47 protein-coding genes and 7 tRNA genes (2 of these 54 cut by a window edge) are annotated in these 57671 nt (G+C 56.1%); 24 read left to right on the top strand and 30 right to left on the bottom strand.

Going from position 1 to position 57671, the window contains the following annotated elements; all coding sequences use genetic code 11:
• The 4 genes in view from U738_RS04580 to U738_RS04565 are tightly spaced (at most 21 nt apart) and all read right to left on the bottom strand, a layout consistent with a single transcriptional unit that may run on beyond the window.
• On the bottom strand, window positions 1–64 hold the start of the coding sequence (locus U738_RS04580) for an AtuA-related protein (RefSeq protein WP_035577772.1). 293 nt of this gene lie to the left of the window's left edge; 64 of the gene's 357 nt are visible here — the first part of the coding sequence; it begins with the start codon at window positions 62–64; the stop codon falls past the left edge of the window.
• The gene (locus U738_RS04575) at window positions 51–1457 is read right to left on the bottom strand and encodes an acyclic terpene utilization AtuA family protein (protein WP_035577769.1); all 1407 of its coding nucleotides are present in this window, start codon (window positions 1455–1457) and stop codon (window positions 51–53) included. Before U738_RS04575 ends, U738_RS04580 begins: the two co-directional genes overlap by 14 nt.
• Complete coding sequence (locus tag U738_RS04570; protein WP_235208632.1) at window positions 1454–3364, bottom strand: TRAP transporter permease; 1911 nt, start codon at window positions 3362–3364, stop codon at window positions 1454–1456. Before U738_RS04570 ends, U738_RS04575 begins: the two co-directional genes overlap by 4 nt.
• A gap of 21 nt (window positions 3365–3385) precedes the next feature.
• Complete coding sequence (locus U738_RS04565) at window positions 3386–4351, bottom strand: TAXI family TRAP transporter solute-binding subunit (protein WP_035577763.1); 966 nt, start codon at window positions 4349–4351, stop codon at window positions 3386–3388.
• Window positions 4352–4508: 157 nt separating this feature from the next.
• On the opposite strand from U738_RS04565, the gene U738_RS04560 reads away from it, so the two are divergent.
• Together U738_RS04560 and U738_RS04555 are read left to right on the top strand one after the other, a co-directional pair.
• Entirely contained in the window at window positions 4509–5393 is an 885-nt protein-coding gene (locus tag U738_RS04560; RefSeq protein ID WP_035577761.1) for a LysR family transcriptional regulator, read from the top strand.
• Window positions 5394–5474: 81 nt separating this feature from the next.
• Window positions 5475–6824: a M20/M25/M40 family metallo-hydrolase gene (locus tag U738_RS04555; protein ID WP_035577758.1), complete on the top strand. Its 1350-nt coding sequence runs from the start codon at window positions 5475–5477 to the stop codon at window positions 6822–6824.
• Window positions 6825–7912: 1088 nt separating this feature from the next.
• Here the strand turns inward: U738_RS04555 and U738_RS04545 are convergent.
• Window positions 7913–8599: a type 1 glutamine amidotransferase domain-containing protein gene (locus U738_RS04545; protein ID WP_035577754.1), complete on the bottom strand. Its 687-nt coding sequence runs from the start codon at window positions 8597–8599 to the stop codon at window positions 7913–7915.
• 93 nt (window positions 8600–8692) lie between these two features.
• Here U738_RS04545 and U738_RS04540 point away from each other — a divergent pair, with 93 nt between their 5' ends.
• A complete protein-coding gene (locus tag U738_RS04540) occupies window positions 8693–9475 on the top strand; it encodes a CLCA_X family protein (protein ID WP_035577751.1) in 783 nt (260 codons plus the stop codon).
• 321 nt (window positions 9476–9796) lie between these two features.
• On the opposite strand, the gene U738_RS04535 is transcribed toward U738_RS04540, so the two are convergent.
• From U738_RS04535 to U738_RS04510, 6 genes are all read right to left on the bottom strand, one after another.
• Window positions 9797–9884, bottom strand: a tRNA-Ser gene (locus U738_RS04535).
• A 106-nt stretch (window positions 9885–9990) separates the two neighbouring features.
• Window positions 9991–10500, bottom strand: coding sequence for a YiiD C-terminal domain-containing protein (locus U738_RS04530; protein ID WP_035577749.1), 510 nt, complete (start codon window positions 10498–10500; stop codon window positions 9991–9993).
• Window positions 10501–10502: 2 nt separating this feature from the next.
• Entirely contained in the window at window positions 10503–11063 is a 561-nt protein-coding gene (locus U738_RS04525; protein ID WP_035577746.1) for a nitroreductase family protein, read from the bottom strand.
• 91 nt (window positions 11064–11154) lie between these two features.
• Window positions 11155–11988 (bottom strand): NADPH-dependent 7-cyano-7-deazaguanine reductase QueF, encoded by an 834-nt coding sequence (gene queF, locus U738_RS04520; RefSeq protein WP_035577743.1) that lies wholly within the window; start codon window positions 11986–11988, stop codon window positions 11155–11157.
• A 38-nt stretch (window positions 11989–12026) separates the two neighbouring features.
• On the bottom strand, window positions 12027–12800 hold the full coding sequence (locus tag U738_RS04515) for an ABC transporter permease (protein ID WP_035577741.1): 774 nt from the start codon (window positions 12798–12800) through the stop codon (window positions 12027–12029).
• The gene (locus U738_RS04510) at window positions 12797–13780 is read right to left on the bottom strand and encodes an ABC transporter ATP-binding protein (protein ID WP_035577738.1); all 984 of its coding nucleotides are present in this window, start codon (window positions 13778–13780) and stop codon (window positions 12797–12799) included. Before U738_RS04510 ends, U738_RS04515 begins: the two co-directional genes overlap by 4 nt.
• Before the next feature lie 414 nt (window positions 13781–14194).
• Here U738_RS04510 and U738_RS04505 point away from each other — a divergent pair, with 414 nt between their 5' ends.
• Window positions 14195–15700 (top strand): methyl-accepting chemotaxis protein, encoded by a 1506-nt coding sequence (locus U738_RS04505; RefSeq protein WP_235208631.1) that lies wholly within the window; start codon window positions 14195–14197, stop codon window positions 15698–15700.
• A 264-nt stretch (window positions 15701–15964) separates the two neighbouring features.
• On the opposite strand, the gene U738_RS04500 is transcribed toward U738_RS04505, so the two are convergent.
• The 6 genes from U738_RS04500 to U738_RS04475 form a co-directional block, all read right to left on the bottom strand.
• Window positions 15965–16039: transfer RNA gene (locus tag U738_RS04500), tRNA-Gly, on the bottom strand.
• 30 nt (window positions 16040–16069) lie between these two features.
• Window positions 16070–16145: transfer RNA gene (locus U738_RS04495), tRNA-Glu, on the bottom strand.
• A 103-nt stretch (window positions 16146–16248) separates the two neighbouring features.
• Window positions 16249–16323: transfer RNA gene (locus U738_RS04490), tRNA-Gly, on the bottom strand.
• Window positions 16324–16370: 47 nt separating this feature from the next.
• A tRNA-Glu gene (locus U738_RS04485) sits at window positions 16371–16446 on the bottom strand.
• A gap of 99 nt (window positions 16447–16545) precedes the next feature.
• Window positions 16546–16620: transfer RNA gene (locus tag U738_RS04480), tRNA-Gly, on the bottom strand.
• A gap of 53 nt (window positions 16621–16673) precedes the next feature.
• Window positions 16674–16749: transfer RNA gene (locus U738_RS04475), tRNA-Glu, on the bottom strand.
• A 334-nt stretch (window positions 16750–17083) separates the two neighbouring features.
• Here U738_RS04475 and U738_RS04470 point away from each other — a divergent pair.
• From U738_RS04470 to htpX, 8 genes are all read left to right on the top strand, one after another.
• Window positions 17084–18187: a TRAP transporter substrate-binding protein gene (locus tag U738_RS04470; RefSeq protein ID WP_035577734.1), complete on the top strand. Its 1104-nt coding sequence runs from the start codon at window positions 17084–17086 to the stop codon at window positions 18185–18187.
• A 1-nt stretch (window position 18188) separates the two neighbouring features.
• The gene (locus U738_RS04465) at window positions 18189–18698 is read left to right on the top strand and encodes a TRAP transporter small permease subunit (RefSeq protein ID WP_035577732.1); all 510 of its coding nucleotides are present in this window, start codon (window positions 18189–18191) and stop codon (window positions 18696–18698) included.
• Between the two features lie 3 nt (window positions 18699–18701).
• Entirely contained in the window at window positions 18702–20027 is a 1326-nt protein-coding gene (locus tag U738_RS04460) for a TRAP transporter large permease (protein WP_035577730.1), read from the top strand.
• A 24-nt stretch (window positions 20028–20051) separates the two neighbouring features.
• Entirely contained in the window at window positions 20052–21638 is a 1587-nt protein-coding gene (locus U738_RS04455) for a gamma-glutamyltransferase family protein (protein ID WP_035577727.1), read from the top strand.
• 136 nt (window positions 21639–21774) lie between these two features.
• Entirely contained in the window at window positions 21775–22173 is a 399-nt protein-coding gene (msrB, locus tag U738_RS04450) for a peptide-methionine (R)-S-oxide reductase MsrB (protein ID WP_035577725.1), read from the top strand.
• A gap of 66 nt (window positions 22174–22239) precedes the next feature.
• On the top strand, window positions 22240–23196 hold the full coding sequence (gene ylqF, locus U738_RS04445; RefSeq protein WP_035577722.1) for a ribosome biogenesis GTPase YlqF: 957 nt from the start codon (window positions 22240–22242) through the stop codon (window positions 23194–23196).
• Window positions 23197–23285: 89 nt separating this feature from the next.
• The gene (locus tag U738_RS04440) at window positions 23286–24533 is read left to right on the top strand and encodes a pyridoxal phosphate-dependent aminotransferase (protein WP_035577720.1); all 1248 of its coding nucleotides are present in this window, start codon (window positions 23286–23288) and stop codon (window positions 24531–24533) included.
• A gap of 130 nt (window positions 24534–24663) precedes the next feature.
• Complete coding sequence (htpX, locus tag U738_RS04435; protein WP_035577718.1) at window positions 24664–25569, top strand: protease HtpX; 906 nt, start codon at window positions 24664–24666, stop codon at window positions 25567–25569.
• A gap of 81 nt (window positions 25570–25650) precedes the next feature.
• On the opposite strand, the gene pdxB is transcribed toward htpX, so the two are convergent.
• The gene (gene pdxB, locus U738_RS04430) at window positions 25651–26802 is read right to left on the bottom strand and encodes a 4-phosphoerythronate dehydrogenase PdxB (RefSeq protein ID WP_035577716.1); all 1152 of its coding nucleotides are present in this window, start codon (window positions 26800–26802) and stop codon (window positions 25651–25653) included.
• A gap of 97 nt (window positions 26803–26899) precedes the next feature.
• Between pdxB and U738_RS04425 the strand changes: the two genes are divergently transcribed.
• Complete coding sequence (locus tag U738_RS04425; protein ID WP_035577715.1) at window positions 26900–27181, top strand: hypothetical protein; 282 nt, start codon at window positions 26900–26902, stop codon at window positions 27179–27181.
• Window positions 27182–27231: 50 nt separating this feature from the next.
• Here the strand turns inward: U738_RS04425 and U738_RS04420 are convergent, their stop codons facing one another.
• Both U738_RS04420 and rlmKL read right to left on the bottom strand, forming a co-directional pair.
• A complete protein-coding gene (locus tag U738_RS04420) occupies window positions 27232–27567 on the bottom strand; it encodes a glutaredoxin family protein (RefSeq protein WP_035577713.1) in 336 nt (111 codons plus the stop codon).
• Window positions 27568–27596: 29 nt separating this feature from the next.
• A complete protein-coding gene (gene rlmKL / locus U738_RS04415) occupies window positions 27597–29837 on the bottom strand; it encodes a bifunctional 23S rRNA (guanine(2069)-N(7))-methyltransferase RlmK/23S rRNA (guanine(2445)-N(2))-methyltransferase RlmL (protein WP_035577711.1) in 2241 nt (746 codons plus the stop codon).
• A 347-nt stretch (window positions 29838–30184) separates the two neighbouring features.
• Between rlmKL and rmf the strand changes: the two genes are divergently transcribed.
• A complete protein-coding gene (gene rmf / locus U738_RS04410) occupies window positions 30185–30394 on the top strand; it encodes a ribosome modulation factor (protein ID WP_035577708.1) in 210 nt (69 codons plus the stop codon).
• Between the two features lie 83 nt (window positions 30395–30477).
• Here rmf and U738_RS04405 read toward each other — a convergent pair whose 3' ends face one another.
• From U738_RS04405 to U738_RS04385, 5 genes are all read right to left on the bottom strand, one after another.
• Window positions 30478–31491, bottom strand: coding sequence for a quinone-dependent dihydroorotate dehydrogenase (locus U738_RS04405; RefSeq protein WP_035577707.1), 1014 nt, complete (start codon window positions 31489–31491; stop codon window positions 30478–30480).
• A 119-nt stretch (window positions 31492–31610) separates the two neighbouring features.
• Window positions 31611–36434: an NAD-glutamate dehydrogenase gene (locus U738_RS04400; RefSeq protein ID WP_035577705.1), complete on the bottom strand. Its 4824-nt coding sequence runs from the start codon at window positions 36432–36434 to the stop codon at window positions 31611–31613.
• Between the two features lie 157 nt (window positions 36435–36591).
• On the bottom strand, window positions 36592–37716 hold the full coding sequence (gene trmA, locus U738_RS04395) for a tRNA (uridine(54)-C5)-methyltransferase TrmA (RefSeq protein WP_035577703.1): 1125 nt from the start codon (window positions 37714–37716) through the stop codon (window positions 36592–36594).
• A gap of 40 nt (window positions 37717–37756) precedes the next feature.
• Window positions 37757–38590: a glutamate racemase gene (gene murI, locus U738_RS04390; protein ID WP_035577702.1), complete on the bottom strand. Its 834-nt coding sequence runs from the start codon at window positions 38588–38590 to the stop codon at window positions 37757–37759.
• A gap of 88 nt (window positions 38591–38678) precedes the next feature.
• Window positions 38679–39224, bottom strand: coding sequence for a hemerythrin domain-containing protein (locus U738_RS04385; protein ID WP_035577700.1), 546 nt, complete (start codon window positions 39222–39224; stop codon window positions 38679–38681).
• 282 nt (window positions 39225–39506) lie between these two features.
• Here U738_RS04385 and U738_RS04380 point away from each other — a divergent pair, with 282 nt between their 5' ends.
• Entirely contained in the window at window positions 39507–40841 is a 1335-nt protein-coding gene (locus U738_RS04380) for a replication-associated recombination protein A (RefSeq protein WP_035577699.1), read from the top strand.
• A gap of 102 nt (window positions 40842–40943) precedes the next feature.
• Here U738_RS04380 and lolA read toward each other — a convergent pair whose 3' ends face one another.
• Window positions 40944–41594, bottom strand: coding sequence for an outer membrane lipoprotein chaperone LolA (gene lolA, locus U738_RS04375; RefSeq protein WP_035577697.1), 651 nt, complete (start codon window positions 41592–41594; stop codon window positions 40944–40946).
• A gap of 180 nt (window positions 41595–41774) precedes the next feature.
• Window positions 41775–44960: a DNA translocase FtsK gene (locus U738_RS04370; protein WP_035577695.1), complete on the bottom strand. Its 3186-nt coding sequence runs from the start codon at window positions 44958–44960 to the stop codon at window positions 41775–41777.
• Window positions 44961–45066: 106 nt separating this feature from the next.
• On the opposite strand from U738_RS04370, the gene aat reads away from it, so the two are divergent.
• The 3 genes from aat to infA all read left to right on the top strand — a co-directional run bounded on the left by aat (window position 45067) and on the right by infA (window position 46947).
• On the top strand, window positions 45067–45813 hold the full coding sequence (gene aat / locus U738_RS04365; protein ID WP_035577691.1) for a leucyl/phenylalanyl-tRNA--protein transferase: 747 nt from the start codon (window positions 45067–45069) through the stop codon (window positions 45811–45813).
• Between the two features lie 49 nt (window positions 45814–45862).
• Window positions 45863–46597, top strand: a complete 735-nt coding sequence (locus tag U738_RS04360; RefSeq protein WP_035577688.1) for an arginyltransferase — start codon at window positions 45863–45865, stop codon at window positions 46595–46597.
• A gap of 131 nt (window positions 46598–46728) precedes the next feature.
• Window positions 46729–46947, top strand: a complete 219-nt coding sequence (infA, locus tag U738_RS04355; protein ID WP_007111068.1) for a translation initiation factor IF-1 — start codon at window positions 46729–46731, stop codon at window positions 46945–46947.
• 206 nt (window positions 46948–47153) lie between these two features.
• On the opposite strand, the gene clpA is transcribed toward infA, so the two are convergent.
• From clpA to U738_RS04340, 3 genes are all read right to left on the bottom strand, one after another.
• Complete coding sequence (clpA, locus tag U738_RS04350) at window positions 47154–49430, bottom strand: ATP-dependent Clp protease ATP-binding subunit ClpA (RefSeq protein ID WP_035577685.1); 2277 nt, start codon at window positions 49428–49430, stop codon at window positions 47154–47156.
• Window positions 49431–49569: 139 nt separating this feature from the next.
• Window positions 49570–49878, bottom strand: coding sequence for an ATP-dependent Clp protease adapter ClpS (gene clpS, locus U738_RS04345; RefSeq protein ID WP_035538640.1), 309 nt, complete (start codon window positions 49876–49878; stop codon window positions 49570–49572).
• Window positions 49879–50187: 309 nt separating this feature from the next.
• Window positions 50188–52422, bottom strand: coding sequence for an NADP-dependent isocitrate dehydrogenase (locus tag U738_RS04340; RefSeq protein ID WP_035577683.1), 2235 nt, complete (start codon window positions 52420–52422; stop codon window positions 50188–50190).
• A 165-nt stretch (window positions 52423–52587) separates the two neighbouring features.
• On the opposite strand from U738_RS04340, the gene U738_RS04335 reads away from it, so the two are divergent.
• The 6 genes from U738_RS04335 to U738_RS04310 all read left to right on the top strand — a co-directional run.
• Window positions 52588–53196, top strand: coding sequence for a pseudouridine synthase (locus U738_RS04335; RefSeq protein ID WP_035577681.1), 609 nt, complete (start codon window positions 52588–52590; stop codon window positions 53194–53196).
• Window positions 53196–53636, top strand: a complete 441-nt coding sequence (locus U738_RS04330) for an NUDIX hydrolase (RefSeq protein WP_035577678.1) — start codon at window positions 53196–53198, stop codon at window positions 53634–53636. Before U738_RS04335 ends, U738_RS04330 begins: the two co-directional genes overlap by 1 nt.
• 103 nt (window positions 53637–53739) lie before the next feature.
• Entirely contained in the window at window positions 53740–54915 is a 1176-nt protein-coding gene (gene mnmA, locus U738_RS04325) for a tRNA 2-thiouridine(34) synthase MnmA (RefSeq protein WP_081899034.1), read from the top strand.
• Window positions 54912–55553, top strand: a complete 642-nt coding sequence (hflD, locus tag U738_RS04320) for a high frequency lysogenization protein HflD (RefSeq protein WP_035577673.1) — start codon at window positions 54912–54914, stop codon at window positions 55551–55553. Before mnmA ends, hflD begins: the two co-directional genes overlap by 4 nt.
• A gap of 94 nt (window positions 55554–55647) precedes the next feature.
• The gene (gene purB, locus U738_RS04315) at window positions 55648–57033 is read left to right on the top strand and encodes an adenylosuccinate lyase (protein ID WP_035577671.1); all 1386 of its coding nucleotides are present in this window, start codon (window positions 55648–55650) and stop codon (window positions 57031–57033) included.
• Between the two features lie 53 nt (window positions 57034–57086).
• A protein-coding gene (locus tag U738_RS04310) for a cupin domain-containing protein (protein ID WP_035577669.1) crosses the window boundary here: on the top strand, window positions 57087–57671 show its 5' portion. It continues 606 nt past the right edge of the window; the window shows 585 of its 1191 coding nt (coding positions 1–585); the start codon lies at window positions 57087–57089; its stop codon lies beyond the right edge, outside the window.

The following is a 57671-nucleotide window of genomic DNA, read 5'->3' as shown; positions in this document are numbered from 1 at the left end:
GTTGATGAAGAGCGATTGAGGAATGCGGGCTTACCGCTGTTTGCGTGTGTTCAGTTTGCAACATAGCGTTCACTCCTGCGTTCGCCGAGCGGCGATGATTCAAACAGACTGGCATGGGGATGAATATCGCTACGCTTTACCAAATAAGAAGCGGTAAACACTCGCCTTTGAAATTGACGCCGCACGCCGCCGCCGCCCGCAGGCCCGGCACAATAAAGCGCCAATAGCTCCTGGGTGGCACGGGCTACCCAGCGCCGCTCGCTGTGCTCGGCCGCCAGCCGCAACCGATAATCGCCGCTGGCAGACCCTGAAGCGCTACGCTGCAGCTCACCGCTATCGCTATCGAATACGCTGGCCAAGCCAATGATATCCAAGCGGGTACGCAGCTCGGCAGGGGCTCGAAACACCAATCGTTCACGCAGTACCTGCGCTGCAAGCTGGGCTCGTGCCAACGCGTTGGGGCCTGCATAGGAAATTTCCGCCTCGCCCTGCCAACCGCCTTCATAGCACACGGTGGTTTTTAGCCGCTCAGGCGCAGGCTTGCCGCGAATTCCTGTCACCGCCACGCGATTGGGTGACAACTGACGCACCTCTGCGTGGGAAAGATCCACCGTGACATCCGGAGTCAGATAATTCGCCGGGTCATGCACTTCGTAAAGCAGCTGTTCTTTCACCGTTTGCTCGGTAACACAGCCGCCGGTATTGGCAGGCTTGGAAATAATAAGGCTGCCATCCTGCTCCACTTCAATAATCGGATAGCCCACCGTGGCGAGCCCGGGCACGTCTTTAAAGCCCGGATCGGCAAAATAGCCGCCGCTTACCTGGGCGCCACACTCAGCCAAATGCCCCGCCATCATGCCGCAAGCCAGGCGATCCCAATCGTCCCAACGCCAATCGAAGTGGTGCATCAGCGGCGCTAAAAACAGCGCCGGGTCGGCAACACGGCCTGTAACCACCACATCCGCCTGCATGGCCAACGCCTCAACCAGCGCCTTGGCCCCCAGGTAGACATTGGCTGAAATCAGGGCGTCATCGCCCGGCATATCCAGCCGTTCGGCCTCCCAGCGCTGTAAGTCCAGGCTATGTAGCTGCTGACGGATATCGTCACCATGCACCTGGGCAATGCATACATCCCCGCGCCCAAGCTGCGTAGCCAAGTCAGCAATTACCTGACAAGCACCACTGGGGTTCGCCGCACCAAAGTTGCCTAAAATCTTAATGTCGTGATCCAGGCAGTCGCGCAGCACCGGCGCCAGCAGCTCGTCTAACAGCGGTTCAAACCCGCTTTCGGGATCATCACGCATCGCGCGGTGAGCTGCCGCTAATGTCCGTTCACCCAGGGTTTCAAATACTAAAGCGGAGGGCTGCTGTCGCTTGATCAACTCTGCCACCACCGCCACGGCCGCATCGGTACGGTCGCCAGAAAAACCCGCACCGCTGCCTAATAAAAAGCTCATAGCTGGGTCTCCTTGGCCTGAAGAGAGTGGTGGTCGCCCGCGACGGCCCCCTGCTCGTCTCTCAGCAGAGAGCGGCGGCGTATAAATAGCCCAATGATTAGGGCTAGCGCTGCCAGTGTGGTCAGCCAGCCGGGCGTCAGCGCCAGCCCAATCACTGCGATCAGCGCTACGACATCGATCAAACGCTTACCCGTCATGGCTACCCGGGACATCAGCGCGGCAAAGGCCATCACAAACACGACCCCCTGACAGCTGGCCAAGACAACCTCCAGGGCAGAACCAAACCCTGCCAGGGCTGGGTAGATCAGCAGCAGGAATGGAATGACATAGATAGCCGCCGCCAAGCGCACTGATTCAATAGCCGCAGGCAGCCAGTTGGTGTCGGCAATGCCTGAGGCCACGAATACCGCAATGCAGACAGGCGGTGTAATAACAGAGAGTGTCGCGAAGTAGAAAACGAACAGGTGGGCAATCAACGGCTCAACGCCGATGGTGGTGAGCGCAGGCGCCAGCACTGATGCCACCAGAACATACGCTGCCGTGGTCGGGATCCCCATGCCCAAAATCAGGCACACGCCGCCGACGATAAAAGCGACCAGGAACAGCGATTCGCCGCCTACCGTGACGATCAAGCTGGCTAACGTCACACCGATGCCCGTCATACCGATCATCGCCACCAATATCTGCGCCCCGGCCAGCAGCACGCCAATAATCACCATGCCCTTGCCTGCATCGACCAGACCAGCCACCAGTTTGCCGAGGATCTCGCGCAGCGGCATCTTGGCCAGCAGCGCAAAAGGCACGAACGTTAGCACGGTCATCAAGATGCCGTAGAACGCCGACATTTGAATCGAGCGGCCGCTAAGCACGCCGTAAAACAGCCCGCCTAATGCAGCCAGAATGGGAATAATACGTTCAGGGCGTATCACGTCTGACCAGCTGGGCAGCTCATCATCGGGCACTACCTGCAGTTGGCGGCGCTTGGCGACGAGATGAATGGTGACAAATACGCCCAGGTAGAAAAGAATTGCGGGCAACAAGGCCGCTAAGGCGATACGTAAGTAACTTTCGCCTAGAATTTCCGCCATGATAAATGCCGCAGCGCCCAGGATCGGCGGTGCGATTTGGCCGCCGGTCGAGGCGACTGCTTCTACCCCAGCCGCGAAGGGGCGTGGGTAGTTCAAGCGCTTCATCATCGGAATGGTGAAGTTGCCTGTGGTGGCGACATTGGCCACCGCGCTACCGCTGACCATGCCGAATAGCCCCGAGGCTACAGTGGCCACTTTGGCAGCACCACCCGGTGAACGGCCGCTAATACGCAACGCCAGATCCATAAAGGTATTGCCGCCTCCGGTATGTAGCAGCAAACAGCCGAACAGTACGAAAGCGGCAATTGTCGTCGCAGCGACGCCCACCAGCATGCCCCACACGCCTAAGTCACCGAGGTAAATGGTTTCGGTCATGTAGTAAAGATCAAACCCGCGGTGGCCAAGCGGCCCTGGAATGGCGGCCCCAAACCACGCGTAGGCTAATCCCACTAACACCAACAGTGGAAAGATCACGCCGATGGCACGGCGTGACAGTTCCAAAATAGCCACTAGCAGTACGCCGGTCAGCAACATATCCCGAGGCGTTGCCCAGGGTAGTTCGACCAGAATTTGTTCGTAGTTAAGCGCCACATAGCTGCAGGCAACTACCACCCCCACTGCCAGCACCACATCAATAGCGATACCCAGCGGGCGCCAGCGCTTGCCTGCGCCTAACGGATAAACGGCAAGCCCTAGCAGGATGACCAGCGCGAGAAAAATGCTCCGCTGAATCAAACTCTCGAAAGGCCCAGTGGCGGAGGTATACAGGATTAGCCAGCCCAGCAGGAGCGCCAAGCCTTTGGTGAGTGTCTCGCGCATGATCATCTTCTCCAATGGGCCTTACTGGACAGGCTGCAAGGTATCGGGGATGTCATGCCCCTGCTCTTCGAAATAGCGCGCAGCACCGGCATGCAGTGGCACGGTGCCAACCTCCAGGGTCATCTTCGCCATATCCGCATCCTGCATGGCCGCAAAGGCGTTAACCTGCGGTTCTGGGTTTTCCATCACCGCTTTGACGATTTGATAAGCGGTTTCTTCATCCATATCCGGATGGGCGTGCACGGCAACCCCAAAGGCCCAAGTGGTGTAGGCAGGAATACCCTCTGCAGCCCCTTCAGGTACATCGACAATCGCCACGTCGGGCATTTCGTTGCGCAGTGCGTCGGCCTGCTCTTGGTCAAGCGACAGCACGCTTATCGGTGTGAAAGTGGCGATATCCATAGAGGAGCCATCCAGGCGTTCTCCGACACCCGACTTAACGGATCCCATCACCCGGCCATCTTTCATAGCGTCGACCATATCGGTCGTTGAACCACGCACATAGTCAGGCTCAATACCTAGCGTGCGCATTACCGCTTCGGTGGTTTTCTCGGTGGCTGACCCCGTAATGCCTGGATTGAAGCGCACACCGTTTAAGTCAGCGAAGGTTTCCACCCCTGCATCCTGGCGCATTACGGTATTCTGCGGTGCCACGGTGTAGACCCACAGCAGGCGGTTATCGACGGGGCGGCCTTCAAAATCCTCCTCGCCCGCGTAGGCGTGATAACCCGTATTGGTGGTCACCAGGCCCATATCGATTTGGTTGCGGCCTAAACGGCGCAGGTTATCCACAGTGGCACCGGTTTCGGCAACCGAAGAACTGATCCCTTCAACTTGGTTATTAATAATCTGATTGACGGCCACAAAGTAGCTGTAGTGGCTGGAGGAGCTTGAGGTAGAGCCAATCAACAGGCGTTCATCGGCATGAGAGGTCGCAGCGGCTAGCATAGCGGCGCTTGCCACCATGGCGGTCAGTAGCGTTTTCATTGTGTCTCCGAAGCTCGCTAAGCGAGCTATTGTTATTGTAGAGCGGTTTTTTATCTAAAACGGTGATCGCGACGAATCTAATCGCGATAAGCCAAGCATGGTGCTCCGGTTTAATTTTGTATATTGAATAGTTTTTAATTTATGTTTTACTTTCTAAATGAATCCAAGCATCCAGCAATTGCGTGTTTTTGTTGCCGTCGCCCACTCGCGCAGCCTTGCAGAGGCCAGCGAGCGAGTACATCTTTCCCAACCGGCGATCTCTATTGCGCTGCGTAAACTTGAGGAGAACGTCGGTGGTGCACTGTTTGCCCGCACCACGCGCCAGCTCGTGTTAACACCGGAAGGCGAAGCTTTTCTGCCCGTTGCCGTGCGGCTCCTGAATGATTGGAACGAAGCCTTTGAAGATCTCAACGACCAGTTTTCAAAACAGCGCGGAAAGGTAACGGTGGCCGCCCTACCCACTCTGGCGGCAGGACTATTTCCGCGCGTCATTAAGCTTTTTCATGAGGCCTACCCACGAATTAACCTCAGCCTGCACGATGTGCTGGCCGATCAAATCAATCAAATGGTGCGCGAAGGCCGCGCCGATCTGGGTCTTTCAGTGCCGCCAAGCGACGCAGACGACTTAACGTTTGAACCCGTCCTCGAAGACAGCTATGTGGTCGTTTGCCCCTGCGGGCATCCGTTGCTGGCGCAATCAGCCGTCGCCTGGAGCCAACTTGCAGCTTATCCGTTTATTGGTATCAATCGCCTTTCCAGCTCGCGCCAGGATATTGACCGCATTATGCAGAGCGTAGGAGAACGGCTGGATATCTTGTGCGATGCGCGCCAGATCGCCACAGTAGGCCGCATGGTAGCTGCGGGGTTAGGCATTAGCGTGCTGCCCTCGCTCAGTTTTCGTCAAATTGCCGCTGATGGGATTGAATACCGCCCGTTGGTCGAGCCAACCATTCGTCGTGAGCTGGGCATTATATTGAGCCGCCGTCACCCTCCTTCCGCCGCCACCAGCGCCCTGCGCGAGCTAATTCATCACCATGAATAAGCGGCTTTCTCTACACACAGTGCGGGAATCTGGCAGACTAGAGGTGATTAACATCCACCTAAAAATGAGTGAGCGACAACGATGAGCGATAGTGCAAAACCCTGGACACAGCCAATGCCCGACGCGCAGTTCAAACTGATGCGCGATATTCTTGCCGCCCCCAGCCCTGTAGGCCTGGAAGCTGCCATGACCTACGGCGTACTCAAGCCGCATTTTGAGAGCTTCGCGCCTAAAAGCTGGCACCTTCACCAGTTTAAGGGCAACGCGGGCGTTGTGCTGGACACTCACCCCGGCCGCGACGACATGTTCAAGGTCATGCTGATCGGCCATGCGGACAAAATCCGCATGCAGGTGCGCTCGATTGGCGAAGACGGCAAGATCTGGATCAATACCGATTCGTTCCTGCCGACGGTACTGATCGGCCATGAAGTGAAGCTGTTTAGCGAAGACCCGGACGCCCCCGGTAGCTACCGCTGCATTGAAGGCGGCACGGTCGAGGCACTGGGCGCGATTCACTTCTCTGACCCTGCCCAGCGCGATGGCAGCAAAGGGCTGAAAAAAGAGCAGATCTACCTGGATCTGCAGATTCACGGTGAGAATAAAAAGCAACAGGTGCTGAACTTGGGTGTTCGCCCTGGTGATTCGATTATTTTCGACCGCCCTATCCGCCCCGGCTTTAGCCCTAATACCTTCTACGGCGCTTACCTGGATAACGGACTGGGCTGTTTTGTGGCCGCCGAAGTGGCGCGCCTGATCGCCGAAGCAGGCGGCACCCAAAACGTGCGCGTGCTGTTTGCGATTGCCAGCTATGAAGAGATTGGCCGTTTCGGTAGCCGTGTGATGGCGGGCGAAATGAAGCCGGATGCTTTGATTGGCGTGGACGTCAACCACGACTATGTGGCTGCGCCCGGTATTGGCGACAAGCGCATGCAGCCGCTGGAGATGGGCAAAGGCTTCACCATGGCGGTGGGCTCTATTGCCAGTGAACAGCTCAACCGCATTATCGCCACTGCCGCTAAAGAGCAGGATATTCCGCTGCAGCGCGATATTGTGGGTATCGATACGGGTACCGATGGCATGGCAGGCGTATTGGCGTCTATCGACAGTGCCGCTACCTCGATTGGTTTCCCCATCCGTAATATGCACACCATCTCAGAAACCGGTCATACCCAGGATGTGCTGGCGGCGATTCATGCCCTCACCCATACCCTGCAAGCCTTGGATGCCATACCCGATCTACAGCGTGAATTCCTGGATAACCACCCGCGCTTAGACCAAGCGAGCCCGCTCACTCACCAAGGCAGCGACAAGCCGGACAGCGAGGGCGATGACAGTAAAGATGAGAATACAGAAAGTGACCAAAGCGCTGCGAGTACTCAAAGTAAAGAAAGTAATCACAGTAAGAAAAACAAGAAGAAAGCTAAAAAATAAAACAAGCGTATAAAAAAGAAGCCCCGGCCATTCCCTGGCTGGGGCTTTATCAAACCTTCCTTGATTCATCTTCACAAACATCCTGTTTGTGCTTCCATGAGCATAAGCCTTCCTAGCTTAATCTTCCCTGTTGCCACTTCCGTGTGGTGTATGCTCACAGTGAACCTTAAAACGGTCTATTTATCTAACCTATGTTATTAAAACGGAAAAAAATTTATCTTTTTTTCACAATCTCAGGGATAGCTATTTAAAGCACGCTTTTTATCTTTTTCATATGGCACATATACCCAGCAGCGCTATACTTTTAAAAGTGTCGGCAACGATACTGCTCTACATGGACGTTACCACGCCTGAACCATCATCGAACCTAATGGTAGGAGGTCAGCGTGCGCGATATTATAATTACCAATAAAGTCAATGGCCTGGATGTCATCTGTCGTCATTGTGGCAACTCAGAGTCACCCAGAAATCCATTCTTGAACCGCTTCCGTTTAGAAGGCACCGGTAAAAACAGTACCACCGTACGCTGCCTGAACTGTCAAACCGCGGTTGAAGTACCTCTGAATGAGTTAAGCTCGCTTTATTATCATTATGCTTGCTAAAGTAAGCACTTGCTAACTTTAGCGCTTGTTATAAAAAGGCTTATTTCATCACCACTGTCCTTTTATTATCATAAGCAATGCATTGTTAATAAAAACGTCATAAGAGCTTAATTAACTTGTTATTTATGTCGAGGTAAAAAAACCCGGCCACTCCTTGGCCGGGTTTTCATCGGGTCTTCCCTGATCTTGCACCACAAACATCCTGTTTGTGCATCCTTGTGTTACACAAGCAATCCTTGCTTGTTCTTCCCTTTCGCGAGTTCCCTTCGCTGTGTGCACACAGTGCGCTTTATAACAGTAGGTTTATCTAACCTATGATATGTAGCGGCAAATAAATTGTTTTTTAACGGCTTTTTAGCTTTTAACCCCCTACCGTCTTATAGAGAAAGGCAAAAAAAGCTGATCACCAAAGTAGCAACGGCGAGGGGTCGCCTCGCCGTTGCCGCTGGGTAGATATGAGTGTCTATTTCATTAGTGCCTAAGCGATTATTTCGCCAGCCATGCCATCAGCGTCTCAGCTGTGAGCGCCGAGGAAGGCGGGTTCTGCCCTGTGATCAACTGGCCATCTTCACGTACGTAAGGAGTGAAATCATCCGCTTTGCTATAAATCCCGCCGCACTTTTGTAAGGCATCTTCAACGAGATGTGGCACGATATTGGTCAAGCCAACGGCCTCTTCTTCGCCGTTGGTAAAGCCCGTTACTTGGCGGCCTTTCACTAGTGGCTCGCCTGCGCTGTCTTTGGCATTCACCAGTACAATCGGCGCGTGGCAAACCGTGGCAACCGGCTTGCCTTGGGCGATAAAAGTTTCGATCAGGCGAATAGAGTCCGCATCGTCGACGAGATCCCATAGCGGGCCATGGCCACCGGGGTAAAATACCGCATCGAAGTCATCGGCCTTCATATCGCTCAAGCGATGGGTAGCGGCAAGCTCCGCGTTAGCTTTTTCATCTTGCTTGAAGCGGCGCGTTTCATCAGTTTGGCTATCCTCTGCATCACTTTTGGGATCCAGCGGCGGCTGCCCTCCCTTGGGCGATGCCAACGTTACTTCAGCACCCGCGTCTTTAAAGACATAATAAGGGGCGGCCAGCTCTTCGAGCCAAAAACCGGTTTTATTGCCGGTATCACCCAACTGATCGTGAGACGTCAGTACCACTAAAATACGCTTGCTCATATCTCTCTCCTGGCGGTGGAAAATGAGGCTATTAAAATGCGTTACGGTTAGTTAGTGGGGGCCTGGGTGGCGGAATACAAGGAGAAACGATAAGTGAGCATTGAAGCGCGGGATTTTTACCGCAGCGGGCCAGACCATCGCCAGGGGGAAGCCAGTAGCTTTGCCTTGATTCGGCGCCAGTTTGATTTTCGTTCCATTGAGATTGGCCGCTGGGTTACCAGTACCGAGCGTGACCGGGCCGCTGAGCTTTTTCACGATGCGCTATGCGATCTTATGATGATCTTACAGGGGCCAGAGGCGTTGATTTCGCTACGCGGCTCAATAGCGTTGCAATATGGCAGCGGTGGTCAGCCGGGCATTTCTGCCCACTATAACCCCAGCCAACGCAGCTTTGCGCTGGCTAAAAATGCTGGCCCCGGCAGTATTGCCCATGAGTGGTTTCATGCTTTCGACCATTATATCGCCAGTAAGTGCTTTCGCGGTGCGCCCAACGGTATGTTCGCTTCTACCGCTTGGCTTGCCGATGTGGCGCCTATTCCCCATCCGCTCAACCAGTTACTGATACGCTGCTTCAAGGAAATTTTGCTACAGCCAGCGGGTGAACAGCCAAGCAAGCTATTTAAGCACTCGGCACACATGGACAAAAAGCTTGGCCAGCTCTACTACAGCAAGCCCGAAGAGCTCTGCGCCCGCGCTTTTGAAGCGTTTGTGCAAGATGCCGCCATTACCAATCACTTCCTAGTCAAAGGCACCAAAGCCTCCCCCGAAGCGGAAATGGGGCTTTACCCGCAGGGCGAGCAGCGGGAGAGAATTAACCGCGCGTTTAGCGACTATTTTGGCGGGCTAGGAAAGGCGTTGAAAAGCGAAGAAAAATAATCGTTGGCCATCCGAAGCGCAATGACATCGCAGCAGGGACACGGCTGCACTCTGGACTCAAAGGAAGAGACTCAGCCTATTGTGCTGTGTGCGAAAAAGCACAATCGCGACTACGCTATAGCAACGTTCACTACTCAAAGGAAGAGAATATGTCTACTACCACTATCGTCGTTATCGTTGTTGTTATCGTTGCCGTGTTAGGTATTGGCTTCGGCGGCGTGCTGCCTTTTTAATAGCCCCCTTTATTTTCCCAAAACTGTTCCCAACAGCCAGAAACAAAAAGGCCGCCAAGCTAAGCACTTGACGGCCTTGAAAATTCTGTGGCGGAGGGGGAGGGATTCGAACCCTCGAAGCCTTGCGGCTTACACACTTTCCAGGCGTGCTCCTTCGACCACTCGGACACCCCTCCGCGTTTTGGCGCTGTTGAAAGGCTATACCTTTCGCGACAGAACGGCGCACATACTATGGGCTAAGCCTCGAAATAGCAAGCCTTTTCAGGCCGATTACCCATTCGGTTAGCGGGACGGCAACACCGCGTAACTGCCGTTGGCTTCCAGGCAGAGTGTCTCACCACAATAGAGCCGCTGGGTTAGCTCTATACGCCCTTTACCGCGCTCTGCGAGCTTGTTGGCAAGCTGTGCGGGGCCTTCTGGTAGAGCTGGCGTGCATACCAAGCGGTAGTCACTCGTTACCGGCGCAAGAAAACGCTGGCTAGCCTCGGCAACGACCACATCCCGCGCAATGCCCCGCTCGCGCAGCCATAGCGTTAGCCAGCACCAACCTTGCAGCGTAGTCTGCGCCGTGAGTGCACCGCCAAACCCCGTGCCCTTATCGTTAAGGTTAGGCGATAACGCTAACTGCCAGGTTAGCGAATCGTCCTGGCGTGAGACTTCGTGAATGCCTAGCGCGCTTACCATGGGGATGGCATCACTTAGCCACTGCTGAAAGACGGCCAGGTCCTCCGGTTGGCTCTCTGGCAGCGGCAAACGGGGGTGGGGTATGCTTGGCTGGCGGGGCAGATTCATACCTAGCCCCAACGCTCAACAAAGTCAGCAACGTTATGCTGTGGTACGGGTTTGTGGCGACCCCCTAAGGTGCCCAGATAGATAAACGCGACGACTTCATCATCTTCATCCAGGCTCAGCCCTTTGCGAACCACAGGGTCGAAAGCATATTTCCCGCTGCGCCACATAGCGCCTAAGCCTAGCGCGTGGGCGGCTAGCAGTATGCCGTGGGCGGCGCACCCAGCGGAGATCACCTGCTCCATTTTGGGTACTTTTTCGAGTTCGGGCGTGACCTTGGCGATTACGGCGATAATCATCGGCGCTCGCAGCGGTTTTTTGCGCGCTGAGTTGAGCGTTTCGTCGTCGGCGCTGGGATCCTCCTGAAACTCCGCCTCGGCAAATAGCTCGCCTAACCGTTCACGCCCTTCCCCGCTGAACTCGATAAAGCGCCAGGGACGCAGCTCTTTATGGTCGGGCGCTCGTAGCGCGGCCTGATAAATGGCGCTGAGTTGTTCGCCGCTGGGTGCTGGCTCCATCAGCTTGCCCATTGAGCTACGTTCGTGAAGCAGCGTAAGTGCGTCCATTAATGACTCCAAATCCAATCGTGTGAGGCTACTGTAGCACCGTCATTTATAACACTGTCCTTAATAACACTGTCATTTACAACATTGCCGTTTACTGCCTTGCTAGGCGCAGCGGGGCGGGCGGCGTTAGCCCGGGCGTTGCGCGCCAGGGGCTAATGTCCAACCCGCCGCGGCGCACGTAACGCGCCAGCACCAGCAACTGAGTAGGCTGTACCTGGGCCATTAAGTCGGTAAAGATATGCTCAACGCAGTGTTCGTGGAAATCCTGGTGCTGACGAAACCCAATCAGGTAGCGCAGCAGCCCTTCGCGGTCGATTTTGGGCCCTTTATAACAAATCAGCACGCTGCCCCAGTCCGGCTGGCCGGTAACGGGGCAGTTAGATTTCAGCAGGTGGGAGTAGAGCGTCTCTTCAACGACCTCATCGCCTACCGTTAAGTGGGCGCTACTAGGCGTGTAATCGCTTACTGCGATATCTAAATCGTCCAAGCATTCGCCTGGCAAGCGCTGCGCTGAAAGCTCAGGGGCATCCACATCAAACAACTCAACGCTCACCTCAGCCCCTGCCGCAACCGCGAGGTCATTGGCAAGCGTTTCCATCACTTCCTGACGAGTATAAAAACGGGTTTGGTTGAAGCTGTTGAGGTAGAGCTTCCAGGATTTAGACTCAATCAGATGGGGGGAGCTTGCAGGCAGGCGAAAGCGCGCCACGGCTACGATAGGCTTACCGCGGCTGTTCAGCCAGGAGACTTCAAAGGCGTGCCACTCATCCTCCCCCACAAACGGCAAAGCGCCCTCTTCAATCCCTAGTGGCGCCCGGTTAGCCGCGCGGGGAATCGGGTAGAGAAGCCCCGCGTTATACTGTTCAGGATAGGCGGAATCGCGCCCTAACGGCGCATGTTCTAAGGTATCAGGGCGATGTGCCATGGTATAAAAGCTCTCTTCTCAATCAAGTTGTTATGCGCTTAGCTGCGAATGCCTTTGCCTCGCTCTAGCATCGCTAGCGCAATGCTAAACAGCACAATAATAAAGGCGAAAATGGCGGCAAGCGCCCAGCCAACGGGAATATCCGACACTCCCAAGAAGCCGTAACGGAAAACATTCACCATGTACAAAATCGGATTGAGCATGGAAACGCCCTGCCAGAAGTCAGGCAGCATTGAGATTGAGTAAAACACGCCACCCAGATAGGTAAGCGGCGTGAGAATAAAGGTCGGCACGATAGAAATATCGTCGAACTTATTCGCCAGCAAGGCATTAATAAAGCCGCCAATAGAAAATAGCGCAGAGGTGAGCACAACGACCAACACCGTGAGCAGCGGATGTTCCATGGTCAGGCGGGTAAAGAACAGCGATACCACGGTCACAATCAACCCTACGCCCAGCCCACGCGCCATACCGCCTAGAATAAAGCCGGCCAAAATCACCCAGTTGGGCATCGGCGATACCATCATCTCTTCAATCGAGCGCTGGAACTTGTTTGAAAAGAAACTCGATGCCACGTTGGAGTAGCTGTTGGTAATCACCGACATCATGATCAGTCCAGGGACGATAAAGTCCATGTAACTGAAGCCGTCCATATCGCCAATCCGCGAACCAATTAGATTACCGAAGATGATGAAGTACATCGCCATGGTGATTGAGGGCGGCAGTAGCGTTTGTGGCCAAATGCGGGTGAAGCGTTTGATCTCTTTTAGCACCAGGGTCCAGAGCGCGATGAGTGTCTGGCTGAAATTCATGCGCGCACCTCTTTGGTTTCATCACTTGAGCTTGCTACGCGCTGGTCAATCGCTCCTTGGCCACTGCTTTCCACCATTGACACAAACATCTCCTCAAGACGGTTGGCGCGATTACGCATGGAAACCACCTGCACGCCCTGCTCGCTCAACGCATTGAAGACATCGTTCAAGCGCTGTCCGCGATGCACTAACAACGAAAGCTGGGTGGGTTCTAACTGGTGCAGCTCAAAGCCTTCGATTCTGGGCACTTCTACAACTGGCTCAGCCAAATCAATCAAGAAGGTCTCGGTATCAAGCTCAGCCAGCAGCTCCCGCACGCTAGTGTTCCGCACAATGTCGCCATTATTGATAATCGCCACATTACGGCACAGGCTCTCAGCCTCTTCCAGGTAGTGCGTCGTCAGGATGATGGTGGTGCCTTCGTCTTGGTTAATTCGCCGCATATACTCCCACATACTGCGCCGCAGCTCGATATCCACCCCGGCGGTTGGCTCATCCAGAATCAGCAGTTTGGGACGATGCATCAGCGCTCGAGCGATCATCAGGCGGCGCTTCATGCCACCTGACAGCATGCGCGCGCTGCCGTTGCGCTTTTCCCATAGGCCCAGATCGGTCAGCAGCTGTTTAGCGCGGGGCAAGGCCTCACGGCTAGTCATACCGTAGTAGCCCGCCTGGGCCAGTACGATATCGAGCACTTTCTCAAATTGATTGAAGTTGAACTCTTGAGGCACTACGCCTAGCTGGTACTTGGCTTTAGCGAAGTCTTTATCCACATCAATGCCGAATATGGAGACCTTGCCCGCCGTCTTTTGCACCAGCGAACAAACCACCCCCAAGGTGGTGGATTTACCGGCGCCATTGGGGCCCAACAAAGCAAAAAAATCGCCCTGCTGGACGTCGAGATCAATACCTTTGAGCGCCTGAAAACCATTGCCATACACTTTGGTAAGGCCACGGATCGACAATGCCGGTTCGGCCATGAAAATGTCCTGTCAGCAAAATGAGAAGCACGAAAAAGTGCGTTAGAAGGAGAGATATCGGGGCAATCATATGTTTTTTCAAGCCACCCACTGCCACACATAGCCTGCTATTGGCTAGCGCGCTATCGATTCAAGCGCATATGTACATTTAATGACACTTTGCCACGCTTTTGGGGCAGAAGCCCGCGAACTAATACTTTAGTATTAGCGCCGTGCTATGTAGGGAGTCGGGATAACCACCGCTTGGCATACAAGGGAATCAAGAAAACACATAAGAGAGCTAATCACATAATGAGCGCCACTGTTACTCACCACCCAAAGGCCTTAGCCAGCTTACCGCCAGTCGCTTCGCCTAAGACAAAGAAGAGCTTAGCCGCTTTACCCCTTCGTCGACAGCGGCTTATTGGAGTTGTTGTGCTCTGGTTGATCCTTGCCATCATGATTGTCGTTAACGCATGGCAAAGTCGTGCCTTACTGTATACCGAACGCGAACAACGCATGGTCACCGCCGTGGATATCGCGGTTTCGACCATGGAACATTTTGACATGCTGGCCCAGCAGGGCGATATCACGCTGGATGAAGCTAAAACCCTCGCCTTGGACACCATTCGCGATGTGCGTTTCGGGGAAGAAGATAATTATCTATTTGCGTTTAGTGGCGACCTGAAAATGCTTGCCCACCCTAAACGGGAACGAGGAGACGATCTGGCCCAGGTCACTGATCCTGAAGGCACGCGTATTTTCCAAGCCATTCTAGATAACACCCGCGGCACGGGAAGCAGTTTCACTGAGTATTACTCAAATTTTGCCAGAGGAAACGATGCGCAACCGTTGGTACGTACTTACGCCGAGGCTTACGGGCCTTGGGATATGTACATTGCCAGCGGTGTTTTTATGGGGGATGTTAACAGCGCGATCATGGGTCAGCTTATCGAAAGCGTAGTAGTGGGCATACTCGCTGGCGTGCTAGTCACCATCGCTTTCTGGAGCATGATCTCGTTAATCCTACGTCGTCTTGGCGGCGAGCCTAGCTACGCCGCAAGCGTCGTTGGCCGTATTGCTCAAGGCGATTTATCCGCAACAGTGCTGCTCAGCCAGAACGACACCAGCAGCTTATTGCACGATATCCAAGCAATGCGTGACAAGCTGCGCGAAACCATGCAGGAAATACAGACCACCAGTAGCGCCGTTGATCATAATGCCGGCGAGATCGCCTCAGGCAATCAAGAACTCTCCTCGCGCACCGAGCAACAGGCTGCAGCGCTTCAACAAACTTCTTCCAGCATGGAAGAGGTCACCGCCACAGTGCGACAAAATGCCGACAGCGTAGAACAAGCCAAAGAGCTGGTACGCAATGCCGGCGAAACGTCCCAAGCAGGCCAACAGGCGATTGGGGAAGCGGTCACCTCCATGCAGGCTATTAACGCAGAAGCCGCCAAAATCACCGAGATCGTGACTCTGATTGATGGCATTGCGTTTCAAACCAATATTTTGGCACTCAATGCTTCCGTGGAAGCCGCTCGGGCGGGCGAACATGGGCGAGGCTTTGCCGTCGTCGCTGGCGAAGTGCGCCAGCTAGCGAATCGTTCAGCCAACGCCGCTCAGGAGATCAAAACGCTGATCGACACATCGAACACACAAGTGAGCAATGGCGCTACGCTGGTCGGCACGGCGAAAGAGCGGATGCAAAAAATTGATCAGCAGATCCAGCAGGTTAATGACTTGTTTACCGACATTACCGCGGCCACCCACGAACAGACGCGGGGCATTGAACAGATCAACGTTGCGATTGCTCAATTAGATCAGGCTACCCAGGATAATGCATCCATGGTTCAGCAAACGGCAACGTCCGCCCATGACCTAACCAAGCGTTCACAGTCGCTAAACGATGTCGTCAGCCACTTCACACTCACCCACTAACCATTCAGAAACGCTTTTCTGCGCTCAAGCCTGTTGGCTTGAGCGTATTGGGTGTGGCAACTATTTAAGCGCACGAAAAAAATCGCACAAAAACAGGCGATTATTAAAAAAGCTAAAAGCTTGAATACAAAGAGAATGACGGCAGAGAGGATAACGAAGGAGTACGACTGCTTACACGGAGTGGGAAAGGAGATTCGACGTGACTGGCCTTCCAGCTCACGACCCTCGCCTTGGCAAGGCGATACTCTTCCACACCAACAAAACTGGAGCGGGAAAGGAGATTCGAACTCCCGACCCTCGCCTTGGCAAGGCGATGCTCTACCACTGAGCTATTCCCGCAACGCACACACAACTGCTTATAACGCTTGATGGCGTCCCATAGGGGGTTCGAACCCCTGTTACCGCCGTGAAAGGGCGGTGTCCTAGGCCACTAGACGAATGGGACTATATATCGAAACTGGAGCGGGAAAGGAGATTCGATCGGACTGGCGCACCAGATCCCGACCCTCGCCTTGGCAAGGCGATACTCTTTACCACACCATCAAACCTGGAGCGGGAAAGGAGATTCGAACTCCCGACCCTCGCCTTGGCAAGGCGATGCTCTACCACTGAGCTATTCCCGCTTATAAAACGCTTGCTCTTACTTAACGCTTACCTAAAGTACCGAAAGTGGCGTCCCATAGGGGGTTCGAACCCCTGTTACCGCCGTGAAAGGGCGGTGTCCTAGACCACTAGACGAATGGGACACTTTAAGCAATTTCTGCTTGGAGCGGGAAAGGAGATTCGACCGGGCTGGCGTTCCAGCTCCCGACCTCGCCTGACTTACCACACACCTAACACCTACTTGGAGCGGGAAAGGAGATTCGAACTCCCGACCCTCGCCTTGGCAAGGCGATGCTCTACCACTGAGCTATTCCCGCATTCCGATAACCCTGACGACCTCTTATCTTTAAAGGCTTAGCCTCAAAATAAGTGGCGTCCCATAGGGGGTTCGAACCCCTGTTACCGCCGTGAAAGGGCGGTGTCCTAGACCACTAGACGAATGGGACGTTGCATTGCCTCGTCGAGGTGGCGCGTATGTTACTCAGACCGCCTTAAGCTGTCAAGCACTCAGCCCTCATCAAGCTAACTGACCTGCTTTCAACCACCTACACGCTCAGACAATAGAGAGCGATATCAAGTGCACACCAAGAGTGCCATTTGAGATCAACAAGCTGCATAACGGTGCAAACCGTTAATTTTGTTGTGCTTACCTTGCCAACTTGCAACCTACAAAACCCTTTAAAATCTTTTATTTATAAAAAAATCGATTTTTTATGGCACACCCCTTGCTACTTCATTGTGTTCCCTTGCTGACCTACTTCCCAATTAATGAGGTGTGCTATGTCCTTATCCCGTCGCAAGTTTCTCACTACAGCCGCGGTCTCCTCCACGGCCGGCTTGGTATTAGGGGCGCCGTCAATTGCCCGTGCGCAATCCGCCGAGAGTTTTAACTGGCGTATGACCAATGCTTATCCACCCGGCTCGCCCTTTTACGTGGAAGGTCCTGGCAGCCCCACCGATGTAATCGCCAAAATTAACGCCATGTCAGGCGGTCGACTCAACATTCAACACTTCTCATCCGGCGAGCTGATTCCCGCCTTTGAAGGCTTCGAAGCCGTCCAAAGCGGCACCATCGAAATGAACGCCGCCAACAGCTACTTTTGGTCGGGCACTACCTTTGCCGCCCAGTACTTCACCACCGTGCCATTTGGCATGAGCTTTATGGGCCATATGGCGTGGCTTTACCACGGTGGCGGTTTGGAGCTTTGGCACGAAGTGTATGAACCCTACGGAATGGTGGCCTTCCCGCTGAATAACACCGGCGTACAAATGACCGGCTGGTTCCGCGAACCCATTGAGGATATTAGCCAGCTAAACGGTCTGCGCATGCGCGTTCCTGGCTTAGCGGGTCAGGTCTACTCCTCGCTTGGCGTGGATGCCCGCGTGCTGCCCGGTGGCGAAATCTTCCCGGCGCTGGAGCGCGGCGTTATCGATGCCGCCGAGTTTGTTGGCCCGTTCCAAGACCGCCGCATGGGCCTACACAACGCTGCCAAGTTCTACCACACCACTGGCTGGCATGAACCTTCTACCACTGGCGAACTGCTGATCTCGAAATCACACTGGGACAGCCTGCCTGAAGATCTGCAGATGATTGTGAAAAGCGCCTGTATGGCTGCCTGCTTGGAGAGCGTGACCTGGTCGGAAGCCGTTAATGGTGAAGCCATGACCGACCTGGTAGAAAACGAAGGCGTCACTGCCAGCATGCTGCCACAACCCGTCATTGATGCGCTGCGTGAGGCAACGATGGACACGCTTTCTACCGAAGCCGACGCCGACCCGCTGGTGCGTAAAGTGCACGATAGCTATATGGCGTTTAAAGCCAATCATGACCGCTGGGCAGGCGCCAGTGAACGCGCTTGGTTAAACGACATTATCGGAGTCTGATATGCGCGCCGTGGCATGTTTTGTCCACGGAGTTGAGGCGGTGGTTCGGCTTTTTGGCTGGATCGCCGCCTGGACCTGCGTGGTATTAGTCGGATTAGTCGCTGGTGACGTATTGATGCGCTATGCATTTAGCGTTGGCGCGGTATGGCTGCAGGAGCTGCAGTGGCACTTGATCTCACCTATCGCACTGTTTGGCATGTCGTATCTACTGCTGATGGGTGAGCAAGTTCGCGTGGACGTCTTCTACGAACGCTTCCCCGCGAGTCTGCAGCGAGTAATTGAGGTGATCGGTGGGCTATTACTGCTAGTCATGGGGCTGTATATCGCCTGGCTGACGCTGCCCTGGATCGCCCAGTCGTTCGCCCGCGGCGAGGCGTCACCCAACCCCGGTGGCCTACCTCTGCGCTGGCTACTCAAATCGCTGATTCCGTTTGGTTTTGTCCTTCTCGCGCTGCAAGGGTTGGCCCACGCGCTGCGTCAGGCGTTCGCCCTGCCCACACGAGGTGAATAACGCATGTCTCCCAATGAATGGCTAGCGATCGGCATGATCGTGGCTTTTTTCGTGTTTCTGCTGATTGGTATACCGGTAGGTATAAGCATCGCCGCTACAGCCTTCTTCTTTGGCTATATCGGCTTCGGACCGATGCTGTTTAATCTGCTGCCATCGCGTATCTACGGGGTGGTGACCAATTACACTTTTATGGCGATACCGCTGTTTGTGTTTATGGGGGTGATGCTGGAGAAGTCGAAATTGGCTGAAGAGCTGATCGATGTGATCGGCCACTTGTTTGGCGGCGTTTCAGGCGGCATGGGGGTGGCGATTATTTTAGTTGGCGTTTTGTTAGGCGCCGCGACGGGCATTGTCGGCGCCACCATCGTCACCCTGGGCCTGCTCACCCTGCCCACACTGCTACGCCGCGGTTACCCCAAAACCCTGGCCACCGGCATGATTTGCGCCTCGGGTACCTTGGGGCAAATTATTCCGCCCAGCCTGGTGCTGATTTTACTCGCGGAAATTCTGGGTGAATCGGTCGGCACGATGTTCGCCGCGGCCATGGTGCCGGGGCTGACGCTGGCGGCGGTCTATATTATTGCCATTCTGATGATCGCCAAACTCTACCCCCACCTAATGCCGCCAATTCCGGCTGAAGAGCGTGCGGATATGGGGAGGCGCCAACTGATTCGTAAAGTCGTTACCGTAGTGGGACCGCCTGTGGGCTTGGTGTTTGCAGTATTGGGTTCGATTATTGGCGGTATTGCGGCGCCTACCGAAGCGGCCTCCATGGGCGCACTGGGGGCGTTAGTCATTGTGACTTGCTCCGGGCGGTTAACCTTTGCGCTGCTCAAAGAGGTTGCCAAAGCCACGCTGGTAATCTCGGCGATGGTGTTCTTTATTTTAATCAGCGCCCAGGTGTTTGGCCTGGCATTTCGTGGTTTAGGCGGCGAGCACTTGGTTGCCCGTATGTTTGATTGGGTGCCCGGTGGTGAGCTAGGCGCGATGCTGTTTATGCTGCTACTAATGTTTGTCTTGGGCTTCTTCCTGGAGTGGATCGAGATCAGCTATATTGCCCTACCGCTGTTTCTACCCTTCTTTGTCCAGATGGGCGTTGATATGGTGTGGCTGGGTATTTTGGTGGGGCTGGTGCTGCAAACCTCGTTTCTTACCCCTCCCTTTGGTTGGTCGCTGTTTTTCCTTAAAGGCGTGGCGCCTAAAGAAGTCTCGACACTGGATATTTACAAAGGCGCACTGCCCTTTATCGGCTTACAGTTTCTGGCCGTGGCGCTGGTGTTTATCTTTCCGAGCATTGCCACTTGGCTACCGAACGCGATTGGCTGGTAATCATAATTAAAAAGGACGCTGGATATGCTCCACACTCAACGTAGTTATGGCGGCAGTTGTGTCGCCCCTCATCACCTAGCTGCCAGCGCCGGGCGCGATGTGCTTAAACAGGGTGGTAATGCGGTAGAAGCCATGGTTGCCGCTGCCGCGGCCATTGCCGTGGTTTATCCGCATATGAACGCCTTGGGCGGCGACGGTTTCTGGTTAATTCATGAGCCGGGCAAAGCGCCGGTAGCTATCGACGCATGCGGCCCGGCGGCAGGCTTGGCCAGCGCGGATTTCTACGCCGGTGAAACGCAGATTCCCGAGCGTGGCCCTAAAGCTGCGCTTACCATGGCGGGCACCATTGGCGGCTGGCATGAAGCACTGAACGTGGCATCAACATGGGGTAAGTCACTTCCGCTTACCACCCTACTGGCCGATGCCATTCATCATGCCGAAACGGGCATTGCGGTTTCCCAAAGCCAAGAGGCGCTCACTGCCAAACACGTAGAGCGTTTATCCCAAAGCCCTGGCTTTAGCGATGCCCTTCTGCTTAACGGCCAGGTACCCCGTGAAGGCGAACGGCTGCGCCAGCCGCGTTTGGCCGCCACACTCAAGCGTTTGGCAGAAGCAGGATTAGATGACTTCTACCGCGGCGAGCTGGCCGCCAGTATGGCGCGGGATTTAGAGGCCGTCGGCAGTCCGCTGCGCCTGGCAGACTTTCACGCTTATCGCGCCCAACGGGTCACACCGCTGGAAGTAACGCTTCAGGATGCCACGCTGTATAACCTGCCTGCGCCGACCCAAGGCATGGCCTCGTTAATGATTTTAGGTATCTACGAGCGCCTAAAAGCCGCCGAGCCCAACGGTTTTGACCACCTGCATGGTTTAATTGAAGCCACCAAACGCGCCTTTATCCTGCGCGACCAAAACGTCACCGACCCCGGCCGTGTGCCAACACCGCTGCAAGATTTGCTCAGCGAAGAGAACATTGGCTTAGAAGCGGCTCAGATCGACCCGCAGCACGCCCTACCCTGGCCCCACGAACCAGCGCCAGGCGACACCATTTGGATGGGCACCGTGGATAGCGAAGGACGTTCGGTGAGCTTTATTCAGAGCATCTACTGGGAGTTTGGCAGCGGCGTGGTGTTACCGGAAAGCGGCGTGCTGTGGCAAAACCGCGGCATCAGCTTCTCGCTTAACCCCGACGACCTGCGCAGCTTAGCCCCTGGTCGCAAACCCTTCCACACGTTGAACCCGGCGCTGGCCAAATTTAACGATGGCCGCACCATGGTTTACGGCACTATGGGCGGTGAAGGCCAGCCGCAAACCCAGGCGGCCGTATTTTCACGCTATGCAATGCACGGCATGCCGCTCCAGCAGGCGATTACCGCCCCCCGCTGGTTGCTGGGTCGTACCTGGGGAGAAAGCAGCACGAACTTAAAGCTGGAAGCGCGCTTTGACGACGCGCTGATCACCGCCTTAGTCACGGCGGGCCATGATGTGGAAGTACTCCCAGAGGCATTCAGCGACACCATGGGGCATGCAGGTGGGATTGTGCACCACCCCGATGGATTAATAGAAAGCGCCCACGACCCGCGCAGTAATGGCGGGGCGGCAAGCTTATAAGAAGCAGACTGGCGGCTTTCTCAGCCTTCGCACAGGCTGAACTTGGGCAGGTGGCTAGCTGTCACTTACACAAGTGATAAGCTAGTCTGCCTAATAAGCCTCTGAATGATTGAAACCAGAGGGAAAGGAGAACCCCATGGCGAAAATAGAAAAATCCCCCGACGAATGGCAACAACAGCTAACCCCAGAGCAGTACCGTGTTGCGCGTGAAAAAGGCACGGAACGACCGTTCACCGGCGACTATCAGGTGCGCGATGCGCAGGGTATTTACCACTGTGTCTGCTGTCATGCGCCGCTGTTTGAAAACGAGCACAAGTTTGACGCTGGCTGCGGTTGGCCAAGCTTCGACCGGCCGCTGGGCACCCGCTGTGTGGAGGAGCATACCGACACCACGCACGGCATGCAGCGAACCGAGGTGGTCTGCTCCCACTGCGATGCCCACCTGGGTCATGTATTCCCCGATGGGCCTCCAGATACCACCGGTTTACGCTACTGCATTAACTCCGTGTCACTGGAATTTCACCCCGACGAGTAATCAGCGTTAAGTCCGGCGGGCTGCTATAATGGCAGCCCGCTTTTTTTGTGCTTGTAGGAGAGATTCATGCTCGGCTGGTTTCCAGGACATATGAACAAGGCCCGCCGCCAGATTGCGGAGGTGCTGCCAGAGATCGATGTCGTGATCGAGGTACTCGACGCGCGTCTGCCCTACTCCAGCGCCAACCCGATGCTGGCCGAGCTAACCCGCCATAAGCCGGTGTTGAAAATTCTCTCCCGCGCCGATCTCGCCGACCCTGAGCGAACGGCCGAGTGGGTGGCTTTTTTCGATGCCCAAGAGAATATGCGCGCCCTGGCGGTGACCACCACCAATACCCGCGAACTAAAGAAAATCCCCAAGCTATGCCATGAGCTGGCCGGTGCCGTGCGTGCTGATCGCGATGTCCGCGTAATGGTGATGGGCATACCGAATGTCGGTAAGTCCACGCTGATTAACGGCTTAGCAGGGCGAAAAATCGCCAAAACCGGCAACGAGCCTGCGGTGACCAAGCGCCAGCAAAAGGTACGTATTGATGGGCGTGTGGCGCTTACCGATACCCCTGGGGTACTGTGGCCCAAAATTGAAGACCAGGCCAGCGCCTATCGCCTCGCCGCCACCGGTGCCATTCGCGACACGGCCATTGAGTACACAGACGTGGCGATTGTGACCAGCGCGGAGCTTGCCAAACGCTACCCTGAAGCGCTCACCGAGCGCTATAAGCTCAAAGAGCTGCCGCCCTACGCGGCGCCCGATATTCCCCACGACATTGATGCGGACGGCCCCAAAAAGCCTGACTTCCTCGCTATTGCTGGCTTTGACGGCAACGCCATTTTGAAAGATATTGCTGCTCGCCGTGGCGGACTGCGCCCCGGCGGTGCCGTCGATCTGCATCGCGGCGCGGAAGTACTGCTTCACGAACTGCGCGATGGCAAGCTAGGCCGACTAACCCTTGAAACTCCGGCGGATATTCCCCCACCGCCCGAGCAAAACAACGAAGACAATCAAGACCTTTCCGACGCATAATGGTTTGGCAGCCTGTTAGCCGATGACGGCTCGTAGGCGCTTACCTTTTGGATACTTTGGGCCTCTCGCTACTTTTGGACAGACACCTCATGGATACCCCGCAGTCGCACGAATCACAACCGCTGAAGAAATCTCATAAGCTGCACAATGTCTGCTATGACATTCGTGGCCCGGTACTCGACCATGCCAAGCGCCTGGAAGAGGAAGGCCAGCGGATTCTCAAGCTCAACATCGGCAATCCTGCGCCGTTCGGCTTCGAGGCGCCGGAAGAGATTCTCCAGGATGTGATGCGTAATCTGCCCACCGCCCAGGGCTACTGCGACTCCAAGGGCCTCTACTCCGCCCGTAAAGCAATAATGCAGGAGTGCCAGCGTAAGCAGATTCCCAACGTGGGCATTGAGGATATCTTCATCGGTAACGGCGTCTCCGAGCTGATTGTGATGGCCATGCAGGCGCTGCTCAATGACGGCGATGAGGTACTGATTCCAGCGCCGGACTACCCGCTATGGACCGCGGCCGCCCACCTTTCCGGTGGCCATGCGGTGCACTACCTGTGCGACGAACAAGCCGACTGGACGCCCGACATGGCGGATATTCGCGCCAAAATCACCAGCCACACCCGGGCCATTGTACTGATCAACCCCAATAACCCAACGGGTGCGGTATATCCGCCTGCCGTGGTTAAAGAGGTATTGGCAATCGCCAAGCAGCACAATCTAGTGGTGTTCTCTGATGAGATCTACGACAAGATTTTGTATGACGGCGTTGAGCACACCGCTACCGGGGCACTGGCGGACGATGATCAGTTAGTCATCACTATGAACGGTCTCTCCAAAAGCTACCGTTGCGCCGGCTTCCGCTCAGGCTGGATGATTATTTCCGGCACCCTGGCCAAGCTAAACGCCCAGGACTATATCCAGGGGCTGAATATGCTGGCCTCTATGCGGCTGTGCGCTAACGTGCCCGCCCAGCACGCGATTCAAACCGCGCTGGGGGGCTATCAGTCGATCAATGATCTGATCCTGCCCGGCGGGCGACTGCTGGCCCAGCGCGATATTACCGTGGAGAAGCTGAACGCTATTCCCGGGGTCTCCTGCGTGAAACCCAAAGGCGCGCTCTACGCCTTTCCACGCCTCGACCCGAAAGTGTTCAACATTAAAGATGACCAGCAGATGGTGTTGGATCTGCTGCTACAGGAAAAAATATTGCTGGTGCAGGGCACCGCCTTTAACTGGCCCGAGCCGGACCATGTACGCATCGTCACGCTACCCTGGGCCGACCAGCTTGGCGATGCGCTGGACCGCTTTGCTAACTTTTTGTCCCGTTACCGTCAGTAAGTCAGGAAGATTTAACAGCCTCCATGACTTGAAACTGCCATGAACAGTACGTATCTAAGCAACTATTCCGTGACCCATTTCACTGGCTGCTGTTAAACCGTTTTATAAACGCTTAGGGAGAACCTGCACCATGATGCGAATTCTACTGTTTTTAGGCACCAATATAGCGGTATTGTTGGTCGCCAGTATTACCCTGCGCCTGCTGGGCGTTGAAGGGTATCTGCGCGGCCAGGGGATCAACTTCACCAGCCTGCTGATTTTCTGCTTTATCTTCGGTATGGCGGGCTCGATTATTTCGCTGTTCATCTCCAAATGGATGGCCAAGCGCAGCACCGGCACGGTGATTATTGAAACGCCTTCCAACTCCACAGAGCAGTGGTTGCTGGATACCGTTGCGGAGCTTTCCCGTGAAGCGGGTATCAAAACGCCGGAAGTGGGCATCTTCCCCGCCCAGCAGTCCAACGCCTTTGCGACTGGCTGGAATAAAGATGATGCGTTAGTCGCTGTTTCAGCGGGCTTAATGAACCGTATGCGCCCGGAAGAAGTGCGCGCAGTACTGGCTCACGAAATAGGTCACGTCGCTAACGGCGATATGGTAACGCTGGCACTGATTCAAGGCGTGGTGAACACCTTTGTCATGTTCTTTGCCCGGGTGGCGGCGCACCTAGTGGATAACTTCCTGCGCAGCCGTAGCGAGGGCGGTGGCGGCCTGGGCTTTATGGGTTACTTCGCAGTGGTTATGGTCGCTGAGATTGTATTTGGTATTTTGGCCTCGGCGATCGTCGCCTGGTTCTCGCGCTACCGCGAATACCGCGCCGACGAAGCAGGTGCACGCTTGGCGGGCACCAACGCCATGGTCAGCGCGCTGGCACGCTTGAAAACCGAAACCGAAATGCCCGACCAAATGCCTGATACGCTGCGCGCCATGGCCATCACCAAAGGCCAAACACGCTCGCTGGTGGAAAAGCTATTTGCCAGCCACCCGCCGCTGGATGAGCGCATCCGCGCACTAAAAGAAGCCGCTTATCGTCAGTAAGTTTTTCCGCAATTTCATACGTTTAAGGCCCGCATATGCGGGCCTTACTGTTTTTCGCCATCGGTTTTCAATAGCTGTTTTTCACAATCTAGCTAGTGTTACCGCAAACCCTGCACCACGCAGTATACCCTCTAGCGCTACCGCCTCCCCTGATAGCTGCACGTTGAGGGTAGCGAACTCGCGGCGTAGCGGGTAGTTGGCGCGGCAGTCGTCAAAGCCTTTGCGCATACCGTGATGCAGCGTTTGACGCTCTAGCGCATCGTGGTCGCGGCGTACGTCGTAAACTGCTCGCATGCAGAGTCGCAGGGCGTCTTCCGGGGGGAGTGCGTGCTGCAAATGCAGCGACGCGAGGGCGGGCGGTGGGCAAATATCAGCAAACGTCAGCTCGCTGGGTTGGCCGCAGTGGTGCGCCAGCGCTTGCCGTATCATCCAGGTGCCGCGCAGCTTGCCATCCAGGCTATGCCCGGCAATATGCGGCGTTGCCAACGAGACCAGATCGCGCAGTCCAGCGTCGATGTCCGGCTCATCTTCCCATACATCCAATATTGCGCTGATATCGCCCTTCCCCGCCAACCGGCTGCGCAACGCCAAGCCATCCAGGCAGTCCCCACGCCCAGCATTCAGAACAACGCAACCCGGCATCAGCTCTTCGATGCGCTGGGCGTTGAGTAGTTGGTAAGAGGCGTGAGGGCCTTCCCGGGTCAGCGGCGTATGCAGGCAGAGCACATCACAGCGTTCAATGAGGGCGTCTAGAGAGTGAAACCCTCTCACCCCCTCCTCCTCAGCCCGGGGCGGGTCACAGGCCAGCGTTGCTATGCCCATGGCGGTTAGCCGTGCTTGCAAGTGGCTGCCCACATTACCCACTCCCACAATACCCACGGTACGCTCGCTAAGCAGCCAGCCATCGCGTTCTGCCAGCGTCAGCAGGCTGCTTAATACGTAGTCGACCACCGCTTCGGCATTGCAGCCGGGGGCACTGGCGAAAGCGATATCGCGCTTAGCGAGCGCCACCTGATCGATATGATCGGTGCCGATGGTGCAGGTGCCAATAAAGCGCACGGGGCTATCAGTAAGCAACTTATCGTTAACGTGGGTAATGGAGCGCACAATCAGCGCGTCGGCGGCGTGAAGATGAACGGCGTTTATCTCCCGCCCGGGTACGCGGGTTAGCGTACCCAAGGAGCCAAAGCAGGTGTCTGCAGCAGGGATGTTAGCGTCGATGACAAGTTTCATAGGCGTTTGGGTATCCGGGCTTTACAATACGCCCGCGACGGCTGATGGGCAGGCGTGTTTAAAGGCTATCTTTTAAGGGCTAAGTAAGGAGAGTGTTGTGATCGTACGCTGGGAAACCAACCATGACTATGTGTTGGTTCATATTCACCAGGATATGTTTGGTGACTGGATTTTCAGCCGCGCTTGGGGCCAAATCGGCACTCAGTTTGGCGGCCTGAAACATCAACTAGCCGATACGCTGGATCAAGCCCATATGTGGCTGGAGGATGAGGCCACCATCCAGTCTTCACGGGGGTTTCGCAAGGTGCTGGAAGTGGCCGACCATACGCCAGAAGGCCAGGAAGCCATGCGCCAGCTTTCACTGCTGGATGTGCTTTAGCCACCACGTTTAGCCATGCTTGTTAACCGCGCACTTTTAGCCATACACTTTTAGCCTAAGAAGCGCCGCCCGTCACGCTCATGGGCGCCTTTAGGCGCTGTGCTTTCTGGCGGTGCGGTAAACGCCGCCAGCGCCGATTCATCCAGCCAGCCGCGTTCGCGCAGCCAGGCACTTAAGCGCTCCAGCTCAAAACCACGATCCAGCTCCTTACCGTCACTGTCCATCAGCACCGGGATACGCACGCCGTAGCGCTCCACCAAGGCATCGTCGTCGCTAATCTCGATATGGTGCAACCATACCTTTTGGTTCGCGAGCGTGGCCACCAGTGACTCTAATTGGGTACACAGGTGGCAGCCCATGGTCGTGTAAAGCGATAGCTGGATCATACTGAAGCTCTCTTCATACTACAGCTCTCCTATGACGCCTTATGGCGAAGTAGAAACACATGGTGCAAGTTTGTACGCCGCTGGAAATCGGGGTCGAAGCTACGCCCGGTAATGTCCTCTACGGCAAATTGCTCGCTAAGCGCCTCATCCAGTTTAAAGCGCCGCTGGTTATTAGAAAATACCAAGGTTCCACCGGGTGCCAGGCGCGCCATTGCGAGCTCCACAAGCCGCGGGTGGTCACGCTGCACGTCGAGGGTGTCGCGCATCTTCTTGGAGTTAGAGAACGTCGGCGGATCCATAAAGATCAGGTCGAACTCGGCGTTGGCGGTTTCCAGCCAGCGGAAACAGTCGTCGCGCACCACCCGGTGCAGTCGCGTATCAAGTTTATTTAGCGCAAAGTTGTCTTTCGCCCACTCCAGGTAGGTGTTGGACATATCCACGCTCACGCTGTCGCTAGCGCCACCCAAGGCCGCCTGTACCGTCGCTGTGGCGGTATAACAGAACAGATTTAAAAAGCGCTTACCGCTGGCCATTTCGCCCAGCATGCGCCGTACCGGCCGATGGTCAAGGAACAGCCCGGTATCCAGGTAGTCGCGCAGGTTGACCCATAGCCGTGCTGCGCCCTCCTGCACCTCAAAGCGTTCACCGCTGGCGGCTCGCTTCTGGTACTGAGCGCTGCCAGTTTGGCGCTCGCGGCGTTTGATATAGATTTTGCTGGCATCAACGTTAAGCGCCTCGGGCATGACTTCCAAGGCATCGTACAAGCGCTTTTGCGCCTGAGCCGGATTGATCGAACTGGGCGCCGCGTACTCTTGCACGTGCACGCGATCACCGTAACGATCCACCGCCAGGGCGTACTCGGGCATATCAGCGTCATAGATGCGATAGCTGGTTTCACCGCTCTGTTTAAGCCATTTCTTCAAGCGCTTCTGATTTTTAATCAGTCGATTGGCAAACATCTGCGCATTGTCTGAGCCTTTTGAGGCTGGTGCGTGAGGCGTTTCTTGGCGATCTTCAGCAGTCGGCGCAGCACCGCTCTCAACGCTGGCCTGGGGCGCATCGCTAACGGCAGGCGAGTGCTCGGCACCACCAATCTCCATTAGCAGCAGCTTAGCATCCAAGGCGCCGTTTTTGAGCGCATACTGTTTGTGCGCCCGCATAGCCAGCCGGTGGCCGAGATCCGGGTTGCCGGTAAAGACCGCCAGCGTCCAGCCGGGAAACAGCGCTTTGGCTTTCTCACCCAGCTGGGCGTAGAGACGCACCAGCTCAGGCAGCTCGCCCAGCCGTTCGCCGTAAGGAGGATTGGTGATCAGCAGGCCGCTTTCAGCGCTGAGCGTTTCTGGCCGGGTCAGTTGGGCCAGACTCTGCCCATGCAGGGAAATCAGCGCAGGAATACCCGCTCGCATGGCATTGGCTTTCGCCGCATTGAGGGCCGCCGGGCTCTGGTCGAAACCTAAGAGTTGCGCTTTGCAGCGCTTGCGGCCAATCGACGCGCGCGCTTCGGCTTCGCGCTTCTGCTCCCGCCACGCCTCGTCATCATGCCCTGCCCAGCCGTGAAAGCCGAAGCGCTCACGATTAAGGTTTGGCGCTTGGTCGGCGGCCATCATGGCGGCTTCGATGAGTAGCGTGCCCGCACCACATAGCGGATCAATCAGCGGCTCACCCGCTTTTAAGCGCTCGGGCCAGCCCGCGCGCACCAATAGCGCTGCGGCCAAGTTCTCTTTTAGCGGCGCGTGGCCTACGTCACGGCGATAGCCCCGGCGGTGCAGGCTTTCACCAGAGAGATCCAGGCCAATGGTCAAGTTCATCCGGTGCAGATGGGCGTAGATGCGCAAATGCGGGGTTTTGGTATCCACGTTGGGACGTTCCTGCCCGGCCAGCTGCAGGGCATCGACCACGCCGTCTTTAACGGTTTGCGCGCCAAAGCGGGTATGGCGAATATGCTCGCTGCGGCCGTGGAAATCCACCGCCAGCGTGTTACCCGGTGCCAGGTGTTGCGTCCAGGCGATGCGGGCGACCACATCGCGCACCTGCTCGGCGGTGTCGATCATCGATTCGCGCACCAGGGTTAAAATCACCCGGTTAGCTAATCGCGACCATAGGCATACGCGGTAGGCGATGGCCTGACTGGCAGTGAAGTACACCCCAGCCACCGTGGTTTTGCCCGGCGTAGCGCCCAGCGCTATGAGTTCATCGTGGAGCAGGCCTTCGATGCCTTTGGGGCAGGTGGCTAGCAAATTTAGCGGAGCAGTTTGGTTCGACTCGATCATGATAATAGCGGCGCTGAAAGGCGCGATATTCCTGTATATAACAAATGAGTTTACGTTTTATGACAAATTGGTAGTCGACAGATGACCCCATCATGGTCTAACAATAAGAGAGTAGCTACTGAAAAACGCATGCGTTGCCTGTCAGGGCCGGTTTATGACTCGGCCTATGATTTGAAAGAGATCGCCGCTCGACCCGTTCAGCTCGTGAGTGCTAGACATTTGAGTTGAGGCGGCGTCTCGCTCTTGAAGCAAGCTCTCGGAATAATGGTGTTTTCGAACATGTATTACCAATAGTGTCGTCAACATCCTATTTCTTATCAAAGGCTTTCGTGAAAAGAGGTTAGCCAATGAAACGGCAAAAACGTGATCGCTTCCAGCGGGCTTATGTCCACGGCTACAAAGCGGGTGTATCGGGTCGTTCTCGTGATGACTGTCCCAGTCAAGATATCAATTTACGCGAATACTGGATGAGCGGTTGGCGTGAAGGTCGCGGCGACCAGTGGGATGGGATGACCGGCATTTCCGGTATCCATAAAAACCCCATGGTCATGACTTAACGTTTTTAGACTCTCTGATGTTTAAATGTAAGCTAACTTTTAAACAAAAGGTTATAAGTGAGCCCACTTTTTAAGTGGGCTTTTTAGCTAGCTTTCAGTGCCCTCGCACACTCGCCGACTAGTTTAGGCCCTTGGTAGATCAAACCTGAGTAGAGTTGCACTAAGTCCGCGCCAGCTGCGATTTTGGCCTGGGCGGCAGCGGCGCTATCAATACCGCCTACGCCAATAATCGGCAACGCGGGGAGGTGCTCACGCAGTTGTCGAATCACGCGATTGGATGCTTCGAAGACCGGCTTACCAGAAAGTCCACCGGCCTCCTTCGCTTGGGGGTCGTCCTGCACCGCTTCACGGGATACCGTGGTATTGGTGGCAATCACACCATCAAGGTGGTTGCGCTCAATACTTCCCGCCATCAACGCTACTTCTTCAGCACTCATATCCGGAGCGATCTTAATGAGCAACGGCACCTTGCGGCCCGCTTGGGCATCAAGCTCTATAGCGCGGGCACGAATAGGCGCCAACAGCGCGTCCAACTGCTCGCCAAACTGCAGACTGCGCAGCCCGGGGGTATTGGGTGACGAGACATTAACGGCAATGTAGTCCGCATAAGGGTGCACCGCGTCTAAACACACCAGGTAGTCATCCAACGCCTGCTCTACTGACGTGGTGAGGTTCTTACCAATATTGATACCCACTATGCCAGCGTAATGGCGCTGTTTAACCTGCTGAATCAGATGCTCCACCCCTTTGTTGTTAAAACCAAAGCGGTTGATGATCGCCTCGTGCTGCGCCAGACGAAACAGCCGGGGCTTGGGATTGCCCGGCTGGGATTTGGGCGTGACGGTGCCCACTTCGACAAAGCCAAAGCCCAGCGCACCCAGGGCATCCAAATGGTCGGCGTTCTTATCCAACCCGGCGGCGAGCCCGACGCGATTGGCAAACCGCAGCCCCATCAGCTCGACGGGATCATTGACCGGCTGTCCAAATAGCCGCGTTACGCCGCCCATGCGATGCAGTGTCTCCAGCGCGCTTAGCGCCATGCCATGGGACGTTTCTGGATCAACGCGAAAGAACAGCGAACGGGCAAGGTTATACATAGCGGGTCTCTAAAAACGGGTGCGGGGCTGAAAACGGGCGCCAGTATAACGCAATAAAGCGCGCCCCGGTGGAGAACCGGAACACGCTTTACAGTGGCGTATGAAAAAGCTAGGCGAACCTACGCCTCGCTATCGCTCTCGGCAAGATCAACCAGCTCGCGTACCGCGACGGCAAACAGCGCAAAGCCGCCTTCACTGCCGCCACGCACCTCTTCGATAAGACGGCACCAGCGGCGGTGCAGGTCAGCGTGCTGATCCAGCCACTGCGCCACCCGCTCCTGGGTATCGCGGCTTCCGGCATCCAACTTCAGTACGCTGGTGGTCAGCGCCAACTGCTGGCGCTCAATATCGTCACGGAAGGTTTCCCGCGCCTGGGCCTGCCAGGCGTCGCGCACTTCCAGCTGGGTTACCTGCTGAATCATCCACGGCAGTTCCAGGCGGCTGCCAATTTCATACAGCACCTCCGCTACCCGCTGCGGTTTTTCATTGGTCAGGCGCGCCGCTTGGATAATACCCAGCCCAGCGTAGAGGCTTGATGACGCTGCCACGGTGGACGCCAAGGCCTCGGGCACACCCGCTTCCAGCAGCTCGTCGCGGCGGTTATTCCAAGCGCTCAGCTCTTCGCCGCTGAGCAACTCACCTATACCTTCCTGCAGCTGCGCTAAGCGGGGAGCAAAGTACTCAATGGTATCCTGGGTCGAGAGCCCCAAATGCTGACGCACAAACCAGCGCGTGGCACGGCGGATCAAGCGCATCAGATCGAGCATCATTGAGGTCTGAATACGGTTGGGCACCTGATTATCGAGGGCTTCAATCTGTGCCCATAGGCCGGGCAAGTTGAAGCTATCGCGGGCCACGATATAGGCCCGCGCGATATCGGCACGCCCAGCGCCGGTGGAGTCCATCAGGCGGCGTACAAAGACGATGCCCATATGGTCAACCAAGTCATTGGCGACCTGGGTGGCGACAATCTCCCGCTTCAGACGGTGCTCGTACATCTCGTCTTTAAAGCGCTCAACCAGCACTGATGGGAACAGCCGCTCCAGATGCCGGTGAATGTAGTGATCGTCCGGCACTTCAGAGGTGATCAAGTCGCCCTTCAAGGTGCTCTTGGCGTAGGAGATCAGCACCGAAAGCTCTGGCAAACGCATCCCTTGGCCATTACTGGTGCGCTCTTTGAGCACCTCATCGGTGGGCAGGAACTCCAACTCGCGATCAATTTGTCCTGCGGCTTCCAGTTCGCTGATAAAACGGCGGTAAGGGCCCATCGAATAATCGGAGAGGATGGCCGATAGATCCAGCGCCTGACTCTGGCGGTAGTTATCCAGGATCACCAGATCACCTACCTCATCGGTCATGTCCGCCAGCAGTTCATTGCGCTGCTTGTCGGTCATATCGCCACGCTTGACCACTTCATCGATCAGGATTTTGATATTGACCTCATGGTCAGAGCAGTTCACCCCACCGGCATTGTCAATAAAGTCGGTATACACCCGTACACCCTTGGCGGCGGCTTCCATACGCCCGCGCTGGGTCAAACCGAGGTTACCGCCCTCGCCGACCACACGGCAGTTTAAGTCATTACCGTTAATGCGCAGCGTGTCGTTAGCTTTATCGCCTACATCAGCGTCAGTCTCTTCAGAACCTTTCACGTAGGTACCGATACCGCCGTTCCAGATCAAATCCACCTTGGATTTGAGCATGGCGCGGATCAGTTCATTGGGCGACAGGCGCTCTTCATGAATGCCAAATACCTGCTGCATCTCCGGCGTGATGGCAATTGACTTGGCGCTACGGCTAAAGATGCCGCCACCGGCGGAGATCAGCTCCTGGCTGTAGTCTTCCCAGCTTGAACGTGGCAATGCAAACAATCGCTTACGCTCGGCAAAGGAGGCCTCTGCATCCGGGTTGGGGTCGACAAAGATATGCAGGTGGTTGAAGGCGCCGACTAGCTGAATCTTGTCAGAAAGCAGCATGCCGTTACCAAACACATCGCCAGCCATATCGCCGATCCCCACCACGCTAAACAGGTCGCGTTGGGTGTCGAGATCAAGATTTTTGAAGTGGCGTTTAACCGATTCCCAGGCACCGCGCGCGGTGATACCCATTTTCTTGTGGTCATAGCCATTGGCGCCGCCAGAGGCAAAGGCATCACCCAGCCAGTGGCCATACTCAATGGAAATTTCGTTAGCGATATCCGAGAAGGTAGCGGTGCCTTTATCGGCGGCCACCACCAGATACGCATCATCCGCATCGTGGCGAACCACATTTTCCGGCGGGACTACGTCCCCCCCCACCAAATTGTCGGTGACATCCAATAGCGCACGGATAAAGAGTTGATAGCAGGCAATACCTTCTTTCTGGACAACGTCACGGCTGGCATTTTCCGGCATGCGTTTACACACAAAACCGCCTTTGGCGCCGACCGGCACGATAACCGCATTCTTCACCTGCTGGGCTTTCACTAGCCCCAGCACTTCGGTGCGGTAATCTTCAAAGCGATCCGACCAGCGCAGACCACCGCGGGCCACTTTGCCGCCACGCAGGTGCACGCCTTCTACCCGCGGCGAGCAGACAAAAATCTCAAACATCGGCCGCGGCTTGGGCATACCGGTGACTTTAGAGGGCTCGAGCTTGTAGGCGATGTAGTCTTTAAAGCGCCCACCCTCGGCAAGCTGGTAGTAGTTGGTCCGCAGGGTGGCGAGGATCAGCTCCATAAAGCGGCGCAGCAGCTGGTCGTCGTTAAGGCTGGCGACACCTTCAAGGCGCTCGTTCAAGCTGGCAATACACTCGTCGGTGGCGTGGCTCTGCTGCTCAGGATCAAAACGCAGCCGGAATAGCTCAACCAGCTCGCGGGTAATGGCCGGGTAGTTGGCCAGCGTGGCGGCAATATAGTCCTGGGACATGCCGAAGCGGATCTGCTTTAAATAGCGGGCGTAGCCGCGCAGCATGGCCACTTCGCGCCAATCCAGCCCGGCGCCGATAATCAGGCGGTTAAAGGCATCGTTATCGGCTTCGCCGGTCCAGATGCGCTTAAAGGCTTCGGTGAACACATCGCGCATATCGCCCAGACTGACATCCGCACCGCTGTGCTCAAGCTCGAAATCGTGGATCCAGTAGCGCTGTTCAGGGGCGTTGATATCGTAGGGACGCTCGCCAATCACGCGCAGGCCAAGATTTTCCATCATCGGCAGCACGTCAGAGAGAGGTATCTGCGTACCGCGGTGGAACAGCTTCAGATTAACCCCGCCGCCCTGCTCTTCCAGCGGGCGATAGAGCGACAGCGATAAATCGTCGCCGTTGTTCAGCGTCAGCAGGTGCTGAACATCAAACACCGCGGTACGCGCGGAGAAGTCTTCCCGGTAGCTGGCAGAGAACGCCTCGCGGAACTGATCCATAAGCAGATTAGCGCGCTCTTCACCGAAGCCTTCAATCATCGCGCTCTGCAGCTCGTCGCGCCAGCTGCGCGCCAGCCGCGCCACTTTACTCTCAAGGCGTTTGAGGTCGTAGTCGCTGGGCGCGTCGCCATTAAAGCGCAGAATCAATTGAATACGCGCCAGCACCGACTCGGATAAATAGGTATTGAAGTCGCCAAAGTGGGCGTCCAGCTCGTCGCACAGTACGTTTTGGATGCGCTGACGCAGGTCCGTAGAGAACACGTCGCGGGGCACAAACACCAGGCAGGAATAAAACTTGCCGCTGATATCGGCGCGAATAAACAGCCGCACCTGGCGGCGCTCGCGGATATTGAGAATGCCCAGCGCGGTACTCGCCAGCGACTCGGTATCAATCTGGAACAGGTCATCGCGGGGGTAGACTTCCAGCACCTGGAGCAGCTGCTTGCCGTTGTGGCCTTGGGGGTTAAACCCAGCAATATCCATTACCGCTTTAAGTTTGCGGCGCAGCAGCGGAATATTGCGCGGTGACTCGTTATACACCGTAGAGGTAAACAGACCAAAGAAGCGCCGCTCGCCGATCACATTGCCGTCGTCGTCGTAGCGGTCAATGGTGATATAGTCTGGGTAGGTAGGACGGTGCACCCGGGAATGATGGGCGCTTTTGGCAAACGACAGTAGTTGCGGCACCAGCACATAATCGTTGTGCTCATCCACGCCCTCTTCGGTACGAATGCGCTCGCAGTAGCGCGGCTGATCCAGGCGGAACACGCCTAACACGCTATCGGCATCGCGCTGCAGTTCGTGGCCTTCCAGCAGGTACTCGTCGTAGCCCAGGAAAGTGAAGTTATCTTTGAGCATCCACTCCAAAAAGGCAATCGCCTCTTCGTGGTCGTCGGGGTCGATCTGCGGCGGGCAGTTTTTCTCCAGCTCTTGAATCGATGCGGTAATTTGCGAGCACATGGCGTCGAAATCGCCTACGGCGGTACGTACATCGCGGAGCACTTCGTGCAGGTTGTGCTCAATCTTCTCAAGCAGCGCCACATCGGTGTGCCGGTCTACCTCAATCACGATCAGCGACTCGCGGGCTTCAGGCGCGTTTTCATCCCTGGGCGAGGCCAGTGCCTGTAGCTGGTGACGCTCATCACGAGCGACCGCCAGCACGGCATTTTGAATCGCGTGCACCGTCAAGCCGCGGCGGTTGAGCTCGATACGCACCGAATCGACCAAAAACGGCATATCTGCGTGGAGAACGGCGACGAAAGTATGCGTCGACTGCCAGCCGTGCTCTTCAAAATCTGGATTAAATACCCGTACCTTGGGGCTTTGCGAGTCGTGGTGCTGCAAAAACTGCCAGATCGACAGCGTTGCGCCATACAGATCGTCCAGGCGACGATCTACCAGGTCTTCCACCGGCACGGTGGCATAAAAGTGTCGAGCAAAGGCGTCCACAGTGGCGGCGCGTGCGGGGTCTAACCGCGCGTGTAGCCGCTCCTGAAGCTGCTTCAAAAGATCTTGCCGACTCTCTTCAATCGCAACGTAGTGCATCCATCACCTCGACTGCCTGGGCCATTAACCGGCCAAAAAACGAAGGACAATAGGCCTTTAGGCCAACATAACGGCTAGCTTACGCTACCTATCGTCACGGCCCTAATCACCTGACGTGTTGTTCATGACGCATACCGTTTACGCATTAGGTCGACGCTTACTCGACCTCGCGCCGCTTTAACAGCACCCCACACTCACAGTGGTCGGTAAACGGAAACTGGTCAAACAGCGCAAAGCGTTCTATCCGATGGGTGTTGGTCAGTATGGTCAAGTTTTCAGCTAACGTGGCTGGGTTGCATGAAATATAGACGATCTGGGCGTACTCGCTGAGTTGCTCACAGCTCTGCGCGTCTAAACCAGCACGCGGCGGATCGACCAGCACGGTAGAAAAATCGTACTCATCCAAGGCCATTTCCGCCACGCGACGCCCGGCTTTTTCGCCCTTCAGTGCCTGAGAAAACTCTTCAGCTGACATGCGCCCAATCTGTGCGTTCGTTACCCCATTAGCTTCCAGGTTGACGTTGGCGCTGGCCACCGAGGTGCGAGAGATTTCGGTGGCCAGCACGCGGCGGAAGTTGTCCGCCAGGGCGATGGTGAAATTTCCATTGCCGCAATAGAGCTCAACCAGATCTTTGTTTAAGCCCTGCTCTGGCTGGTCGGCGGTGACATCCCGTGCCCAGCGGAGCATTTTCTGGCAGATATGCGCATTGGGCTGGGTAAAGCTGTTTTCGACCTGTTGGTAGTGTAGCGTTCGGCCATCCACCTCTAGCCGCTCCCAGACGTGGTCACGGGTCAACACAAGGCGCTGCTTGCGGGAACGACCCATAATCATAATACCCAACTGTGCTTCCAGCGCCCGCGCTTCTTGCTCCCACTCTTCGCCTAACGGGCGGTGATAAATCAGCGTTACCAGCGCCTCCCCCGATAGCGTGGTTAAAAACTCGACCTGAAACAGCTTGCGGCGTAGCTCGCTAGACTTAAGGCAGGCCTCGCGCAGTTGCGGCATGAGCTGGTTAATGCGCTCGCTGGCCACCGCGTACTGATCTAGCCGAATCACCCGCTTGTTCTTCGGATTCTCAGGGTCTACCTCGAACATGGCGTAGAAGAGATCGTCCTCTTCGTGCCATATGCGAAACTCGCAGCGCTGGCGGTAATAACCCGGCGGCGATTCAAACACCTCTAACGCCGGTGGCTGGAAAGGGGCAAAGGTACTTTCCAGGTAATCGCGCTTGGCGGCTAGCTGCTCAGCGTAGCGCTCAGGTTCTACAACGGGGATAGCCAAGGCTGCTCCTCTTAATATTTTGATCAGAAGTAAATAACGTTCAGTCGTCCATATCCAGCCATTGGGACGCCTTAAACCCATAGCGGGCGAAACCAGCGGTCAGGTTGGCAGCGGGTGCCGTGGTAAAGCAGCGGCCATCCTGTTGACCGCTATAGAGCTCATCAACCACTTGCGCGACCCGGCGGGCAATCGCGTCGCCGGAATCGATCCAGTGCAGCGGCACAGGGGCCAGCTTGGTCAGCCAGGGCTTTAGCAGCGGGAAATGGGTACAGCCCAGCACCACGGTATCCAGGGCCCGATCGTCAGAAGATAAGCAGTCAGAAGATAAACGGAGGGCAGACGAAGGTGTCGAGGCGTGCCATAACGGCGCCAGGGCCGCCTGCATACGGTCAGTATTGGGGCTTATACCCGCCAAGTACGCTTCTGCTTCGACGACCAAGGCATCAGCGGCGACGCGAGTAATGACGCAATCACTGGCAAAGCTATCAATCAAGCGCTGGGTATAGGGCCGGCCAACCGTGGCTTTGGTGGCAAGCAGCCCAATATGGCGTGTCTGGCTGATCGCCGCGGCAGGTTTGATCGCGGGCACGGTGCCCACAACGGGGATCGCTAATCGTTCGCGCAAATTTTCCAACGCCAGGGTACTTGCGGTATTACAGGCAACGATCAAAACGCTCGGCTGGCATGCCGCCACTGCGGCGCAACACACTGCCACGATACGATCAGTCAGCGCTGCGTCTTCGCGCAGCCCATAAGGCAACCAAGCGTTGTCGCAGGCGTAACACAGCGCCGCATCAGGGTAGTGTTGGCGCAGGGACTGCGCCACCGACAGGCCGCCAACGCCGGAATCAAAAATTAACACGGGCCCTTTCATGACTCTGCCTGAAAAAAACGGAGCCGCTAGTTTAGCATGCTCCGTCATTTTATTAATGGCCGTTAGTGCGCTGCGAATGCCGCTAGCGCTATAACACGGGCACGTCGGCCCCGCGCAGCTCGGCGTAGAGTTCGGGGTAGGCTTGCTGCAAACGCTCTAACTCCTGCTCAGCGCCTGCTGGGAGCGCCTGACGCAGCTCTTCCATGTCCTCGGGGCCAAAGTGTTCATCAATCAGCGGGAATAGGCCTTCACGCTCATGGCGCAGATAGGCTCGGTGGGCTTCTAAATAGGCTTTCAAATCATCGGCAAAGCGATCCATTGGCAGAACATTATCCATCAGTATCATGTCGATATCGTTGGATAAGCGCTGCAAACGCGGCTTTAATTCACGGTAGTCCTCCGCCATCTGCTCGGTAAGCGCAACATGCTCCGGCGCCTGGGTTTGCAGCCGCTCCACACAGACACGCTCCAGCGGCGCTGCGAAACCATCCATATAGGATAAAATATAGTCGACGACCTCGCGCATCAGCTGAAAATTGGGTCGCTCTCCCTGGACAAGGGTTTTCTGCTTTAACTGCAGCACATGGAGTAATCTCGCCATGTTGGCATGATCTAGACGCAGTTGGTTTAACATCGAACCGTCTCCTTTATTGTGTCATGCCTACCATCGAGCCTTGGTGATTGACAGCATGCGATCATAAGCGCGGTAACAAGCATGTTGTGTCGCTACAACGTATCGTAACCTGAGCTTGTCGTAACGGTAGGGGGTTATCATAAACAATGCCCCTCTAGCGTTATCCTAGCAAGTGTATCTTTCTGATAGGTTACGCCAAAGGTAGTTCGCTAAGGCGCGGCTTACCACTCACACTTGTTGGTAATTTGTTGCTCAATGGTTTGATTTATAACGGAAGCTTACATGGATCTTTTTGATAGCGCCCAGGCGACACCTGCCGACGACGCCCCGTTAGCCTTTCGTATGCGTCCACGTCAGTTAAATGATTACGTGGGTCAGCAGGCGCTGGTGGGGCCAGATAAACCCTTACGCCGCATGGCGGAATCAGGCGTCGTGCGCTCAATGATTCTATGGGGCCCGCCGGGGGTTGGCAAAACCACGCTGGCGGAGCTATTGGCACGGGCTTCCCAGGCTCACCTAGAACAGCTCAGCGCGGTAATGGCTGGGGTTAAAGAGATTCGCGCCGTAGTCGAGCGCGCCCAGCAGATGTCATCCACGGTTATCCTCTTTTTAGACGAGATTCATCGCCTTAACAAGAGCCAGCAGGATGCCCTACTGCCCCATGTGGAGTCGGGCCTGCTGACGCTAATAGGTGCCACTACCGAAAACCCCTCCTTCGAAGTCAATTCGGCGCTACTTTCCCGCGCGCGGGTTTACGTGCTGAAATCGCTCACTCAAGACGAACTGACCACGGTGATGCGCCAGGCCCTTAACGACGTTGAGCGTGGGCTGGGCAAGCGCGATATCCAGGTTGATGACGAGGTATTAACCGCCCTGGCCCACGCCAGCGCAGGCGACGCCCGACGGGCACTGGGGCTTTTAGAAACCGCCTGCGATTTCGCTACCCAGGAAGCTGGCCGCGAAGTGCTGCATAAAGCGGTACTCGCCGATGTGATTGGCCACCAGGCCAGCGCCTTTGATAAGCAGGGGGATGCTTATTACGACCTGCTTTCAGCGATTCATAAGTCGATACGCTCTTCGCGCCCCAATGCCGCGCTGCTGTATATGGCGCGCTTTATGCAGGGCGGCGGCGACCCACTGGATGTGGTGCGCAGGCTAACCGCCATTGCCTCAGAAGATGTCGGCAACGCCGACCCCCGCGCGCTACCGCTGGTGATTGCGGCATGGGATGCTTACTTACGCTTGGGGGATTACGAAGGCCAGCGGGCGATTGCCCATGCGGCGATTCATTTGGCAGTGGCGCCCAAAAGCAACCGCATCGACCGCGCCTGGAGTGAAGCTAAACAGTACGTGCGCCAGCAGCCCCAGGTGGACGTGCCCACTTACCTGAGAAACGCGCCGACCAAGCTGATGGAGCAGTTAGGCCACGGCGAGGGCTACCGCTATGCCCATAATGAACCAAACGGCTACCCGGCGGGCAGTGCCCACGACTGTTGGCCTGAAGAGCTACCTAAGGCCGACTTTTTCAAGCCAAGCGCCATCGGTCAGGAGAAGCGCTTTGGGGAAATTATGGCGTGGCGGGAAAATCTTGATCAGGAAGCAGATCAGGCGCCCTAAGGCGCCTGATGGTTCAACCAGTGGCAGGTTTAACTGCCACTCTCCAGCAATTACTTATCTTTAACGACTGACTCCTTACACCTGACCATTCACGCTTCACCCTTAAAGCTCTTCGCGGATAACATCGGTGCCTTCGGGGATCTCGAAATCAAACATATCCGGGGCGATATCACCATTGAGGGTAATATTGCTAAACGTAATCGAGGTGCGCTGGCCGGTGCTGTCCATCATCCACAGCTCGCTTAGCTCTTCACCTTCAAACACCATGCTCAACTCTTCAAACAGCGTGTCGGCAGAGATAGGCACTAGAGTAAAGACATCGTCTCCCTCATCCTGCTCGTAGAAAACCTCATAGCTTTCGGCTAAATCATCCACGCTTCCCGACAGCAGCAACGCTGGGGTATGGGTGACCCGATCATCCATCTCTTGAACGGTGACCTGTTCAAGGTCAGGGTCGTACATATACACATCTTCACCGTCGGACACCACGGTTTGAGAGTACGGCGCTTCCACTTCCCAACGCAGCATGCCTGGGCGGGACAACCACATCTGCCCCCGCGCGCTCTGCATCCGCTCGCCACTTCCATCCAGAATCTGCTGTTCAAAGTCGGCTTGATAGCGCTCAAGCGGATCCAGCCGCTCGGTCAAACGTTCGGCCGCGTCATCCGCAAAAGCGGGAGCACCAAATGTTAACCCCAAAGCGCTGGCCGCAAATGCCAGTTGTGAAGGACGTTTTGTTTGCGTATCGCGCATATGATCTCCCTAGGCAACCGTTGACAGATAACCGTTGCTAAATAACGAAGCTTGTTAAAAATAACTGAGGCCGGTGTAACCGCTCATGCCTCACTCGGAAACGTAACAATCAGACGTGAAAAACGCCGTGGGGTTTCACCTACGGCGTTACTTTCACGCTTATTGCATAATTGCGCGCGGTTAGTGGCCCACCGGCGGCGGCGCCAGCACTTCCCGCGCCCCGTTGGAACCCATGGACGTCACTACGCCAGCGCCCTCCATAGCCTCAACCAAGCGCGCAGCTCGGTTGTAGCCAATTTTAAAGCGCCGCTGCACCGCAGAAATCGAGGCTTTGCGTGTTTCGGTGACAAACTGGACGGCCTCATCGTAGAGCGCGTCCTGCTCTGCATCGTCGCCATCGCCCCCTTCAGCCTCAAGGCCAGTTAGGGCATCGGCAGAGACGCCGCCAGAAAGAATCTCTTCGATATACTCCGGCGCACCACGACGCTTCCAGTCATCGACCACCCGATGCACTTCGTCATCATCCACAAAGGCACCATGGATGCGGTTAGGCGGCCCAGAGCCCGCGGGCAGATAGAGCATATCGCCATGCCCCAGCAGGCTTTCGGCGCCGCCCTGGTCAAGAATGGTGCGCGAATCGATTCGAGATGAGACCTGAAACGCCATCCTTGATGGGATGTTGGCTTTAATCAAGCCCGTCACTACATCCACCGAGGGGCGCTGAGTCGCCAGAATCAAATGGATACCGGCAGCGCGGGCTTTTTGTGCCAGGCGCGCAATCAGCTCTTCCACCTTTTTACCGACAATCATAAACATATCGGCAAACTCGTCGATCACCACGACGATGTAAGGCAACTTCTCCAACACCGGATGCGGCTGATGCACTTCCCAAGGCTGCGGCTCCCAGAGCGGGTCGGCCACTTGAGCACCGGCGCGCTCCGCTTCGTCCAAGCGGCCATTGAAGCCCGCAATGTTGCGCACCCCCATGGCTGCCATTAGCTTGTAGCGGCGCTCCATTTCAGCGACACACCAGCGCAGACTGTTGGCCGCCTCTTTCATATCGGTAACCACGGGCGCCAGCAGGTGGGGAATACCGTCATACACCGACAGCTCCAACATTTTCGGGTCGACCATAATCAGCTTCAGCTCGCTGGGCTTCGCTTTCAGCAGCATCGAAATCAGCATGGCGTTAACGCCCACTGATTTACCCGACCCGGTGGTACCCGCGACTAGCAGATGGGGCATCTTGCCCAGGTTAGCGACCACGGGACTGCCGCCAATATCCTGGCCAAGCGCCATGGTTAGTGGCGAGGTCTCCTGTTGATAGCGGTCGGAGTCGATGACTTCGCGCAGCCGGATCATGGCACGGTTGGGGTTGGGTATTTCGATCCCCACCGTGGGGCGACCGGGTATCACCTCGACCACACGCACGCTTTTGACCATCAGTGAGCGTGCCAGGTCTTTGGCGAGGTTACTGATCTTAGACACTTTGACGCCCGCGGCGGGCTTAATCTCAAAGCGCGTAATGACCGGCCCAGGCCAGGTATCGACGACTTCTGCCTTGACGCCGTATTCGCGTAGCCGCACTTCAAGCAACTCAGCCATATCGGCCAACTGCTGGTCGCTGTAGTTGGGCTGATAAGGCTCTGCGGGTGTCAGCAGTTGCAGGCTCGGCACGTCGCCTTCGGGCTCATCCAACGTCTCAAAAGCAGGCCGCTGGCTCTGCAAATGCTCCACGGTCCATAGTGCAGGGCCTTCATCCGCTTCTGGCGTGCTCTCGTCGGGCGCGAAGGTGGGCTCCTGACGGGCTGCCGGGGTTGGCGTAGGCGGCGCATTGCCTATCTCGTCATCGTTCAGCTCTTCATCATCCAGTTCTTCATCATCCCACACCGGCTCCGGGACGACCTCAGCCACCCGTTCAGGTCTACGGGCAGACTCAGGTGCAGCAATGCGCTCAGGCACACGCTCAGCCTCGCTAACACGTTGTTCGGCCTCGGTGGGGGCTTCGTCGTTGACAAAAAAGCGGCTTTCCGCAGGCGTGGGCGGCTCTTCTTGACGCGTCGCACGCAGCGGGAAGGCAGTGTCGGCTTCTTTGGGCTCTTCAAACGCAGGTGTCTGCTTCTCAGGCACTGCGGCCGGTTTCTCAGCCTGGACAAAGGCATTTTCGCGCGGCGCTGCTACCTTTTGCGCGCTGCTATCGGCTGACTCCGCGTTAGGAGTAGAAGTGATAGGTGCGGGTGTTTTAGCTGGCACATGCTTATTGCTTGAAAAAGCCGCCGCTTCCCAGGGAATAGAAGTGTCCGTGGTCTCGCTGCTTTCTGAAAGGCTGTTTTCTGAAGGACTCACTTCGGAAGGAGTCGTTTCTGAAGAACTGTTCGCTAAAGAACTATTCGCTAAAGAGCTGCTCTCTGACGTGCTGCCCGAAAGCGGCATAGACAAGCCGGGCTCACGGCGCTCGCGACCGCTCGGGCTTTTACCGACTGGCTCCGCCGCAGGCACAGCGTCGGGCTTAATCTCCGCGGTTGCGGCTTCAGGCGCTACTGGAGACTTACTTTCAGGCGCTAGTGGGGACTTAGCTTCAGGCTGTACTGGAGACTTAGCTTCTGGTTTCGGCGTAGGCTTAGCGGCGGCTTTAGCAGCCGCACGTTGCGCTGCGCGCATGCGGCGAGACTGCCGACGTGCCGATAACCAGCTGCCCAGGCGACATAGTCGCTTGCCGAGCTCATCCGCCACCTGCAGCCATGACATACCGCTAAACAGCGGAAAGCCGCTTAAAATTAACGCCGCGGCGATTAGCCCCACGCCGCCACTGCTTACCAGCGGCCTAAGCGCGCCGACCAGGCCTTCGCCCAAAATACCGCCAGAGGCGTAGGGCAGCATGCTTTCAGGGTGATAAAAGTGCAGCGCACCCAGCATGGTCGTGCCAAAAATAAGCAGCATCAAGCCGCCCGCGTGCACGGCAATCGCCACCGGGTCAAGCTCAAAACGCACCTGACGCGAGCGAATCAGCCACCAGGCGGCAAAACCAAACATGCCTGGCCACCACAATGCGCTGGCGCCAAGCAGTGAATAGAGGACATCGGCTAGCCAGGCGCCTACTTGGCCCATCCAGTTACGAACATCGGTTTCCGGGCCCTGATAAGACCAGCCTGGATCAGACGGGTGGTAGCTAAATAGTGCTAATAATAAAAACACACACAGCGCAAGCAGTATCACCACTACGCCTTCGCGTACGGAGCCTTGTAAGCGCAGGCCAAAACGACGAGCCTTATCCTTTGCGGCGTTAACACGCGCAGAAGAAGCCGATGATGGTGTTTGACGCGCGCTACGCTGCGTTCGCTTGTTTACTGCTTTATTCACTTTCAAGCGACTCTCCCTTTACACCTCAATGGCGTCTTTAATCCACTTGCGAGTTTGCATGATACCGAGCATCCTTCCGCCGTCACAGAGCACGCTGCAACAGGAGCAAGTAATGCTACCTTGGCTTTCCTCGCCACATCCTACATTTCCAGCTACGCATAACGCCCTAGAGGCGCCCAATGGCCTGCTGGCCGCTGGCGGTGAGCTCTCCCCCACCTGGCTGGTAGAAGCCTATCGGCAGGGCATATTTCCCTGGTTCAGCGACGACGACCCCATTCTGTGGTGGAGTCCAGACCCGCGCATGATACTCCTACCAGAGCAATTTAAGCAGCGTCGTAGCCTAACCAAACGATTACGCCATGGTGGCTTCCATGTCACCCTGGATCAACACTTCGACCAGGTGATTCAGGCCTGTGCCGCCCCACGTGGCGAAGAGGCTGGCACCTGGATCACGGATGACATGTGCGACGCTTACAGCCTGCTGCATGCCTTGGGCATTGCCCATAGCATTGAAGTCCATCAAAACAGCCAATTAGTGGGCGGGCTGTATGGCATTGCCATGGGCCCAGTGTTTTTCGGCGAGTCGATGTTCTCCCGCGCCCCGGATGCCTCAAAGGTAGCGCTGGCCCACCTTGCCAGGGCCATGCGCGAGCACGGTGGCAAACTCATCGACTGCCAAATGCATACGCCCCACCTGGAGAGCCTGGGCGCTATTACAGTCGCCCGCGAGGCATTCATCAACTATCTTAAAAACTGGTTGCCCGATAAGGCGTTTACGTTCCCTTCACCAACCACTGAGACACCCACTGTTCCCGCATCGCTGTGGCTAAACGCGATTGCCGCTGAGGGTAATGCATAGTGACGAACTTATTCTGTTTCAACCCTTTCTTTCAACAAGGAGGCAAGCCGTGAGCAGTAACACTCCGCGTCGCCCGGTGCGGGATTTACGCTTCTTCCTTACCGTGCCGCATGCCTGTAGCTACCTACCCGGCCGAGAGGCGACGACACTGTTTCTCGACCCTCAGGAGTCGCCAGTCCCAGGTGTCTATGACTCGCTGGCGCTGTTAGGGTTTCGTCGCAGCGGGCGCCATTTATACCGCCCTCACTGTGAGGGATGCAACGCCTGCCGCTCGGTGCGTATTCCCGTTGAACAGTTTGCGGCTAACCGCACGCAACGCAAAATTTGGCGCCGCAACGCCGATATTAGCGTGCGTATCGTGCCCGCTCACTTTGCATCAAGCCACTACTCGCTCTACGCTAACTACATTCGTCAGCGCCATGCCGACGGCGATATGTACCCGCCCAGCCGTGAACAGTATCGCACTTTTCTCACCCTTGATGAGCCCTATGCCCATCTAATGGAGATGTACCTCGACGACGAACTGGTCGGGGTAGCCGCTTTTGACCAGCTGGAGCATGGGCTCTCGGCAATCTACACCTTCTTTGCCGTGAGCGAGGCCTTGGACAAGCGTTCGCTAGGCACTTTTGCTATTCTCCAGCTTATTGAACTCAGCCGAGAAAAAGCGCTGCCGCACCTTTATTTAGGGTATTGGATCGAAGAGTGCCGTAAGATGCGCTACAAGCAGGCGTTTGCGCCGTTGGAAATCCTTGATGGGCGCCATTGGCGGCCGTTAATTCGCTAAACATGCCAGCTTTTTTGCCTTGACGGCGGGCTTACGGCACAATATAGCGCTGTTTCTTGAGCGCCCACCTAGCGGCACTCAAATTCTGACCGATTATTACATCACTAACTCATAAGTGAGGACATGCCTATATGGCACGCGAAGATCATATTGAAATGGAAGGCGTTATCGTCGATACCCTTCCGAACACCATGTTTCGGGTTGAGCTGGAAAACGGTCACGTTGTTACCGCTCACATCTCCGGCAAAATGCGCAAAAATTATATCCGCATTCTGACCGGCGACAAGGTAAAAGTAGAGCTGACACCGTACGACCTGTCCAAAGGCCGTATCGTTTACCGTTCGCGCTAAGCCCTCAGCTTGTTGATAGCTGATACTAACGCGTTGGGCTGGCTTCGACTGCTGCTAAGAACTGTTTCGAAGAATTGCTTCTAGGACAGCGCCGATCAGTGTCAATGACTGCTGACTAAGAACGACAACGCCCCGTCAAAGACAGGGCGCTGCGTTTTTATGGGTACAACATAAGTGATGGGCTTTAATGCGGCTTAGCGCCCTTTTCAGGGCGCATCTGCCATTTCAGTCTCTGTGGAAAGGTGCAACTCGCCCTCCTCCAGGCTAACGTGAACAATGCCGCCCTGGTCAGCCAGCTCGCCAAACAGAATCATCTCGGCTAATGGCTTTTTCAGCTTCTCTTGAATGAGGCGCGCCATTGGGCGTGCACCCATATCAGGATCATAGCCTTTATCGGCCAGCCAATCTCGTGCCATGTCGTCCACATCCAGCTGAACACGCTTCTCATCCAGCTGCGCCTGCAGCTCGATCAAGAACTTGTCGACGACGTTGCGCACCACCGAAACCGGCAGCGAATGGAACTGAATAATGCCATCCAGACGGTTGCGGAACTCCGGCGAGAAGGTCCGACGAATCACTTCCATGGCATCGGTGGAGTGGTCTTGATGCTGGAAGCCAATGGAGCGGCGCGACGCCTGCTCAGCACCGGCGTTAGAGGTCATGATCACGATAACGTGGCGGAAATCGGCTTCGCGGCCGTTGTTATCCGTTAAACGACCGTGATCCATGACCTGCAGCAGCAGGTTAAAGACTTCCGGATGAGCTTTCTCGATCTCATCCAGCAGCAGCACACAGTGCGGCTGCTTAGTGACCGCTTCCGTCAGCAGACCACCCTGGTCGTAACCGACGTAACCCGGGGGCGCACCGATCAAGCGCGATACGGTGTGACGCTCCATATACTCCGACATATCAAAGCGCACCAACTCGATGCCCATAATATGCGCAAGCTGCTTGGCCACTTCGGTTTTACCCACCCCCGTGGGGCCAGCAAACAGGAAGCTACCGACGGGCTTATCGGGGGATTTAAGCCCTGCCCGGGAGAGCTTAATGGCCGCCGAGAGGCTATCGATTGCTTCATCCTGCCCAAACACCAGCATCTTCAGGTCACGATCCAGCTTCTCTAGCAGCTTGCGGTCAGAGCTTGAAACACTCTTCGGCGGAATACGCGCAATCGATGCCACCACGGCTTCCACTTGCTCGACGTCGATGGTCTTAAGACGCACTTCCGGCGGCAATAGACGCTGGTGAGCGCCCGCCTCGTCAATCACGTCAATCGCTTTGTCGGGCAGGAAGCGATCGTTGATGTAGCGATCCGCTAAACGTGCCGCGCTCTCAAGCGCGCCATCGGTATACTTCAGTTCGTGGTGCTCTTCAAAGCGAGAACGCAGCCCTTTGAGGATTTTGATGGTGTCGTCGACCGACGGCGCCATCACATCCACTTTCTGGAAGCGCCGCGCCAGGGCACGATCTTTCTCGAAGATACCGCGGAATTCTTGGAACGTGGTCGAACCAATGCAGCGCAGCTCGCCCGAAGAGAGTAGTGGCTTAAGCAGGTTAGACGCATCCATCACACCACCAGAGGCGGCGCCTGCGCCAATCACCGTGTGGATCTCATCGATGAATAGCACCGCGTTAGGCTGCTTGCGTAGCTCGCTCAGCAGGCTTTTGAGGCGTTTTTCAAAGTCGCCACGGTACTTGGTACCGGCCAGTAGCGCGCCCATATCCAGCGAATAGACCACCGCATCGGCAATAACGTCGGGAACATCTTCTTCAACGATACGCTTGGCCAAGCCTTCGGCCACCGCGGTTTTACCCACGCCTGCCTCACCGACCAACAGCGGATTATTCTTGCGCCGCCGGGCCAGAATTTGCACCACGCGCTCAAGCTCGTGGTCACGGCCAATCAGCGGATCAATTTTGCCCAGCCGCGCCTGCTCATTCAGGTTGGTTGCGTAGCCCGTGAGCGGATGAGCAGCGCCCTCATTGCCACCCTCTTCCGCGTCTTCGCTCTCTGACGAAGAAGGAGCGGGAGACGGCCCGTGACCAGCCACTTTGGAGATACCATGGGCGATGTAGTTGACCGCATCAACCCGCGCAACACTCTGCTGTTTAAGGAAGTAAACCGCTTGGCTCTCTTGCTCGGAGAAGATCGCTACCAGCACATTAGCGCCGGATACTTCACTTTTACCCGATGACTGAACGTGGAAGACCGCCCGCTGTAAAACACGCTGAAAACCAAGCGTGGGCTGGGTCTCGCGATCACCCTGGCCTTCTGGAATCAGTGGCGTGGTCGAGTTAATAAAATCCTGCAGATCGGACCGCAGCTTGTCGAGGTTCGCCCCGCAGGCCTTCAGTACGTCTACCGCTGAGGCATTATCTAGCAACGCTAGCAGCAGGTGCTCAACGGTCATAAACTCATGGCGCTTTGAGCGCGCCACGGTGAAGGCCGTGTTCAGGGTCATTTCAAGTTCTTTGCTCAGCATGGCAGTCCCCTTTTCGCTACTACCTAGGGCGTATCGCCACCTAGGGCTTGCGTCGGATCAGTTTAATCGACCGGCACTCTCAACATCGGGTACAAATGGCACGGTTGCAAGCCTCACCGCCAATTATTTCTCAACGTTTTTAATTGGCGGCCTCAATATCACTTATCAACGGGTGCTCACACTCCCGGGCATATTCGTTTACCTGATAGCTTTTGGTTTCAGCTATATCCCGCGTAAATACGCCGCAGGTGCCCTTTCCTTGGGTATGTACGGCGAGCATAACCTGAACGGCTGTCTCGCTGTCCATGTTGAAAAAATCTTGCAGCACTTCAATGACGAACTCCATCGGCGTGTAATCGTCATTGTGAAGCACCACCTTATAAAGCGGCGGTTGCGCCAGCGCCGGTTCTGCTGACTGCACCGCGATATCGCCATCTTCATCGGGCATATTTGGCCGTGTCATCCCCGTTTGTACGGGTAGCATGGCCAAGCATGAACTATCTAGGTTGGGCATAAGCAGCACGGTGGTTGTCTCAACACTGACCGCTGGAAGCGTCTACAGGTCTCACGATGGCTAATTGGCTATTAACTTTCACTATTAGCTAAGACGCTTTCGATCAGCAAGGGTTCATGGAAAAATTAAAATATCACAGGGTGTAACAGGGAGTGCAAGAGCGGGTGGAATAGAGAACTTAATACGAAACCCCCGCCCGCCGAGCGGACGGGGGTTAACAAGCCTCATCGCGGGCGGTTGCTATTAGCTCTTAGCGACCATGGCCAGCGTTTCGTTAAGAGTCTTGCTGGGGCGCATAACCTGACCAGCCAACTCAAGATCTGGGTGGAAATAGCCACGAATATCGACAGACTGCCCCTGAACGCTGTTCAGTTCATCGACAATGGTCGCCTCTTTGGCCGTTAGCGCGTCGGCCAAACGACCGAATAAGGCTTGCATCTCGGCATCTTCACTCTGCTCAGCCAAGGCTTCTGCCCAGTATAGCGCCAAATAGAAGTGGCTGCCGCGGTTGTCGAGCTCACCCACTTTGCGCGACGGCGACTTATTGCTATCCAGGAACTTACCGTTCGCCTGATCGAGGGCTTTAGCCAGCATTTTCGCCCGGGCGTTATCGAAGGTGCTGCCCAGGTGCTCAAGGGATGCCGCCAGAGCCAGGAACTCGCCCAGCGAATCCCAGCGCAGGTGGTTCTCTTCCAGCAACTGTTGAACGTGCTTGGGCGCAGAGCCGCCAGCGCCGGTTTCAAACAAACCACCGCCATTCATCAACGGTACGATTGAGAGCATTTTGGCACTGGTGCCCAGCTCCATAATCGGGAACAGATCGGTCAAGTAGTCGCGCAGTACGTTGCCAGTGACGGAGATGGTGTCTTCGCCCTTACGGATACGCTCCAGGGAGAAGCGCATGGCGTCTTCCGGCGCCATGATACGAATATCCAGGCCAGTGGTATCGTGATCTTTCAAGTAGCTTTCGACTTTCTTGATCAACTGAGCATCGTGAGCGCGCTGGGCATCCAGCCAGAAGATAGCGGGCGTGGCGCTTTCACGGGCACGGTTAACCGCCAGCTTCACCCAATCGCGCACCGGGGCATCTTTGGTCTGGCACATCCGCCAAATGTCGCCCTGTTCAACGCTGTGCTCTAACACGACATTGCCGCTGGCATCGGTAACGCGCACCGTACCGTCAGTGGGGATTTGGAAGGTCTTATCGTGAGAGCCGTACTCTTCAGCTTTCTGCGCCATTAGACCCACATTGGGCACGCTGCCCATGGTGGTCGGATCAAAGGCACCGTGCTGTTTGCAATCTTCAATCACGGTTTGATAGATACCGGCGTAGCAGCGATCAGGAATCACTGCTTTAACGTCGTGTAGCTGGTCGTCGGCCCCCCACATTTTACCAGAGTCGCGGATCATCGCGGGCATAGAGGCGTCGATGATCACGTCGCTGGGCACGTGTAGGTTGGTGATTCCTTTGTGGGAGTTCACCATCGCCAAACGCGGACGCTCGGCATACAGCGCCTGTATCTCATCCTGAATCTGGGTCTGACGCTCTTCTGGCAGCGATTTAATCGCCGAGTAGAGGTCACCGATACCGTTATTGGCATCGAAACCCGCCTGCTGAAGATCATCAGCATGCTTGCTCAGCACGTCCTGATAAAACTCGCTGACCACCATGCCGAACATGATCGGATCAGAGACTTTCATCATGGTCGCTTTAAGGTGCAGCGAGAACAGCACGTCTTTCGCTTTGGCGTCAGCGACTTCTTCGGCCACAAAACGGCGCAGCGCGTTACGGCTCATCACCGCACCATCGACCACTTCGCTTTCCAGCACCGAGGTTTTCGGCTTGAGTACCGTCGTGCTGCCATCTTTCGCGACCAGCTCAATCTTAAGATCGGTGGCCTTTTCAATTAGCGCCGACTTTTCACTGCCGTAGAAGTCGCCTTCACGCATATGCGCGACATGAGATTTGGAGTCGCTGCTCCATTCACCCATACGGTGAGGATATTTGCGGGCGTAATTTTTAACTGACAAGGGCGCGCGGCGGTCAGAGTTACCTTCACGCAGTACGGGATTGACGGCACTGCCTTTGGTTTTGTCGTAGCGGGCCTGGATATCTTTTTCTTCGTCAGTTTGGGGCGTTTCCGGGTAGTTGGGAAGTTTGTAGCCCTGCTGCTGCAATTCTTTGATCACCGCCTTTAACTGGGGCAGTGAGGCGCTGATATTAGGCAATTTAATAATATTAGCTTCTGGGGTCTTGGTCAGTTCGCCAAGCTCCGCCAGGTGATCGCCGATCTGCTGCTCTTTACTCAGATAGTCGGGAAACTGAGCGATGATTCGAGCGGCCAGGGAAATATCGCGGGTCTCTACCTGAATACCAGCAGAATCGGTGAATGCGTCGATAATGGGTAGCAGGGAGTGTGTCGCGAGCGCGGGCGCTTCGTCGGTGAGCGTATAGATGATCTTCGGCGTTTTGGTCATTTTTGCGTTAACCTCTCTCTTTTCGCTGCGGTGGCAAGAAATCTTGAGCGGAGCGCGAGCTCAACGATGGGCGCCCCATCAGGTAGCCGGAGTATACCAGCGCTGCCCTCCATGCGCATGGTCGACATGCCAAAGGCACCGAGTAAAGAACAGCAACGAGACTTCATGAGCAACCTCTATCTACTGCATAAGCCTTTCCAGGTACTGAGCCAGTTCACTGACCGTGAGGGTCGCCCCACGCTGGCGGACTATATTGATGTCAATAATGTTTACCCCGCCGGCCGGTTAGATTACGACTCTGAAGGCCTGCTGCTGCTCAGCGATGACGGTGAATTGATTCACCGCATCTCTCACCCCCGCCATAAGCAGCCCAAAACCTACTGGGCTCAGCTCGAAGGGCACATTGATGACACGGCGCTCAAGGCGTTACGCCAGGGCATTACCCTTAAAGACGGCCCCACCCAGCCCGCTAAGGCGCGGCGAATAGGTCCTCCCACTACCGCGCCGCGCCACCCGGCCATCGACCCCAAGCGCCATCCCTCGACTAGCTGGCTGGAGCTAACCCTCAGCGAAGGGCGTAACCGACAGGTGCGCCGCATGACGGCCCACGTGGGCTTTCCCACCCTGCGCTTGATTCGCATCGCCATTGGCCCATGGAAGCTGGACGGTTTGGCCCCTGGCGAATGGCGTAAGGAAGCGCTACACGCTCCTCGACCCGCCAATACGCCTGCTCGCCAGCGAGCGCGACCCACCACAAAACGCAGGAAGCCCTGATGAGCCTTATTCGCAGCACCGCAGCCTGCGTGATTCAGCAGGGTGAGCGCTTTTTGATGGTAGAAGAGCAGCGCGGCGGCCCTCAGAGCGTGTTTAACCAGCCCGCCGGTCATATCGAACCCGGCGAGGGGCCTATCGCGGCAATTCTGCGTGAGGTGCAGGAAGAGACCGCTTGGCAGGTATCACTCACCGGTTACCTGGGCCTATACGTATTCCATAGCGACGCAGGACAGACGTTTCATAGCCACGGTTTTATTGCCAAGCCGCTTGATAAGCTTGATCTCGCCCTTGACCCCGATATTTTCGCCACCCATTGGCTCACACTTGAGCAAATACGCGCCTTAGATCACCAGTCACGTCTACGCAGCCCACTAGTACTCAAACGTATTGAGGATGCGCTCAGCGGGACGAGTTATCCGCTGGCGGTGATTCGCGAGTGAAGCACTCGAAGCCATCACCCCCCATCGTGTATAATCCCCGCCCAATTGCATAACACTTTTTAGCAAACCACCTTTTGCACACTATTTCTTACTGAGGATGCCAATGTCATCCAATACCCAGCCAGCCAGCGATGGTTCAACCACTACCGAGCCCTCTACTAGCGGCAAAGTCATTGTCGGTATGTCCGGCGGTGTCGACTCGTCCGTTTCTGCCCTTCTCCTCATGCAACAAGGCTATGAGGTGGAAGGTCTGTTTATGAAGAACTGGGACGAAGACGACGGCACCGAATACTGCACCGCTAAAGAAGATCTCGCCGACGCCGAAGCGGTCTGCGCCAAGCTGGGCATTAAACTGCACACCGCCAATTTTGCCGCGGAGTACTGGGATAATGTCTTTGAGCACTTTTTAGCCGAATACAAAGCGGGCCGTACGCCCAACCCGGATATTCTGTGTAACCGGGAAATCAAGTTTAAGGTGTTCCTTGAATACGCCGAAATGCTGGGTGCCGATAAAATCGCCACCGGGCACTATGTTCGTCAAGGGCATGTCCGCCAAGGCATGAGCGAAAGTCGTCCGCGCCTGCTTAAAGGGCTGGATGGCAATAAAGATCAAAGCTACTTCCTGCATGCGGTGCCGGAAGCCGCGATCGCGCGCACTCTGTTTCCCGTGGGCGAGCTGGAAAAACCCGCCGTGCGTGCGTTAGCGGAACAGCACGAGCTGATTACCGCCAAGAAAAAAGACTCCACCGGGATCTGCTTTATTGGCGAGCGGCGTTTTCGCGACTTCCTGCAGCAGTACCTACCCGCCCAACCCGGCAGCATTGAAACGCCGGACGGCGATGTGATTGGCCAACATATGGGACTGATGTACTACACCCTGGGTCAGCGCCAAGGCTTAGGCATAGGCGGACTGGCCAACTACTCAGAAGAGCCCTGGTACGTGGCAGCGAAAGACCTTGATCGCAACGTACTGGTCGCGGTGCAGGGCAAGCACGATCAATTGCTCTACTCCGACACTCTGGCCACGGAAGCCATGGATTGGGTGGCGGGCGAGCCGCCGATTCAGCAGGGTCGCTTTACTGCCAAGACGCGTTACCGGCAAAGCGACTGCCGCTGCGAAATGCGTGTGCTGCCCGACGGCGGTGTCGAGGTTACCTTCGATGACCCGCAGTGGGCCGTCACCCCCGGCCAATCGTTGGTACTTTACGATGGCGACATTTGCTTGGGCGGCGGCGTTATTCGCGCCACCTGGAAGAAAGCCGCGGAGGCTGCTGCATGAATCCCACCACGCCGATCCATCGCGCGCCCGACTCGCCGTCTGCCCGCCAAGCGCTTGCGTTAGCAGGCGTGTTCCAAGCCGCCAGTCTGGTGGACGAACTCGCCCGCACCGGGCAAGTCGACCCGCGCGCCTGGGAAACGCTGATTGAAGCCACCGTGGATACCAACCCGGAGAGCTTTGAAGCTATTTACGGCGGGCACCCCAACAACTTACGCCGTGGCCTGGATACCTTAGAAGCCCTGGTGGGCCGCAAGCAGGCGAACCCGGTGGTGCTGCGTTACGGTTTTTCGCTGCTGATGCTGATGAATAAACTGCGCACCAGCAACGACATGATGGACGCTCTGGGCCAAAAGCTCACCCGCATTCAGGGACAGGCCGAGCATTTCGGTGCTACCCATGAAAACGTGGTCGCCAGCCTGGGGGAAGCCTACCAAGAGACCATTTCCACCTTTAAAACCCGCATTGTGGTGCAAGGTGACCCCTCGCTATTGCAAAGCCGCATGATGCCCGAGCGTGTGCGCGCCTGCCTGATGGCAGGGATTCGCTTTGGGTTATTGTGGCATCAACAAGGCGGGCGGCGTTGGAAGCTGGTATTCCAGCGCAAAGCGCTACGCCGGGCGCTGGACAGCCTCAGCTGACCGCCACCCAATCGACTACTCTGTTCTCGTTTGACTTGTTCTTGATTAATTTGCTCTCGATTAATTTGCTCTCGAACCACCTGGAAACCATGCCATGCAACTCTCCGCTTTGACCGCCCTCTCCCCCGTTGACGGCCGCTACGCTTCTAAAGCCGCCGCCCTGCGCGAACACTTCAGTGAATTCGGCCTGATTCGCGCCCGTGTGATTGTGGAAGTTCGCTGGCTTCAGCGCCTGGCCGAGCACACCCAAATAATCGAAGTGCCGCCGCTCTCCGCTGAGGCAACCGCGTTTCTTGAGCAGCTGATTCGTGAGTTTTCAATCAGCGATGCCGAGCGCATCAAAGAGATCGAGCGCACTACCAACCACGATGTCAAAGCGGTGGAGTATTTCCTCAAAGAGAAAATTGCCGATCAAGCCGAGCTACATGCGGTCACCGAGTTTATTCACTTTGCCTGCACCAGTGAAGATATCAACAACCTCTCTTACGGCGTGATGCTCAGCGATGGCCTAACCGCCATGCTGCCCACCATGCACGAAGTGGCCGACGAAATCGCCAAGCTGGCCATCGCCCACGCCGCCCAGCCGATGCTATCCCGTACCCATGGCCAAACGGCGACGCCAACCACGCTGGGCAAAGAGATGGCCAATGTGGCCTACCGCCTTAAGCGCCAGTTGAAGCAGATTGAAGCGGTGGAAGTGCTGGGCAAAATCAACGGCGCCGTGGGCAATTACAACGCCCACCTGACCACCTACCCAGAGATCGATTGGGAAGCCAACGCACGTACCTTTGTGGAAGGCCTAGGGCTAACGTTCAACCCTTACACCACCCAGATCGAGCCCCACGACTATATCGCCGAACTGTTCGATGCTATCTGCCGCTTCAATACGATCTTGATCGACTTCGATCGCGACGTATGGGGCTATATTTCATTGGGTTACTTCAAGCAGCGCACGGTTGAGGGCGAAATTGGCTCATCGACCATGCCGCACAAAGTGAACCCGATCGACTTTGAAAACTCCGAGGGCAACCTGGGTCTGGCCAATGCGGTACTGAGTCATCTTGCCCAAAAGCTGCCGATTTCCCGCTGGCAGCGTGACCTCACCGACTCCACCGTACTGCGTAATCTGGGCGTAGGCTTGGCCTATGGTTTAATTGCTTACCACGCCAGCTTAAAAGGCGTCAGCAAGCTGGAAGCCAATCCCGAGCGTTTAAACGCCGACCTGGATAACAGTTGGGAAGTGCTCGCCGAGCCGATTCAAACGGTGATGCGTCGCTACGGCATCGAAAAGCCCTACGAAAAACTTAAGCAACTGACCCGCGGCAAACGTATTGACCAAGCGGGCTTTGCGGCGTTTATTGATACACTGGAATTGCCCAGCGAGGTTAAAACCGAGTTGAAGGCGCTTTCACCGGCCAACTATATTGGTAATGCTCAGGCCCAGGCCGAAGCATTGACGCAACAATTAAACTGTCTATAAAGACATCTATAACGACACCTTATATCGCCAACTTACTAACGCCAGGGCATGCCATGAACCATCACGATAAGCCGTTAACCCTGCTGGGCGATCTTACCGCCGCCGACTTTCTGGCCCATTATTGGCAGCAAAAGCCGCTGCTGATTCGTGGCGCGATGCCCGACTTCATCAGCCCCATTGAAGCCGATGAACTGGCGGGCCTTGCCTGCGAGCCTGGCGTGGAAGCACGTCTGGTCGAAGAAGAAGGCCCGGACGGCCCCTGGCAGGTCTCTCACGGCCCCTTCGATGAAGCCACCTTCGAACGGCTACCGGAAAACAACTGGAGTCTGCTGGTGCAGGCGGTTGACCACTATGTGCCCGCGGTGGCAGCACTGATGGATGAGTTTGACTTCCTACCCCGCTGGCGGCTCGATGACGTGATGATCAGCTACGCACCTCCTGGCGGCAATGTGGGCGCGCATATCGACCAGTACGACGTTTTCCTACTCCAAGCCAGCGGCCACCGCCGCTGGCAGCTGGGTGGCAAACTGACCGAAGATGCGCCGATTATCCAAGGCATTGATCTGCGCATTCTGAAAGAATTCAGCGTAGAGCCAGACTCCGACTGGGTGCTTGACCCCGGCGATATGCTCTATCTT

This window comes from Halomonas sp. TG39a (genome assembly GCF_000744395.1).
In the GTDB taxonomy this organism is placed as follows: domain Bacteria; phylum Pseudomonadota; class Gammaproteobacteria; order Pseudomonadales; family Halomonadaceae; genus Vreelandella; species Vreelandella ventosae_B.
The sequence above is the reverse complement of the archived record's forward strand: the minus strand, read 5'-3'. Positions and strand labels throughout refer to the sequence as shown.

Coding starts and splice junctions, on each gene's coding strand:
- U738_RS04575 (WP_035577769.1), bottom strand. CDS start 1,457: ATGAGCTTTTTATTAGGCAGCGGTGCGGGTTTTTCTGGCGACCGTACC.
- U738_RS04570 (WP_235208632.1), bottom strand. CDS start 3,364: ATGCGCGAGACACTCACCAAAGGCTTGGCGCTCCTGCTGGGCTGGCTA.
- U738_RS04565 (WP_035577763.1), bottom strand. CDS start 4,351: ATGAAAACGCTACTGACCGCCATGGTGGCAAGCGCCGCTATGCTAGCC.
- U738_RS04560 (WP_035577761.1), top strand. CDS start 4,509: ATGAATCCAAGCATCCAGCAATTGCGTGTTTTTGTTGCCGTCGCCCAC.
- U738_RS04555 (WP_035577758.1), top strand. CDS start 5,475: ATGAGCGATAGTGCAAAACCCTGGACACAGCCAATGCCCGACGCGCAG.
- U738_RS04545 (WP_035577754.1), bottom strand. CDS start 8,599: ATGAGCAAGCGTATTTTAGTGGTACTGACGTCTCACGATCAGTTGGGT.
- U738_RS04530 (WP_035577749.1), bottom strand. CDS start 10,500: ATGAATCTGCCCCGCCAGCCAAGCATACCCCACCCCCGTTTGCCGCTG.
- U738_RS04525 (WP_035577746.1), bottom strand. CDS start 11,063: ATGGACGCACTTACGCTGCTTCACGAACGTAGCTCAATGGGCAAGCTG.
- queF (WP_035577743.1), bottom strand. CDS start 11,988: ATGGCACATCGCCCTGATACCTTAGAACATGCGCCGTTAGGGCGCGAT.
- U738_RS04515 (WP_035577741.1), bottom strand. CDS start 12,800: ATGAATTTCAGCCAGACACTCATCGCGCTCTGGACCCTGGTGCTAAAA.
- U738_RS04510 (WP_035577738.1), bottom strand. CDS start 13,780: ATGGCCGAACCGGCATTGTCGATCCGTGGCCTTACCAAAGTGTATGGC.
- U738_RS04470 (WP_035577734.1), top strand. CDS start 17,084: ATGTCCTTATCCCGTCGCAAGTTTCTCACTACAGCCGCGGTCTCCTCC.
- U738_RS04465 (WP_035577732.1), top strand. CDS start 18,189: ATGCGCGCCGTGGCATGTTTTGTCCACGGAGTTGAGGCGGTGGTTCGG.
- U738_RS04460 (WP_035577730.1), top strand. CDS start 18,702: ATGTCTCCCAATGAATGGCTAGCGATCGGCATGATCGTGGCTTTTTTC.
- U738_RS04455 (WP_035577727.1), top strand. CDS start 20,052: ATGCTCCACACTCAACGTAGTTATGGCGGCAGTTGTGTCGCCCCTCAT.
- msrB (WP_035577725.1), top strand. CDS start 21,775: ATGGCGAAAATAGAAAAATCCCCCGACGAATGGCAACAACAGCTAACC.
- ylqF (WP_035577722.1), top strand. CDS start 22,240: ATGCTCGGCTGGTTTCCAGGACATATGAACAAGGCCCGCCGCCAGATT.
- U738_RS04440 (WP_035577720.1), top strand. CDS start 23,286: ATGGATACCCCGCAGTCGCACGAATCACAACCGCTGAAGAAATCTCAT.
- htpX (WP_035577718.1), top strand. CDS start 24,664: ATGATGCGAATTCTACTGTTTTTAGGCACCAATATAGCGGTATTGTTG.
- pdxB (WP_035577716.1), bottom strand. CDS start 26,802: ATGAAACTTGTCATCGACGCTAACATCCCTGCTGCAGACACCTGCTTT.
- U738_RS04420 (WP_035577713.1), bottom strand. CDS start 27,567: ATGATCCAGCTATCGCTTTACACGACCATGGGCTGCCACCTGTGTACC.
- rlmKL (WP_035577711.1), bottom strand. CDS start 29,837: ATGATCGAGTCGAACCAAACTGCTCCGCTAAATTTGCTAGCCACCTGC.
- rmf (WP_035577708.1), top strand. CDS start 30,185: ATGAAACGGCAAAAACGTGATCGCTTCCAGCGGGCTTATGTCCACGGC.
- U738_RS04405 (WP_035577707.1), bottom strand. CDS start 31,491: ATGTATAACCTTGCCCGTTCGCTGTTCTTTCGCGTTGATCCAGAAACG.
- U738_RS04400 (WP_035577705.1), bottom strand. CDS start 36,434: ATGCACTACGTTGCGATTGAAGAGAGTCGGCAAGATCTTTTGAAGCAG.
- murI (WP_035577702.1), bottom strand. CDS start 38,590: ATGAAAGGGCCCGTGTTAATTTTTGATTCCGGCGTTGGCGGCCTGTCG.
- U738_RS04385 (WP_035577700.1), bottom strand. CDS start 39,224: ATGTTAAACCAACTGCGTCTAGATCATGCCAACATGGCGAGATTACTC.
- U738_RS04380 (WP_035577699.1), top strand. CDS start 39,507: ATGGATCTTTTTGATAGCGCCCAGGCGACACCTGCCGACGACGCCCCG.
- lolA (WP_035577697.1), bottom strand. CDS start 41,594: ATGCGCGATACGCAAACAAAACGTCCTTCACAACTGGCATTTGCGGCC.
- aat (WP_035577691.1), top strand. CDS start 45,067: ATGCTACCTTGGCTTTCCTCGCCACATCCTACATTTCCAGCTACGCAT.
- infA (WP_007111068.1), top strand. CDS start 46,729: ATGGCACGCGAAGATCATATTGAAATGGAAGGCGTTATCGTCGATACC.
- clpA (WP_035577685.1), bottom strand. CDS start 49,430: ATGCTGAGCAAAGAACTTGAAATGACCCTGAACACGGCCTTCACCGTG.
- clpS (WP_035538640.1), bottom strand. CDS start 49,878: ATGCCCGATGAAGATGGCGATATCGCGGTGCAGTCAGCAGAACCGGCG.
- U738_RS04340 (WP_035577683.1), bottom strand. CDS start 52,422: ATGACCAAAACGCCGAAGATCATCTATACGCTCACCGACGAAGCGCCC.
- U738_RS04335 (WP_035577681.1), top strand. CDS start 52,588: ATGAGCAACCTCTATCTACTGCATAAGCCTTTCCAGGTACTGAGCCAG.
- U738_RS04330 (WP_035577678.1), top strand. CDS start 53,196: ATGAGCCTTATTCGCAGCACCGCAGCCTGCGTGATTCAGCAGGGTGAG.
- mnmA (WP_081899034.1), top strand. CDS start 53,740: ATGTCATCCAATACCCAGCCAGCCAGCGATGGTTCAACCACTACCGAG.
- hflD (WP_035577673.1), top strand. CDS start 54,912: ATGAATCCCACCACGCCGATCCATCGCGCGCCCGACTCGCCGTCTGCC.
- purB (WP_035577671.1), top strand. CDS start 55,648: ATGCAACTCTCCGCTTTGACCGCCCTCTCCCCCGTTGACGGCCGCTAC.